The organism is Ensifer adhaerens, assembly GCF_001270265.1.
GTDB lineage: Bacteria > Pseudomonadota > Alphaproteobacteria > Rhizobiales > Rhizobiaceae > Ensifer > Ensifer adhaerens_B.
Map to the genome: position 1 here is coordinate 1 of NZ_LGAP01000037.1, position 54,771 is coordinate 54,771.

Annotated in this window: 58 protein-coding genes (1 of these 58 only partly in view); 30 read left to right on the forward strand and 28 right to left on the reverse strand. The window is 62.5% G+C overall.

Annotated features, from left to right (window positions below; all coding sequences use genetic code 11):
- The first annotated feature begins 158 nt into the window (after positions 1–158).
- Positions 159–1,142 carry a nucleoside recognition domain-containing protein gene (locus AC244_RS30890; RefSeq protein WP_053252656.1) on the forward strand — a complete coding sequence of 328 codons (984 nt, stop codon included), beginning with the start codon at positions 159–161 and terminating at the stop codon, positions 1,140–1,142.
- Positions 1,143–1,263: 121 nt separating this feature from the next.
- Here AC244_RS30890 and AC244_RS30895 read toward each other — a convergent pair whose 3' ends face one another.
- The 3 genes from AC244_RS30895 to ftrA all read right to left on the reverse strand — a co-directional run bounded on the left by AC244_RS30895 (position 1,264) and on the right by ftrA (position 3,023).
- Positions 1,264–1,587 carry a hypothetical protein gene (locus AC244_RS30895; RefSeq protein ID WP_053252657.1) on the reverse strand — a complete coding sequence of 108 codons (324 nt, stop codon included), beginning with the start codon at positions 1,585–1,587 and terminating at the stop codon, positions 1,264–1,266.
- A gap of 10 nt (positions 1,588–1,597) precedes the next feature.
- Positions 1,598–1,858 carry a transposase gene (locus tag AC244_RS35900; protein ID WP_234717076.1) on the reverse strand — a complete coding sequence of 87 codons (261 nt, stop codon included), beginning with the start codon at positions 1,856–1,858 and terminating at the stop codon, positions 1,598–1,600.
- Positions 1,859–1,967: 109 nt separating this feature from the next.
- Positions 1,968–3,023, reverse strand: coding sequence for a transcriptional regulator FtrA (gene ftrA / locus AC244_RS30900; RefSeq protein ID WP_082367282.1), 1,056 nt, complete (start codon positions 3,021–3,023; stop codon positions 1,968–1,970).
- Between the two features lie 73 nt (positions 3,024–3,096).
- Here ftrA and AC244_RS30905 point away from each other — a divergent pair, with 73 nt between their 5' ends.
- The 3 genes from AC244_RS30905 (at position 3,097) to AC244_RS30915 (ending at position 4,998) form a co-directional block, all read left to right on the forward strand.
- Positions 3,097–3,528: a rhodanese-like domain-containing protein gene (locus tag AC244_RS30905; protein WP_053252659.1), complete on the forward strand. Its 432-nt coding sequence runs from the start codon at positions 3,097–3,099 to the stop codon at positions 3,526–3,528.
- Between the two features lie 186 nt (positions 3,529–3,714).
- Positions 3,715–4,185, forward strand: coding sequence for a GNAT family N-acetyltransferase (locus tag AC244_RS30910; RefSeq protein ID WP_053252660.1), 471 nt, complete (start codon positions 3,715–3,717; stop codon positions 4,183–4,185).
- A 390-nt stretch (positions 4,186–4,575) separates the two neighbouring features.
- Positions 4,576–4,998, forward strand: coding sequence for a DUF1801 domain-containing protein (locus AC244_RS30915; protein ID WP_053252661.1), 423 nt, complete (start codon positions 4,576–4,578; stop codon positions 4,996–4,998).
- 209 nt (positions 4,999–5,207) lie between these two features.
- Here AC244_RS30915 and AC244_RS30920 read toward each other — a convergent pair whose 3' ends face one another.
- Both AC244_RS30920 and AC244_RS30925 read right to left on the reverse strand, forming a co-directional pair.
- Positions 5,208–6,440: an HlyD family secretion protein gene (locus AC244_RS30920; protein WP_053252662.1), complete on the reverse strand. Its 1,233-nt coding sequence runs from the start codon at positions 6,438–6,440 to the stop codon at positions 5,208–5,210.
- Positions 6,441–6,443: 3 nt separating this feature from the next.
- The gene (locus AC244_RS30925) at positions 6,444–6,890 is read right to left on the reverse strand and encodes a hypothetical protein (RefSeq protein WP_053252663.1); all 447 of its coding nucleotides are present in this window, start codon (positions 6,888–6,890) and stop codon (positions 6,444–6,446) included.
- 269 nt (positions 6,891–7,159) lie between these two features.
- Here AC244_RS30925 and AC244_RS30930 point away from each other — a divergent pair, with 269 nt between their 5' ends.
- The gene (locus AC244_RS30930; RefSeq protein WP_053252664.1) at positions 7,160–7,888 is read left to right on the forward strand and encodes a class I SAM-dependent methyltransferase; all 729 of its coding nucleotides are present in this window, start codon (positions 7,160–7,162) and stop codon (positions 7,886–7,888) included.
- On the opposite strand, the gene AC244_RS30935 is transcribed toward AC244_RS30930, so the two are convergent.
- A complete protein-coding gene (locus AC244_RS30935; protein WP_053252709.1) occupies positions 7,872–9,167 on the reverse strand; it encodes an NAD(P)/FAD-dependent oxidoreductase in 1,296 nt (431 codons plus the stop codon). The two genes, AC244_RS30930 and AC244_RS30935, sit on opposite strands and share 17 nt — an antisense overlap.
- Positions 9,168–9,724: 557 nt before the next feature.
- Here AC244_RS30935 and AC244_RS38795 point away from each other — a divergent pair.
- The 3 genes from AC244_RS38795 to AC244_RS30950 all read left to right on the forward strand — a co-directional run bounded on the left by AC244_RS38795 (position 9,725) and on the right by AC244_RS30950 (position 11,700).
- Positions 9,725–10,129: a HAMP domain-containing sensor histidine kinase gene (locus AC244_RS38795; RefSeq protein ID WP_321166245.1), complete on the forward strand. Its 405-nt coding sequence runs from the start codon at positions 9,725–9,727 to the stop codon at positions 10,127–10,129.
- Between the two features lie 77 nt (positions 10,130–10,206).
- Entirely contained in the window at positions 10,207–10,602 is a 396-nt protein-coding gene (locus AC244_RS30945) for an Ohr family peroxiredoxin (protein ID WP_053252666.1), read from the forward strand.
- 69 nt (positions 10,603–10,671) lie between these two features.
- Positions 10,672–11,700 carry a DUF3095 family protein gene (locus tag AC244_RS30950; RefSeq protein ID WP_053252667.1) on the forward strand — a complete coding sequence of 343 codons (1,029 nt, stop codon included), beginning with the start codon at positions 10,672–10,674 and terminating at the stop codon, positions 11,698–11,700.
- Positions 11,701–12,073: 373 nt separating this feature from the next.
- Here AC244_RS30950 and AC244_RS30955 read toward each other — a convergent pair whose 3' ends face one another.
- Positions 12,074–12,580, reverse strand: a complete 507-nt coding sequence (locus AC244_RS30955) for a MarR family winged helix-turn-helix transcriptional regulator (RefSeq protein WP_053252668.1) — start codon at positions 12,578–12,580, stop codon at positions 12,074–12,076.
- 154 nt (positions 12,581–12,734) lie between these two features.
- Between AC244_RS30955 and AC244_RS30960 the strand changes: the two genes are divergently transcribed.
- The 3 genes from AC244_RS30960 to AC244_RS30970 all read left to right on the forward strand — a co-directional run bounded on the left by AC244_RS30960 (position 12,735) and on the right by AC244_RS30970 (position 14,280).
- Positions 12,735–13,130: an Ohr family peroxiredoxin gene (locus tag AC244_RS30960; RefSeq protein WP_053252669.1), complete on the forward strand. Its 396-nt coding sequence runs from the start codon at positions 12,735–12,737 to the stop codon at positions 13,128–13,130.
- Between the two features lie 445 nt (positions 13,131–13,575).
- Positions 13,576–13,839, forward strand: coding sequence for a hypothetical protein (locus AC244_RS30965; RefSeq protein ID WP_053252670.1), 264 nt, complete (start codon positions 13,576–13,578; stop codon positions 13,837–13,839).
- 171 nt (positions 13,840–14,010) lie between these two features.
- Positions 14,011–14,280, forward strand: coding sequence for an antibiotic biosynthesis monooxygenase (locus AC244_RS30970; protein WP_053252671.1), 270 nt, complete (start codon positions 14,011–14,013; stop codon positions 14,278–14,280).
- A gap of 286 nt (positions 14,281–14,566) precedes the next feature.
- Here the strand turns inward: AC244_RS30970 and AC244_RS30975 are convergent, their stop codons facing one another.
- Both AC244_RS30975 and AC244_RS30980 read right to left on the reverse strand, forming a co-directional pair.
- Positions 14,567–15,148, reverse strand: a complete 582-nt coding sequence (locus AC244_RS30975; RefSeq protein ID WP_234717077.1) for a cysteine hydrolase family protein — start codon at positions 15,146–15,148, stop codon at positions 14,567–14,569.
- Positions 15,149–15,156: 8 nt separating this feature from the next.
- Entirely contained in the window at positions 15,157–15,621 is a 465-nt protein-coding gene (locus tag AC244_RS30980; RefSeq protein WP_053252711.1) for an Lrp/AsnC family transcriptional regulator, read from the reverse strand.
- A gap of 200 nt (positions 15,622–15,821) precedes the next feature.
- Between AC244_RS30980 and AC244_RS30985 the strand changes: the two genes are divergently transcribed.
- On the forward strand, positions 15,822–16,541 hold the full coding sequence (locus AC244_RS30985; protein WP_082367284.1) for an aspartate/glutamate racemase family protein: 720 nt from the start codon (positions 15,822–15,824) through the stop codon (positions 16,539–16,541).
- Positions 16,542–17,299: 758 nt separating this feature from the next.
- On the opposite strand, the gene AC244_RS30990 is transcribed toward AC244_RS30985, so the two are convergent.
- Positions 17,300–18,571, reverse strand: coding sequence for an FAD-dependent oxidoreductase (locus tag AC244_RS30990; protein ID WP_053252672.1), 1,272 nt, complete (start codon positions 18,569–18,571; stop codon positions 17,300–17,302).
- Between the two features lie 392 nt (positions 18,572–18,963).
- Positions 18,964–19,368 (reverse strand): winged helix-turn-helix transcriptional regulator, encoded by a 405-nt coding sequence (locus AC244_RS30995; protein WP_053252673.1) that lies wholly within the window; start codon positions 19,366–19,368, stop codon positions 18,964–18,966.
- Positions 19,369–19,539: 171 nt separating this feature from the next.
- On the opposite strand from AC244_RS30995, the gene AC244_RS31000 reads away from it, so the two are divergent.
- Positions 19,540–20,427 carry an NmrA family NAD(P)-binding protein gene (locus tag AC244_RS31000; RefSeq protein WP_053252674.1) on the forward strand — a complete coding sequence of 296 codons (888 nt, stop codon included), beginning with the start codon at positions 19,540–19,542 and terminating at the stop codon, positions 20,425–20,427.
- A 216-nt stretch (positions 20,428–20,643) separates the two neighbouring features.
- Positions 20,644–21,027, forward strand: a complete 384-nt coding sequence (locus tag AC244_RS31005; protein ID WP_053252675.1) for a VOC family protein — start codon at positions 20,644–20,646, stop codon at positions 21,025–21,027.
- Between the two features lie 203 nt (positions 21,028–21,230).
- Here the strand turns inward: AC244_RS31005 and AC244_RS31010 are convergent, their stop codons facing one another.
- From AC244_RS31010 to AC244_RS31020, 3 genes are all read right to left on the reverse strand, one after another.
- Positions 21,231–22,646: a multidrug effflux MFS transporter gene (locus AC244_RS31010; protein ID WP_234717078.1), complete on the reverse strand. Its 1,416-nt coding sequence runs from the start codon at positions 22,644–22,646 to the stop codon at positions 21,231–21,233.
- A gap of 78 nt (positions 22,647–22,724) precedes the next feature.
- Positions 22,725–23,348, reverse strand: coding sequence for a histidine phosphatase family protein (locus tag AC244_RS31015; RefSeq protein WP_053252677.1), 624 nt, complete (start codon positions 23,346–23,348; stop codon positions 22,725–22,727).
- A gap of 301 nt (positions 23,349–23,649) precedes the next feature.
- The gene (locus tag AC244_RS31020) at positions 23,650–24,402 is read right to left on the reverse strand and encodes a pyridoxine 5'-phosphate synthase (protein WP_053252678.1); all 753 of its coding nucleotides are present in this window, start codon (positions 24,400–24,402) and stop codon (positions 23,650–23,652) included.
- A gap of 459 nt (positions 24,403–24,861) precedes the next feature.
- On the opposite strand from AC244_RS31020, the gene AC244_RS31025 reads away from it, so the two are divergent.
- The 3 genes from AC244_RS31025 (at position 24,862) to AC244_RS31035 (ending at position 28,077) form a co-directional block, all read left to right on the forward strand.
- On the forward strand, positions 24,862–25,974 hold the full coding sequence (locus AC244_RS31025; protein WP_053252679.1) for a hypothetical protein: 1,113 nt from the start codon (positions 24,862–24,864) through the stop codon (positions 25,972–25,974).
- Positions 25,975–26,391: 417 nt separating this feature from the next.
- Positions 26,392–27,072 carry a MerR family transcriptional regulator gene (locus AC244_RS31030; protein ID WP_053252680.1) on the forward strand — a complete coding sequence of 227 codons (681 nt, stop codon included), beginning with the start codon at positions 26,392–26,394 and terminating at the stop codon, positions 27,070–27,072.
- Between the two features lie 330 nt (positions 27,073–27,402).
- Positions 27,403–28,077: an MnmC family methyltransferase gene (locus tag AC244_RS31035; RefSeq protein WP_053252681.1), complete on the forward strand. Its 675-nt coding sequence runs from the start codon at positions 27,403–27,405 to the stop codon at positions 28,075–28,077.
- A gap of 107 nt (positions 28,078–28,184) precedes the next feature.
- Here the strand turns inward: AC244_RS31035 and AC244_RS38985 are convergent, their stop codons facing one another.
- Entirely contained in the window at positions 28,185–28,568 is a 384-nt protein-coding gene (locus tag AC244_RS38985; protein WP_161807924.1) for a hypothetical protein, read from the reverse strand.
- Positions 28,569–28,574: 6 nt separating this feature from the next.
- Positions 28,575–29,702, reverse strand: coding sequence for an ATP-dependent DNA helicase (locus AC244_RS31045; protein ID WP_053252683.1), 1,128 nt, complete (start codon positions 29,700–29,702; stop codon positions 28,575–28,577).
- A 401-nt stretch (positions 29,703–30,103) separates the two neighbouring features.
- On the opposite strand from AC244_RS31045, the gene AC244_RS31050 reads away from it, so the two are divergent.
- From AC244_RS31050 to AC244_RS31065, 4 genes are all read left to right on the forward strand, one after another.
- Entirely contained in the window at positions 30,104–31,192 is a 1,089-nt protein-coding gene (locus AC244_RS31050; RefSeq protein WP_053252684.1) for an AbrB family transcriptional regulator, read from the forward strand.
- Positions 31,193–31,392: 200 nt separating this feature from the next.
- Entirely contained in the window at positions 31,393–31,764 is a 372-nt protein-coding gene (locus AC244_RS31055; protein WP_053252685.1) for a hypothetical protein, read from the forward strand.
- Entirely contained in the window at positions 31,748–32,302 is a 555-nt protein-coding gene (locus tag AC244_RS31060) for an RNA polymerase sigma factor (RefSeq protein WP_053252686.1), read from the forward strand. The genes AC244_RS31055 and AC244_RS31060 overlap by 17 nt, the downstream gene beginning before the upstream one ends.
- Positions 32,299–33,126, forward strand: coding sequence for an anti-sigma factor family protein (locus AC244_RS31065; protein ID WP_053252687.1), 828 nt, complete (start codon positions 32,299–32,301; stop codon positions 33,124–33,126). Before AC244_RS31060 ends, AC244_RS31065 begins: the two co-directional genes overlap by 4 nt.
- 345 nt (positions 33,127–33,471) lie before the next feature.
- Here AC244_RS31065 and AC244_RS31075 read toward each other — a convergent pair whose 3' ends face one another.
- Genes AC244_RS31075 through nthA form a run of 3 tightly spaced genes read right to left on the reverse strand, consistent with a single transcriptional unit; the run spans position 33,472 to position 35,130 of the window.
- Entirely contained in the window at positions 33,472–33,861 is a 390-nt protein-coding gene (locus tag AC244_RS31075; protein WP_414735973.1) for a nitrile hydratase accessory protein, read from the reverse strand.
- Positions 33,830–34,489 carry a nitrile hydratase subunit beta gene (nthB, locus tag AC244_RS31080; RefSeq protein ID WP_053252690.1) on the reverse strand — a complete coding sequence of 220 codons (660 nt, stop codon included), beginning with the start codon at positions 34,487–34,489 and terminating at the stop codon, positions 33,830–33,832. Before nthB ends, AC244_RS31075 begins: the two co-directional genes overlap by 32 nt.
- Positions 34,486–35,130: a nitrile hydratase subunit alpha gene (nthA, locus tag AC244_RS31085; RefSeq protein WP_053252691.1), complete on the reverse strand. Its 645-nt coding sequence runs from the start codon at positions 35,128–35,130 to the stop codon at positions 34,486–34,488. Before nthA ends, nthB begins: the two co-directional genes overlap by 4 nt.
- 342 nt (positions 35,131–35,472) lie before the next feature.
- On the opposite strand from nthA, the gene AC244_RS31090 reads away from it, so the two are divergent.
- The 3 genes from AC244_RS31090 to AC244_RS31100 all read left to right on the forward strand — a co-directional run bounded on the left by AC244_RS31090 (position 35,473) and on the right by AC244_RS31100 (position 38,445).
- A complete protein-coding gene (locus AC244_RS31090; RefSeq protein WP_053252692.1) occupies positions 35,473–36,498 on the forward strand; it encodes a hypothetical protein in 1,026 nt (341 codons plus the stop codon).
- Between the two features lie 178 nt (positions 36,499–36,676).
- Entirely contained in the window at positions 36,677–37,966 is a 1,290-nt protein-coding gene (locus AC244_RS31095) for an SDR family oxidoreductase (protein ID WP_053252693.1), read from the forward strand.
- Positions 37,966–38,445, forward strand: coding sequence for a DUF2269 family protein (locus tag AC244_RS31100; protein WP_053252694.1), 480 nt, complete (start codon positions 37,966–37,968; stop codon positions 38,443–38,445). The genes AC244_RS31095 and AC244_RS31100 overlap by 1 nt, the downstream gene beginning before the upstream one ends.
- Here the strand turns inward: AC244_RS31100 and AC244_RS31105 are convergent.
- Together AC244_RS31105 and AC244_RS31110 are read right to left on the reverse strand one after the other, a co-directional pair.
- Entirely contained in the window at positions 38,437–39,030 is a 594-nt protein-coding gene (locus AC244_RS31105) for a LysE family translocator (protein ID WP_053252695.1), read from the reverse strand. The genes AC244_RS31100 and AC244_RS31105 overlap by 9 nt on opposite strands.
- Before the next feature lie 312 nt (positions 39,031–39,342).
- Complete coding sequence (locus tag AC244_RS31110) at positions 39,343–40,254, reverse strand: MBL fold metallo-hydrolase (RefSeq protein WP_053252696.1); 912 nt, start codon at positions 40,252–40,254, stop codon at positions 39,343–39,345.
- Between the two features lie 122 nt (positions 40,255–40,376).
- Between AC244_RS31110 and AC244_RS31115 the strand changes: the two genes are divergently transcribed.
- Together AC244_RS31115 and AC244_RS31120 are read left to right on the forward strand one after the other, a co-directional pair.
- Entirely contained in the window at positions 40,377–41,285 is a 909-nt protein-coding gene (locus tag AC244_RS31115; protein WP_053252697.1) for a LysR family transcriptional regulator, read from the forward strand.
- A 115-nt stretch (positions 41,286–41,400) separates the two neighbouring features.
- Positions 41,401–42,246, forward strand: coding sequence for an aldo/keto reductase (locus AC244_RS31120; RefSeq protein WP_053252698.1), 846 nt, complete (start codon positions 41,401–41,403; stop codon positions 42,244–42,246).
- A gap of 212 nt (positions 42,247–42,458) precedes the next feature.
- Here AC244_RS31120 and ilvN read toward each other — a convergent pair whose 3' ends face one another.
- Together ilvN and AC244_RS31130 are read right to left on the reverse strand one after the other, a co-directional pair.
- The gene (ilvN, locus tag AC244_RS31125; protein ID WP_053252699.1) at positions 42,459–43,031 is read right to left on the reverse strand and encodes an acetolactate synthase small subunit; all 573 of its coding nucleotides are present in this window, start codon (positions 43,029–43,031) and stop codon (positions 42,459–42,461) included.
- 22 nt (positions 43,032–43,053) lie between these two features.
- On the reverse strand, positions 43,054–44,832 hold the full coding sequence (locus tag AC244_RS31130) for an acetolactate synthase 3 large subunit (protein ID WP_053252700.1): 1,779 nt from the start codon (positions 44,830–44,832) through the stop codon (positions 43,054–43,056).
- 432 nt (positions 44,833–45,264) lie between these two features.
- Between AC244_RS31130 and AC244_RS31135 the strand changes: the two genes are divergently transcribed.
- The gene (locus AC244_RS31135; RefSeq protein WP_053252701.1) at positions 45,265–46,638 is read left to right on the forward strand and encodes an MATE family efflux transporter; all 1,374 of its coding nucleotides are present in this window, start codon (positions 45,265–45,267) and stop codon (positions 46,636–46,638) included.
- A gap of 45 nt (positions 46,639–46,683) precedes the next feature.
- Here the strand turns inward: AC244_RS31135 and AC244_RS36930 are convergent, their stop codons facing one another.
- Positions 46,684–46,935 carry a hypothetical protein gene (locus AC244_RS36930; protein WP_053252702.1) on the reverse strand — a complete coding sequence of 84 codons (252 nt, stop codon included), beginning with the start codon at positions 46,933–46,935 and terminating at the stop codon, positions 46,684–46,686.
- Between the two features lie 327 nt (positions 46,936–47,262).
- On the opposite strand from AC244_RS36930, the gene AC244_RS31145 reads away from it, so the two are divergent.
- Positions 47,263–48,462, forward strand: a complete 1,200-nt coding sequence (locus AC244_RS31145) for an NAD-dependent formate dehydrogenase (RefSeq protein WP_053252713.1) — start codon at positions 47,263–47,265, stop codon at positions 48,460–48,462.
- A 140-nt stretch (positions 48,463–48,602) separates the two neighbouring features.
- Here the strand turns inward: AC244_RS31145 and AC244_RS31150 are convergent, their stop codons facing one another.
- A complete protein-coding gene (locus AC244_RS31150; RefSeq protein ID WP_053252703.1) occupies positions 48,603–49,136 on the reverse strand; it encodes an SRPBCC family protein in 534 nt (177 codons plus the stop codon).
- Between the two features lie 452 nt (positions 49,137–49,588).
- Between AC244_RS31150 and AC244_RS31155 the strand changes: the two genes are divergently transcribed.
- Together AC244_RS31155 and AC244_RS31160 are read left to right on the forward strand one after the other, a co-directional pair.
- Complete coding sequence (locus AC244_RS31155) at positions 49,589–51,637, forward strand: ATP-binding protein (protein ID WP_053252704.1); 2,049 nt, start codon at positions 49,589–49,591, stop codon at positions 51,635–51,637.
- A gap of 164 nt (positions 51,638–51,801) precedes the next feature.
- Positions 51,802–52,602, forward strand: coding sequence for a hypothetical protein (locus tag AC244_RS31160; protein ID WP_053252705.1), 801 nt, complete (start codon positions 51,802–51,804; stop codon positions 52,600–52,602).
- Positions 52,603–52,741: 139 nt separating this feature from the next.
- On the opposite strand, the gene cax is transcribed toward AC244_RS31160, so the two are convergent.
- The 3 genes from cax to miaA all read right to left on the reverse strand — a co-directional run.
- Positions 52,742–53,842 carry a calcium/proton exchanger gene (gene cax / locus AC244_RS31165; protein ID WP_053252706.1) on the reverse strand — a complete coding sequence of 367 codons (1,101 nt, stop codon included), beginning with the start codon at positions 53,840–53,842 and terminating at the stop codon, positions 52,742–52,744.
- 76 nt (positions 53,843–53,918) lie between these two features.
- Entirely contained in the window at positions 53,919–54,257 is a 339-nt protein-coding gene (locus tag AC244_RS31170) for a potassium channel family protein (RefSeq protein WP_321166246.1), read from the reverse strand.
- A gap of 196 nt (positions 54,258–54,453) precedes the next feature.
- Positions 54,454–54,771, reverse strand: partial view of a tRNA (adenosine(37)-N6)-dimethylallyltransferase MiaA gene (gene miaA / locus AC244_RS31175; protein WP_053252707.1) — the final stretch only. Its footprint extends 594 nt past the window's final position; only the last 318 of its 912 coding nucleotides appear in the window; its start codon lies beyond the right edge, outside the window — the gene reads right to left on this strand; it ends in the stop codon at positions 54,454–54,456.

Below are 54,771 nucleotides of genomic sequence, written 5' to 3' on the forward strand. Positions count from 1 at the left end.
GCGATATCCGCTCCCACTGCTCGTCCCGAAGGATCAGACGATCCAAAACACCCATGACTGCCTCCAAAAGACAGTCTTGAATCTGATTTGCTCACCCTTGGAAATCCCAAGAGTCCACACGACCTAGTCCTTGGACAACAACTCAAGGAGACACCGGCATGGCCGTTCACATCATCCTCTACCGCAAGACGCTCGCGACACTCGAAGTCTATTGGGAGCTGGTGCGCATCATCGTTCCCGTCACCATCGCCACGCATGTCCTGCAGGAACTCGGCGTGATCCGCGCGATCGCGCCCGCCTTCGCGCCGCTGATGACCCTGGTCGGGCTGCCACCCGAGCTCGCCTTCGCCTGGCTCACCGGCCTGCTGGTCGGTATCTGGGGGGCGGTGGTGGTCGTTTTCGCGCTGGTGCCGGTTTCGGAGCTGACGACCGCCGACATGACCGTCTTCTCGGCATTGATGCTGGTGGCGCACGCCATTCCGATCGAACAGCGCATCATCCAGAAGGCGGGCCCGAGCTTCGTGATCACAGGGGCGCTGCGTATCGTTGGCGGCCTCATCTTCGCAGCACTGCTGCACCAGCTGTTTTCAGCGACCGGATGGCTCGCTACGCCTCTGAGCCCGGCATGGATACCGGTCAACGAGGGGTCGGACTGGCTCAGCTTCACCTTCAGCACGCTGAAGACGCTCGCGACCATGCTCGTCGTCCTGCTCGCCCTAAGCTGGATGATCGAGATCCTCAAGATGGTCGGCATCCTCGGCTGGCTGAACCGGGGAATGGCGCCGCTCTTCCGTCTCGCCGGCATCCAGCCGCAAACAGTGCCCTTCGCCGCCGTCGGCGTGCTTCTCGGGATCTCCTATGGTGGCGCGCTTTTGATCCGCGAGGCGCGCACGGCAAGCGTCGAACCGCGCCAGGTCTTCCTCGCCTGCGTCTTCATGGGCTTTGGCCACAGTCTCGTCGAGGACACCCTGGTCGTCGTCGCGCTCGGCGCGGATTTCACCAGCGTATTCTTCGGCCGGCTGATCTTTGCCATTGTCGCGACGGCCTTGATCGCCAGGATCATCGGCTCGGCGCCCGACACCGTGTTCTTCAAGTCCTTCTTCCGCAAGGAAGGCGGCAAGCTGGCACCGTCGGAAGCCTAGCAATTCCAGGAAAAGTGTGAAACGGTTTTCCGTCCGGAATAGCGTTACTTCAACGAGTTAGATCATTTCACTGTTTCGATGAAACAATGAAATGATCTAGGTCGTGTTGACAAAGTCGGCCTCACTCAGCCCCCTCGTCTGACCTTCGCGCCGTGGCTTCGCGCAACTCGCGCCACAGGAGGTAGTAGAAGGGGTTCCCTGTCCTCTGCCAAAAGTCAGGGCTAGCGGCGTTAAAAATGAGCGCGGTTCCGAACGACACAAAGATCGAAAAAATAACGAAGATCAAGGCGAAGAAGTTCGCGACCAGAGCAGTGCCGACCACCGCAGTCAGGCCATCATTTCTAATGGAAAGCCGCTCCTCGAATGCATAACCCGAGAGACATAGCGCTGCAAAGGTCGCGATGAGAATCGGCAATGCCCAAAGCGTCTGCCTTTTCGTAAGCATGAGATGTCCTCTATGGCTGGCTGCAGTCAGACTCCCACACATGCTTACAGATTGTTGGTAGCCAAAGTTTTACTGCCACCAGGGCGAGAAATGCCGCAAACGATGCCTTGGTTTTTTCATAGCATGTAGCGATCCGACGAAACTGCTTCATCCTATTGAACATACGCTCGATGCGGTTCCGATCCTTGTAGGCCGTATAGTCACACGGTGGCGGGTTCTTCCGTGTCGAACGCGGCGTCGTGCGGGCGCTGCCGTGAAGAACACTTCCCATAATGCATCCTCTTCCTGACGACTCAGGATCAATGATGCACCATCACACCCAGGGACTACACACCTAGTTCTGGTTCACAGGCACGGCGGCGAGGTGCACGCGGCCCGCTTCACTCCGCAGCCGCCTCGGCGACCAAGCTCGCAGAGGCCGGCGTCCGCCCGAACGTGGCGCGGTAGGCGGCGGGTGTCGTCGAAAGCTGCTGGCGAAAATGGTGGCGCAGTGTCTGGGTGGAGCCGAAGCCCGCAACTTGCGCCACCTGCTCCATGCCGAGCGTGCTTTCCTCCAGCAGTTGCCGTGCCCGCGCCAGCCGTTCGCCGAGCAGCCAGCGCGCCGGCGTCGTGCCGGTCGCCGCTTCGAAGCGGCGCAGGAAGGTGCGTTCGCTCATGCCCACGGATTTGGCCAGCGCCGCGATCGAAAAATCCTCGCCGAGCTGCGCGCGCATCCGGTCGATCAGCGGCCCGAGGCGCGCGCTTTCATGCACCTCCGGCACCGCCCTTTCGATATATTGCGCCTGCCCGCCATCGCGGTGCGGCGGCACGACGAGGCGGCGCGCCACCCGGTTTGCCGCCTCGCTGCCGAAATCGCGGCGGATGAGGTGCAGGCAAAGGTCGATGCCGGCGGCACTGCCGGCAGACGTCAGCACCGTGCCGCTATCGACATAGAGTACGTCGGGCACCACCTCGATATCCGGGTAGAGCGCCCTCAGCTTGTCTGTGTAGCGCCAATGGGTCGTGGCGCGCAGGCCTGAAAGAAGGCCGGCCGCCGCCAGCACGAAGACGCCCGAGCAGATGGAAAGAACGCGCGCGCCATTGGCGTGCGCGGAGCGCAGCGCCTGGCACAAGGCTTCGGGTACGGGCGTATCGGCACCGCGCCAGCCGGGCACAATAATGGTGCCGGCCTCAGCCAAAAGATCGAGCCCGCCATCGGCCATCAGCCTGATACCGCCGGTCGCCCTCAGTTCCCCCGGCTCAATGGCGGCAACGGCGAAGCGGTACCACCCCTCGCCCATCTCGGGCCGCGGCAGGCCGAACATTTCCACCGCCACGCCGAACTCGAAGGTGCAGAGACCGTCATAGGCGAGAGCGACGACAAGCGGGTTGGCGGGTGATGGCGAGGTGGCAAATGGTTTTGGCATGATCTTGAGCATATATGGCAAACCTGCCATCTGCCAACCCCTGTCCGGCGTTGCTACAACCATCCTCGTCAACCGTTGAAGACCAGAGCGACAGGAGAGAAAAATGAGCTATGTCACCGAAACCCCAGCCGCCGCACCCGAGATCGCCATTGCCCATTTCGCCCAGCGGCTCAGCGTCGAGACCGATTGCGCCGATGTCGCCCATGCCCTGAAGAACGGCGAACAGGATTTCGTGCTGCTGCACGCGGTCGGCACCGAAGCCGCCTATGCCCGTCGCCATGTGCCGGGCGCGATCCACCTGCCCCACCGCCAGATCACCGCAGAACGTTTGGCCGAATGGCCGGCCGACACCCTGTTCGTCGCCTATTGCGCCGGCCCCCATTGCAACGGCGCCGACCAGGCGGCGCTGAAGATCGCAAGGCTCGGACGGCCGGTGAAGATCATGATCGGCGGCATTACCGGCTGGGAAGACGAAGGCCTTGCCTTCGCCTCGGGCAGCGCCCCCGGCGAGCCCCGGCTGCTGCTTGCCGCCTGAACGCAACACCGACAGTGCTGATGGCCCGCGGATCAGGCGATCGCGGGTCATCGCTGGCTCCCCGGGCCGGATTCGATTGCGCGTGAAGCGGAGCCGTCCGCCGAACGGCAGCCTTGGCGGATCCGCGCAAACACGCCAAGGTAGCGGCCACGATCAACAATGCCGGCTGGCCCCGTGAGGAACCTGATGACGAATGCCCTTTCCACCCGCCCGTTCGAGCATCGCGATGTGCCCACGGTGCTGGCACTGATGCGTGGCCTTGCCGTGTTCGAAGGCTATATCGACAAGTTCGCCGTCACCGAAAAGGATCTGATCGACCACGGGCTTTGCGATGCCCCGCGCTTCGGCGTCTTCGTGGCCGAGCTCGACGGTCGTGTCGTCGGCATCGCCGTGCACTATGTCATTCCCTGGACCTACGATCTGAAGCCGACGGTGGTGCTAAAGGAACTGTTCGTCGAGGAAGGTGCGCGCTCCTCGGGCGCCGGCGCTGCCCTCGTCTCCGCCCTGAAGCGCCACGCCGCCGCCATCGGCGCGCCGCGCATCAACTGGACCGTGCTTGCCGGCAACGCGCCGGCCAAACGCTTCTACCGGCGCCAGGGCGGCGGTCCCGACGAAGTCTGGGAACCGTGGACGATGCCGGTCGCATCCGGCGACTAACGGATTTCCAGGCAGTGAGGCTGCTGTTCTCGTCAGGAGATGTGGCGGCGCAGCCGCGGCCGAGCGTTTGCAAAGATCTATCGGCCCAATTCAAAGCTGTCCCTCGACGTTGCGCCTGCCTGCACCATCTTGCCGCGCAAGCCGAAAATGGGCGCTATGCGGCGTTCGCCTGCTACAGGGGCGACGCCGCTGCACGTCTCGGCGCAAGGGCGCCGAAACACATTAAGCCTCTGCATAATACCTTGAATCGATTCCGATTTGAGGCATTGTGCGGTGGCAATTGCGCCACCCTGAGGTTGAAGAACCGAGACCGCGTCTCGTCCACGACCAAGGCAGGCGCTGCCAATGCCGCCGGATGGAACAAAGCCGGAAATCGGAGGATCGAGACCAATGAATGCATCGGAACACATCGACCAGTTGATCGCTGACACCAGCGACTGGCGCGGCAAGACGCTCGCCAACCTGCGCAAGAGCATCCTTGGAGCGGACAAGGAGATAACAGAGGAATGGAAGTGGATGGGAAGCCCGGTGTGGTCTCGCGACGGGATCATTGCGGTCGGCAATGCCCACAAGGATAAGGTGAAGCTTACCTTTTCGCACGGCGCCAGCCTGCCCGACCCCGAAAACCTGTTCAACAACGGCCTGAACGGCAAGGTCTGGCGGGCGATCGATCTCTTCGAAGGTGACGAGATCGACGAGCGCGCATTCCAAAACCTCATCCGCGCCGCCGTTGAGTACAATCAGGCCAAGGCGAAAAAGAGGAAGGCCCCTGCAAGCAGCCGGGCAAAGGCAGCCAAAAGCAAGGACGCATGACGCTTAGAGCAATTCCAGGAAAAGTGTGAAACGGTTTTCCGCCCGGAATTGCGTGGTTTCAAAGAGTTAGATCATTTCACTGTTTCAATGAAACAATGAAATGATCTAGGCGGATGCTGTTGTCCCTTTGACTGCGCCTCGCCGGTCACGAGGCGCCCAGGATCGGTCGAGAAATAGCGTCTCCGCTTCGCCTTCTTGCTAACGCGCCCTCAATGGCCGCCAAGCACCAGCGTCTGCACCGGCAGCATCAGCGCCTGCATGCGCAGAATCATCGCGTGCACGAGGCCGACGGCATCGACCACGTGCAGGTAGAGCCAGCGGCCAGTGCTGATATCGGGCGACGACAGTTCGTCGTGGCTGTTGGTATAGGCGTTGGCGATACAACTGCTGCCTGGTGGTATCCCATCCAGCAGTCCCGGATAGAGCGGTTCCAGGAAGACGGTGAGCGTGCCTGGCTTGGCGAGCTGCGCCACATCGATGAGCTGGTCGCTGGCCCTTAGCTGCCCGCCTGCGATGACGTCCTGCACCTGGGTCACGACCATCGGAATGATCGTGAACGGCTTGCCGATGCAGGTGGCCTCGGCAATCATGCCGACCTTCATCACCTGTGCCTCGATCTGCCCGAAGCCCGCGACAAGCGCGGTGCGGCCCGCCTCCTCGGGAACGAGCACGCCGGCCGGCCTGAGCATCGGGTTGACCACTTCGCCAACCCGGAGCGCGAACTGGCTGAGCGTACCGGACACGCCGGCGCGAACGGTGGTCTTGGCGAGGTTGGCATCGGCCTGCTGCAAGGCCGCCTCGGCGCTTGCCTTCTGCGAAGGCAGAAGCGACGCGATCTTCGTCTCAAGCGTCTGCTTGTTGGAAAGCACGGCGGTAAGCCCGCCCTTGCGCCCTTCGAGCGCGACCTGCCGGCGCTCGATCTCGCGCCGGGCGACGACGTTGGGGTTCAGCCGGTTGAGTTCGACCTGGGTATCGTATTCGTCCTGGGCCTGTTTCACGGCGGCCTCGGCCTGTACGATCGCACCATCGGCAGCGATAAGCTCGGTGCGCGCGACGGTCATCTCGGCATCGACCTCGGCGATCTGGCGGCGCGCGAGCTCGGCCGCGGCCTCTTCTTCGGTATTGTCGAGCCGGAACAGCGGCTGGCCCGCCGCGACCTTGTCATTGAGTTTCACATAGATCTCGGCCACCCGCCCGCCGGTCTCCGGCAGCACGGCGACGGTGCGGAACACCGAGGTGACACTCTTTGTCGACGGATGGAAGTAGAAGATGAGGGTGATCAGCGAGACCGTCAGGATGATGCAGGCGGTGATGCCCCAACGCAGTTCGAACCAGACGGAATAGAGCGTGATCTCCCGCCCGATCCGCTTGCCCTGAACGTAGCGGCGGAAGAGATAGTCCGGGAAGATCGTCAGAAGCGAGCAAAGCAGAAACTCGAACATGGCTTAGACCTTCCCTTCCACCGGTGCCTGATGCACGGACGCGGCGGGCTGGCTCGCCACCGGCTCCGGCTCCGCGACCGGCGGCTCCGCTGCAACGGGTTTGTCCTCCTTGCCGGCAATTCTCTCCAAAGAGCGGGCGATCGCCGCGAGCGGCGACGAAAAATCCGGCAGATCGATCAGCGCCAGGATCAGTGCGGCGATCCAGAAGATGTTGTTGTGGGTGAGCAGCGAGATCAGCCCCAGCACCGCCACCAGCTCGTATTGCACCTTGTGGCTTTTATGCGCCATGGTTTCCGGCAGCGAATGCAGCCGCAGGTAAAAAGTGCCGAGCGCGAAGATCGCCAGGATCATGAAGATGACGACGACGTTGAACAGGACGTCGGTCTCACCGGGCGCGGTGACGAATGCGGGCAGATGGTGAATTGCAGTTGGATGGATGCTGTCGGACATCATGTCTCCCCCGAGAGCAGATGGAGCAGAGAATCGAACATTAGCACACCCCCAAAAAACAAAAACAAAAGCTTGCACATCGGCCGCAACTTAACCTTGCGGCGCCGTGCGCCTTAGCAAATCGGCGCGCCGGCACCTTGAAGTGCCGCTGGTTTCGAGCAGGATCGAAAGGAGCACGCTGTTCCCCCAGTAACAGCAATAGATGCCCGCCCGCCCTATCGCGCGCGGCAGGCATCTGCACTGGCCAACCATTCCCCAGGGCGACCGCCATGGCCCAGAACGTCTACGACAGACAAGAATTCTTCGAAGGCTACAGCCAGCTCGGACGCTCGGTCCACGGCCTTGCCGGTGCGGCAGAATGGCCGGCGATCCGCGCCCTGCTGCCGGATCTCTCCGGCAACCGCGTGGTCGATCTCGGCTGCGGCTTCGGCTGGTTTTCGCGCCATGCCCGCGAGGCCGGTGCCGCCCAGGTACTCGGCCTTGATCTCTCCGAGAAGATGATCGCCCGCGCCAAGGCCGATACGTCGGACCCGGCGATCGACTACCGGATCGCCGACCTCGATCAGCTCCCATTGCCTGAAGAGAGCTTCGACTTTGCCTATAGCTCGCTCGCCTTCCACTATATCGAGGATTTCGGCCGGCTCGTCGCCACCATCCATCGCGCCCTCGTTCCCGGCGCCCACTTCGTCTTCACCGTCGAGCACCCGATCTACATGGCGTCGCTCAATCCCGGCTGGCGGATCGGCGATCACGGCGAGCGAACCTGGGCGGTCGACCACTATTCGGCGGAAGGTCCGCGCAGTACGGACTGGCTCGCCAAGGGCGTCATCAAGCACCACCGCACGATCAGCACGACGCTTAACACGCTGATCGCCACAGGGTTTGCGATCCGACACGTTCAGGAATGGCGACCGACCGAAGAGCAGATCGTCGAGACGCCCGCCCTCGCCGAAGAGGTCGACCGGCCGATGATCCTGATCGTCAAGGTGCAGAAATAGACGCGGGCTGCTCGGCTTTCTCCCTCAGCGTCTCCTTCTGGGTGATCAGCCGGGCGCTGTGCTGGCCGCTGAGATAGGTCCAGAACCAGCTCCAGGCGACGGCAAAGCGGCTGCGCGTGCCGATCAGGAAGTAGATATGGGCAATGCCCCAGATCCACCAAGCAAGCGCGCCCTTGAGCTTGAACCGGCCGAAATCGATGATCGCGGCCCTCCGGCCGATTGTCGCCAGGCTGCCCTGATGACGGTAGAGGAAGTCGCCGGGCGGCTTGCCGCCGGAAAGGCGCGCGCGGATGACCTTGGCGACATAGGCGCCCTGCTGCTTGGCGGCCGGCGCGATGCCTGGCACCGGCTTGCCGCCGTCATAGGTGACGGCGGCGGTATCGCCGATGACGAAGATATCGTCATGACCGGGCGCCTGGAGATCGGCACTGACGATCGCACGGCCGGCCCGGTCCTCGGCAATGCCGAGCCAGCGGGCGGCGGGCGACGCCTGGACGCCGGCGGCCCAGACGAGCGTGCGGCTGGCGACGAAAGTCTCACCAATTGTCACGCCTTCGGCGGTGCAGGCCGTCACCGGCGTCCCGGTTCGAACCTCCACGCCCAGCCTTTCCAGTTCGCGCTTGGCATAGTCGGACAGGTCCTCGCTGAAGGCTGCCAGAATGCGCGGCCCCGCCTCCACCAGGATCACCCGGGCCTGACGCGTATCGATACGGCGAAACTCGCTCGGCAGCGTACGATGGGCCATTTCGGCGATGATGCCGGCAAGCTCGACGCCGGTCGGCCCGGCGCCGATCACGGTGAAGGTTAGAAGCGCCTCGCGGATGGCGGGGTCCTCCTCGAGCTCCGCCTGCTCGAAGGCAAGCAGCACGCGGCGGCGGATCGTGGTGGCATCCTCCAGCGTCTTCAGCCCCGGCGCCACCGGCTCCCATTCGTCGTGGCCGAAATAGGCATGCGTCGCGCCCGTGGCGATCACCAGCGTATCGTAGTCGATCGCCTGTCCACCCCTAAGCGTCACCGCTTTGGCGGCGGCATCGACGCCGGTCACTTCGCCCAGCAGCGTCGTCACCTCCGGCCGGTCGCGATAGAGATGGCGGATCGGCCAGGCGATCTCGGAAGTGGCGATCAGCGTGGTTGCGACCTGGTAGAGCAGCGGCTGGAACAGGTGATGATTTCGCCGGTCGATCAGCGTCACGCGCACCGGCGCGCCCGCAAGCCCGTTGACGAGCTGCAGCCCGCCAAATCCTCCACCGACGACGACGACATGATGCCTGTCCTGCATGGCCATGATCCCGATTTGACTTTTTGCAAATGTGGGGCGCAGGCGCGCCAACGCAACCGCCGGCTCCGTATGTCACCCTTGCAAAATCGGTCATGGCGCTTGTGCGTGCGCGGCAATAGTGTGATCGGCTATCGCGAATAAAGCCTTCCCGTTCCGTCACTCCATCGACACGACGCCGCTGCCACGAAACGCGGGTCAAAAATATCCTTGCAATGTCCGTGCAATGTCGAGTTTGCAAACGTCGCGATGCGGTAGGAGCGGCGTCGGCCGCAAGCGCTCGAACGGGCCTAGGAAAGCTGATGCACCACGGCGGAGTTACCGGCTGACGGAAACCTCCATTCCCAGCGAAGTCCGGCCTCTCGTGCGAGGGATAAACGGTGCGCTCCACCGGCTCGACCAGGCCTATGATCGCCACCAGCGTTTCATCCTCGATGCGGCACATGAACTGCGCACGCCCGTCGCAATCCTGCAAACACGGCTCGACTCGCTTGCGGCGGCGCCCGATCGCGATCGGCTCCATCTCCGACTGCGAAAAAATCTCGGCGCTTGCGGAACAGTTGCTCGATCTGCAGCGGCTTGAGGCCAATGCCAAACCGTTGGTAACGGTCGATCTCGTCGGACTGTACCGTGACGTCGCCGCCGACCTCGCGCCCCTGACGATCGACCAGGGCTATGAGTTTTCGTTCGAGCCCAATGTTGAGCGGGCGCTGACGCAGGGAGATCCTGCTTCCCTTGCGCGCGCCATCACAAATCTGATCCAGAATGCAATCGAGCATGCCGGAAATCAGGGGACGATCGTCGCCCGGGTGGAACGCAAGGGGGTGATCGAGATCTGCGATGACGGGCCCGGCATTCCCGAAGCCGAACGCGAACGCGTTTTCGACCGGACCCCTCTGCCCCTTTGCACCATGCGCAGGTCGGCCACAGACATATCGCATCCGATTAAATCGTATTTCGATTGACACACCAACTTCGTTTCTGTATTTACATCGCATCCGAGTTAATCGGACATGAATAAATCCAGAAACGGGATATAGCTATGACTGAGAAACTTCTTTTTACCGGCAAGACTCACAACACCGGCGGCCGCAATGGCGGGACGCGCAGCAGCGACGGCATGCTTGACCTCAAGCTGGCGCAGCCACACCCGGCCGCCGAAAACCTCTTCGGCGCCGCCTGGTCCGCCTGCTACATCGGCGCGATCGAATTCGCCGCCTCGCAGAGAAAGATCAAGCTTCCCGCAGGTCTCGCGGTCGACACCGAGATCGACCTGAACGTCGATGACGGCTCCTACTTCCTGCGGGCACGGCTCAATGTCAGCCTGCCGGACCTGGATCGCGACATCGCCCACGAACTGATCCACGCCGCCCACGACATCTGCCCCTACTCCAAGGCGACACACGGCAACATCGATGTCGCGACCAATCTGGTCTGAACGTCATCCGGTCAGGTCTGCGGGCTGAGCCTGCGGACCTGACCTCTTCTTGCCGATTTGGAGAACGCAATGCGCAGCGACCAGGCCCAGCCACCGCCAGCCTACAGCGAGTTTTCGGCCGTACTCGACGCCACCAATTACGAGCCGTTGCCCGACGATTGGCTCATCGCCATTACCGATGTCGTCGACTCGACCTCGGCCACGAGGTCCGGTCGCTACGAGGACGTCAATTTCGCAGGCGCCTCCGCAATCGCCGCATTCGGCAATGCCTGGGGGGCGTTCGATTTCCCCTTCGTGTTTCGCGGCGACGGGGCGGCCTTCGCGTTGCCGCCGGAGGCGGCCATGACCGCGACATCGGCATTGCGACAGGTCGCCGCTTTTGCAAAGGGCAGCCTTGGCCTGACCCTTCGAACGGGGCTGCTGCCCGTGCACGAAGTCCGCGCCAACGGACGTGACGTGAGGATCGCCCGCTACGCGGCATCACAAGATGCCACCTATACCATGTTTGCCGGTGGCGGATTGAAGTGGGCGGAGCACGAGATCAAGCGCGGGCGCTACCTGATAAAGCCGAATATGGAGAAGACGAGGCCGAACTTGACCGGTCTCCGGTGCGAGTGGAAACCCTTTCCCAGCCAGCGCGGCGAAATTTTGTCGTTGCTGGTCGAGCCTGCAGAACAGACGGACGCTCAGGACTTTGCCACCTTGGCGAGGCGCGTCCTCACCATCCTTGAGGCGGGGCAGCGCCAGTCTCATCCGGTGCCGGAGGCCGCCGCCGTGCCGAAGGACGACCGGCTGGTTGTCGACCCCAGGCGCTGGTCGGCGGTCGCGGCCAGTTCGGATTTCCGCAAATATGACGACGGCTTGCGCCTTACGCTCGACTGCACCCGCGAACAGATCGACAGCGTCGAAGCCATCCTTACCGCGGCCAGGCAACGCGGCGACGTCAATTTCGGGCTGCATCGCCAGTCTCACGCGCTGATGACCTGCCTCGTCCCCTCCGGCAGGTCGAATTCGCACCTGCATTTTCTTGACGGAATGGACGGCGGCTACTCCAAAGCCGCCGAGATGCTGGCGCCTCACAAGCTTCCTGCAGCGTGATCGCGCCAACTCACCGTTGCGAGACGACGCGCACACAATGGCGGGTGCGGTGGGTCGGAATAGGCCACCCCGGATTGCCGACAAAGTCATCTTCAGGGGGTTGCAGGCCGCTGGGGAAGCCTAGCGACACACACCCTTCCTGTGCCAGTCACAGGAATTCAGTCAGCCCAAATCCCTGGCGCTGAAAGGTCTTTTGACCCGACAGACTTCGGGCCGCCTGGTCCCCGCCATAAGGCACAGGGATGAGCAGCAAGGCGACCGGCCTCTTCAAACAGGCATTTCCTGGATTTGTCAGCGGTCCCGAGCGGCACGGGCCGCCCCCTCGGCGATCTCCAGCGAGCCGGTGGAACTGCCGGCTCGCGACCGCCAATCCTCACACCTTCTCAGAGCCCGCCTGCGTCGCCCGCAAGAGGTTGTCGCGCAACTGCGCCACTGTTTGCTGCACGACTGGAAATTCGTCTCCGAGACCGATTGCATCGGTCAGCGCTGCGCCCGGGTCCATTTCAACAAGCTTGCGCCCGGCGGGCGTCAGTGTCACGCGTACCTGCCGTTCGTCGGCAGGATCGCGCCGGCGTTGCAGATAGCCCTCGGATTCGAGCTTCTTGAGGATCGGCGTCAGCGTGTTCGACTCCAGAAAGAGCTTTTCGCCAAGCGTGCCCACGGTCTGGTCGTCTTCCTCGGAAAGCGCCACCATCGCCACATACTGGGTGTAGGTCAGGCCGAGCTTGTCGAGGATCGGCTTGTACGCGCGACCGAAGGCGAGGTTGGCGGAGTAGATCGCAAAGCACAGAAAATTCGAAAGTTTCCTGCCGCCGTTTTCGGTCTGCGATGACGAAGACTGAGGCGCGTCCAGACCTTTTGCTGTCGGGGATGTGGGCATGGGTATATCCTGTTCCATTGTCCGCGTTGTCCATCTCTATATAAATCGTATCCGATTAAATCGCAATGGTGTTGACATCTGGTTCGAGTTGGCATATTTAACTCTCATCCGATTGAAGCGGATGCGATCAGACTTAACCAGAAAGGGTACCATCATGACCGAGAAGCTTCTTTTCACCGGCAAGACCCACAACACCGGCGGCCGCAACGGCGGCACCCGCAGCAGCGACGGCATGCTTGACCTCAAGCTGACGCAACCACACCCGGCCGCCGAAAACCTCTTCGGCGCTGCCTGGTCCGCCTGCTATATCGGCGCGATCGAGGTCGCCGCCCTGCAGAGAAAGATCAAGCTTCCGGCCGGTCTCGCGGTCGACACCGAGATCGATCTGAACGTCAATGACGGTTCCTACTTCCTGCGGGCACGGCTCAATGTCAGCCTGCCGGACCTCGACCGCGACGTCGCCCACGAACTGATTCATGCCGCCCACGCCATCTGCCCCTATTCCAAGGCGACGCACGGCAACATCGACGTCGAGACCAACCTCGTCTGAAACGGATCGTCTCTCAATTCGGCGAGAACCATCGGCACATGCATGCGAGTGAACCGGAACACTCGAAGGACAATCATGTCTGGCCCATCGCTATCGACAACACGATGGCCTGGTTGCAAGCACAGGGCGGCCCGTACCGGGGCCGCCCAAGCCTCACCTAGCGTCCTTGGAACCAATGGTTCGCGATCCTTTCCCGGAAAGATAACCTCGACACGTGAAACTGGCCGAGGAAATCTTCCCGGAGCTTTTACCAACCTGCGCTGATATTAAACGCGACGGAACCACGAACTGAACCTATCGTTTTCGAATTAATCCGAATTGCTTGCAAATCAATCTTTCGGATAGGTGGATCGAGAACAGATACATTCGTAATATCATTGAAATGAACACAGCAACGCGCAGACGTGTACTTTGATTTTACTTTTGACCCACAAAGGAGGGCATCATGCCTACCGTCATGGTCTATCACGATGTCAAAGACACCGAACACTGGCTCGCTTCACCTCTCCGCAAGCAGCTATTCGAACCCATCGGCGTCACAAACATTCGCACGTTTGTAGACCGTCAGGCGTCCAAGCGCGTCGGCTTGGTCATGGACGTTGCCGACATGGCCAGATTGGACGCCTTCATGCAAACCAAAGCGGCAGCGGACGCGATGGCGCATGACGGCGTGCTGCCCGAAACCCTGGTGTTCCTCGTTCAATCCTAGCAATCGACGCCTCGCTGAGCCGGAGCGGTTTTGCGGCTTCCATGACGAAGCCTCGGCACTGCAAAGCATCCCAAACGTGTTCCGAATTGGCTTTCTCCGCCCTGGATCAGATGCGTCCCGGACAGGACGCATGTCTCAAGCAGCATTGGAAATTCAACGCGGGAGGATGATATGACGACATTATTCGTGAGGCACGAGGTCTCCGACTACGCGGCCTGGCGCCGTGTATACGACGCGTTTTCGCCCATGCAGAAGGCGAACGGGGTTTTGGCGGAGGCGGTTTATCAAGCCACCGACAATCCCAACGATGTTACAGTAACACATGAGTTTGCGACGCTTGAAGCGGCTCAGGCATTCGGCAAGCTGGACGAACTGAAGGCAGCAATGCGCCAAGGCGGCGTACTGGGCACACCAACAGTGTGGTTTACCAATAAGGCATGAAGCAACCGGAAATGACATGCGCATGGTCGACCGGTTTCCGGCGCGGAGCAAACGCTCCTGCGCGTGGTCTCGGTCACGGCAACAGCGCATTCAGTTGTCAATTCTCCGCCACTCGAGCGTTTCCGGTTTAGACGGAGTCGCGGAAACGCTCTATCTCCTTGTTTTTACGCATTCCCTGACGGAAAACCGCTTCGCACTTTTCCTGGAAATGCTTTCGCGCCCGCACGGATCGGCGCTCGCACAGCAGAGATTGTCTGACCTGATCATGCGGCCGGGCAGCCCAGCATTACCGCACCGGCGCAAGCGCCGGCTCGAAGCCGATCTCGTCGACGGTTCCCACCAGTATGATCTCGTCGCCGAGCGACCACTCGGCCGCCCGTGCCGCCATGCGCGCCGGCACCCTTTCCGAGCCGCCCGGCCCCGGCGGTACGTCATAGGTGGCGTGCGCATCATGGGCGAGGATCACACTAAAGCCGATATCCATCGCCTGGCGCGCCGTTGCCGCCAGGCACATTTCGGACAGCATGCCGCAGATCGCGAGGGTTTCGACCCCATGGCTCCTCAGCTGCGCCTCGAGATCGGTGCCGTGAAAGCCATCGTCGAAAGACTTGCGCACGACCGTTTCACCGGGCCTGGCATCGAAGAACAGCTGCCAGCCGTCCGTACCTGGCTCGTCCGGGGTGCCCTTTGGCCCGTCATTCTGCAGGAAGAGGATGGGGGCTCCCTTCTCGCGCGCCCGCTCCAGCAGCCGGCCGACGGCCCGCTGCAGCGACAGGTGATCCGGCACCGCATCCGCACCTGATATGAAGGCGCGCTGCACGTCGACGACCAAAAGCGCCTCCGCCAGCTTGACGTCGTACTCGCTCACGGCTTCAATCACTCCGCATAATCGACGGGCACCGCCGTGCCGCTCTTCAGGATTTCCATCGAAATCGAAGCGGAAACGTCGAAGAGCTCCACCTTGCGCACGATCTGCTTGTAGACCACATCGTAATGCTCGACCCGCGGCAACACGACCTTGACGATATAGTCGTAGTTTCCGGTCAGTCGGTGCGCCTCGACGATCTCGGGAATGTCGCTGATCGCCCGCCGGAAGGTCTCGATCCACTCGTCGGAGTGATGCGCAGTCTTGATCATCGCGAACACGGTGGTCGGCACGCCCATGCGCTCGCGGTTAAGAACGACGATGCGCTTGGCGATATAGCCCGCCTCCTCCAGCCGCTGGATGCGGCGCGAACAGGCGGAAAGCGAAAGGTTCACCCGGTCGGCAAGTTCGCCGACCGCCATGCTCCCATCCTGCTGCAACAGCGCCAAAAGCTTCCTGTCTCTCTCATCCAGCACGCTCACCACTCCCACTTCACCGATATGATACGCTGCATATTTGCACAATATCCATCTCAGGCGCAATTGGATCGCGCCAAAATACCGCTCTCGCGCCATCAAAGCGAACCATTGCCGATGAAGGTCCGGCATAGTGTCCCCATCGAACAACTGCTGGCCGCGCCGCGATGCGGATGGCGACAGGATCAGGGAAAGAGACGATGGAAATGCGCAAGATCGGTCTTATCGGCGGCATGAGCTTCGAAAGCTCGGTGGTCTATTATCGCATGGTCAACGAAGCCATTCGCGAACGGCTGGGCGCGCTGCATTCGGCCGAGGTGCTGCTGCACTCCGTCGACTTCCAGTCGATCGTCGACCTGCAGAAGGCCGGCCGCTGGGACGACGCTGCAAGAAGGCTCGCCGATGTTGCCCGCGGGCTGAAGGCCGCCGGCGCCGACTGCGTGCTGATCTGCACCAACACCATGCACCTGATCGCCGACGCCGTGCAGGCCGCCGTCGACATTCCGCTGATCAACATCATCGACGAGACTGCCGCCCGCCTCAAGGCCGCCGGCATCCGCAAGCCGTTGCTGCTCGCCACCCGCTACACCATGGAGCACGGCTTTTACGCCGAGCGCATGAAGAGCCACGGCATCGAGGTGATGGTGCCCGACGCGGACGGCCGCACGCTGACGCACAACGTCATCTTCGACGAGCTTTGCGCCGGCAAGGTCCTCGGCACCTCCCGCCGGGCGCTGGTCGACCTGATCGACAAGGCCGAGGCCGAAGGAGCCGATGCCGTCATCCTCGGCTGCACCGAGATCTGCCTGATCCTCGATCCGAAGGCGCTGCCGCTGCCGGGCTTCGATTCCACCGCGATCCACGCCGACGCCGCCGTCGAATTCGCCCTCGGCCTGCAGGATTTTCGCCGCGCCGCGTAAGGTTTGCAGTCGCCGTCGCCTACATCCACACGGATCGCAACCGAAAATGGCCTTCAGCCTGCGCTGGGGGCCATTGCCCGTTGGTCCATACGGCACGGCCCTAAGGGGCAATCGCCGCGTCGCGCGCTCGGCGCCGTTCAGGCGCGTCGAAGGCTCACGCGGTTTCCTGCCCTGCGCGTGGCCCGCGAAGGCCGATGCAGTTGCCCCAGGGGTCGCGAACCTGGCACATCCACAAGTCGTCTTCGATCGCCAGCGGGCCGCGATAGAGCGGCGCGCCGAGATCGTTGAAAGGGCAAGCGCCCGGTCGAAATCTTCGGCCTGCCAATAGACGACCGAACCGGCCGCGCCGCTTGCCCCCCTCTCGTCCGCCGGCACGATTTCCAGATGGGTCGAACCGATCTTCAGATATTCGAAATCGAAGGCGTCCAGCCGGCGCCGTTCGGCGCGCGGAAAGGCCCTCTGGTACCAGGAAAGCCCTGCCTCCACGTCGGCGACGTGCACGAGAACAGCAGACACAAAATCAGTCATCGCAACACCTCAACAGCGAATCATCCCGGAATGGCGTCGCCGCCCCTTTACGGCGCCGCGCGTTCATGACGCGCTAAGGACGCCGTAACACTTTAGACTTGCTGCATAATTTTCTCCTTAAATCGAATCCGATTTGAGGAATTGCGCAGTAAGGAGCGGGCCTTATACAGGGTTTCCTCCGGCGTCCAAAAACATGCGATGCGCGCGGGTGCGGCGGTCTCGCGATGCGCTTAGGCCGAGACGGTAAGAACGTTTTCGACGACCGGTCGCGCGCGAACGGCGTGCCAGTCACACTCCTTGAGCCCCGCAGCCGCAAACGGATCGATCAGCGTGCCCGAGACGATCGAGGCGAGCAGCGCCGGCGAAGGCGGGATGCGCGCGATCGTCGCCACCAGCCGGTCGCGCAGCCAGGCAAGGGCTGTCGAATCCGATTGGTAGAAGGGGGTGAAGGCCAGCGACAGCAATTGGAACAGCGCCATATGGTTGCGCCGCGCCCGACCATAGGCGGCAAGTGCCGCGTCGATGTTGTCGGTCACCGACAACGCATGGGCAAGCGTCGCCGCATCGATCAGCGCCATGTTGGCGCCCTGCCCCAGTTGCGGGCTGGTCGAATGGGCGCTGTCGCCGACGAAGGCGATGCGACCCGATGCGGGCGGGCGCATGGTGCGGTGGGCATAGCGCGCCAGCGCCAGCTGGTCCCAATCGCCGATCTGGTCGAGCAAGGGCGCGCAATCCGGCCAGTAGCCGCGAATGCCCGCCTTCCATCTGTCGAGCCCCGCCATCTTCACGGCGTCGGCATCGCCGATCTTGACGCTCCAGAAGAACGCCACGTGGTCACGCGCTGCCGGTCGCGCCCGGCCCGCCGGCAAAATGCCGATCATCACCTTGGCGCGGTCGTAGCGCTGCGTCAGCGCGTTTGGATCATGGGTCAGGCCGTCGCTGTCGAGCGTCGCCCAGAAGGCGCCATAGGCAAGCTCGCGCACGCCGGGCGCCGTCGCTGCCCCCGCCGCAATGGCCGAGCGTGCGCCGGTCGCATCGATGACGAGATCATAGCGCCCGACCTCTTGGCCGGAGGCATCCAGCAGCAGCGCCTTTTCGCCCGCGGTCGTGGCAGCGGCAAGCGTCACCCCGGGGCGGATGGGAATGCCGGCGGCAACGACGGCATCATGCAACACGCCGAACAGCCCAGCCCGCTGCACCGCCAGCCCGAAGCGGCCGCCGGCAAGCGCGTCATAGCGCACGTCCAGCACCGTGCGGCCGGACTTCGCGTCCGCGCCATAAAGCCGGTCGATCCGGCTGCCGAGCGAAAGCATCGGCTGCAACAGGCCCAGCGCATTCAGCACCGTCAGGCCGGTCGGCTGCAGCATCAGGCCGGAGCCGACCGGCGACGCCTCACCGAAACGCTCGAGGATCTCCACCCGATGACCGTGCCGCGACAGCATCAGTGCCGCCGCAAGCCCCGCCGGGCCTGCACCCGCAATGCCGATACTCAGTGTCTTCATGGTCCCTCGGCATGGCGCTTGATCGATGTGCCGGATTCATTTCATCGGCAAACTATACGGAGAATCAAAGCGCTACGGCAAGCTTGCTTCGCCGGGACATGGCGCCGCGCATCCCACGCGGTGGGCCGCAATTGCCCCTCACCCGGCCCGCCGGCCGCCTTCCCCCCGCGCGCGGGGAGAAGGAACACCGCGGCACCCGCTCGCCAACGCCAACTCGATCACTGTTTATCGCTATCTTAAAGCGTGCTGCGGATAGCGACAGGGCAGCGATCCACGTCCCCTCTCCCCGCCTGCGGGGAGAGGGTTAGGGAGGGGCAGACAGCACCCAAAGCTTGGAATGTTGAGACGGCCGGACAGGCGCCCGCCCTCCGTCAATCCAGATCAACGCACCCCTACGGCGCCCCGTCATAGGTGTCGCGCGCGGCGCGGATTGCCGCATGGTTGGCAAGCGACCAATCGACGAAATGCTTCAGCAGTTCCAACAGCGAGCGCCCGAGATCGGTCAGCGCATATTCCACGCTCGGCGGCTGCGTCGGAAAGACCGTACGGCTGATATAGCCATCGCGCTGCAGGTCGCGCAGCGTCTGCGTCAGCATACGCTGGGAAATATCGGGGATCAGCCGCCTGAGTCCGGAAAACCTTAGAGGCCCGTCGGCCAAGGACAGGATCATCAGCGAATTCCACTTGCCGCCGATATTGTCCATGACGTCGCGCACCGGGCAGTTCTCGACATCCATCGGCACGCCGCAGACCATCGCCACGCGCTTGCCCTTCACATCACCGGTCAGCTTGTTCATCTCAGCTTACTCATGGGGGGCGGTACCCTTCTTGTAACCACGGCAGGAAAAACTGCCTCCTTTACAGCTCTTACCAGATTACTAGATTAGAGCAACTCTCAAAAAGAGACCATCAACCGGCGGACGTGCTCCCGAAGCGTCGGCTGGCATCACAGAGAAAAAGGAAAAGACATGTCCGATACATTGCTCGTGACCGGCGCCACCGGCCAGCTCGGCAAGCTTGTGCTCGATGCGCTGCTCGCATCCGGCAAGGTCGAGCCGGCCAACATCATCGCCACCAGCCGCGATACGGCAAAGCTTTCCGACTATGTCGGCAAGGGCGTGCAGGCACGCATCGCCGACTTCGACGATCCGGCCTCGCTCGACGCGGCCTTTGCCGGCGCCGACCGCATCCTGATCATTTCCACCGACGCGCTCGACCAGCCCGGCAAGCGCCTGCGCCAGCATCTGGCTGCCGTCGCGGCCGCTGAGAAGGCCGGCGCCAAGCACATTCTCTACACCTCGATGCCGAACCCGGAGACCTCGGTCATCCCATTTGCCCCCGATCATCTCGGTTCCGAAAACGCCATCAAGGCAACCGGCATCCCCTACACGATCCTGCGCAACGGCTGGTACATGGAAAACCTGTTCATGGCGCTGCCGCATGCGCTGGAAACCGGACAGTGGTACTCGTCCTCCGGCAAGGGCCGCCTCGCCCACCTCGCCCGCGCCGACGCGGCACAGGCCGCCGCCGCCGCGCTGCTTTCGGCCGGCAGCGAAAGCCGCACCTATACGCTGACCGGCCCGGAACTGCGCTCGACCGACGAGATCGCCGCGCTCGTCTCCAAGGCGGCCGGCAAGCCGCTCGACGTCGTGCATATTTCCGACGATGCACTCGCTGGCGGGCTGAAGGGTGCGGGCCTGCCCGACTTCCTCATCCCGATCGTCGTCTCCTTCGACGCCAACACCCGCGAGGGCCATATCGACATGGTGACCAGCGACGTGACGACCTTGACCGGCACCACACCGCTGCCGCTCACCGCCTTCCTCGAAGCCAGCAAGGCAAGACTTGCCGGTTGAACGATTGCAATCGAAACGAAGTGAGCCCGGCCATTTGCGCCGGGCTCCTGGACTGTGACGAAGCCCGAGAACGATTGTTTTACGATCTGCCCGCTTTGCGCATGCTCTGCCCGGATCTTGCGACGGGAATAACGGCTCTGCATTCTTTGTTCTTGTTATGTTCTATTTTGCACGGTATGAATTCCCACGATTCCGCTACCGGAGAAAGGGGAGATTATGACCGTTTATGTGACCGTGGGCGCATTGGATTCCGCCAAATCCAATGCCTTCTATGATGCAACATTGGCGACCATTGGATGGAGCAAGCACACAGATTTTCCGGGCTGGCGCGCTTACTCTGAAGGTGGAGCAGGCACGGGTTTCGTCCTCTGGGTCTGCAAACCCTTCAACGGCGAGCCGGCCAGCGCAGGAAATGGCTCCATGGTCGGCTTTATGGTCAAGTCCCGTGCGGAAGTGGATGCCTTTTACGAAGCTGCCATGGCCAATGGTGGAACGGATGAAGGTGCACCTAGCCCACGTCCCCATTATGGGCCCACTTGGTACGCCGCCTACATGCGCGATCCCTCGGGAAACAAGATTTCCGTCGTCCACAACAGCTAAAGCAATTCCAGGAAAAGTGTGAAACGGTTTTCCGTCCGGAATTGCGTAATTTCAAAGAATTAGATTAGTTCACTGCTTCGGAGAACAGTGAACTGATTTAGTGTTTCACTCAGTTCGCGAAACTTCCGGAACCTGGGACGTAACGACTTTTAGGTGGGCGGTGTGAAAACGGTTTCACACCGCCGCCTGGCTTTCGCCGCCGCCTAGCGTGTGGCCTCCACCGGCGCAACATCTCCCCGCACGGCAATCTCGGCCAGAGCGAGCGCGCTGACACCCGCGATAAAGAACCCGGCCGACAGATTAAGCGTCGAACCATCGTAAAAGGCGCCCATTGCGATCGCGAACAGGGTGGCGATGAGGCTGGATCCGGAGGCGATCAACGACGCGCCCAGCCCCGCAACCTGCCCAAGCGAGCGCATCGCCATGGCGTTCAGGTTGCCGAACAGCACCCCGATCGCAAAGAACGCCGCAAAGCCGAGCACCATCAGCACCGTCAGTGGCGGCCGCCCGCCCCAGAAGACGGATGCCGCCAGCATCACGAGCCCTGCCGCCGCTAGGCCAACAAAGCCAGCGCGCGCCATGGTCTCCGCGCCAAAGCGTTGCACCAGCTTCGCGTTGAGGAACGAGGCCAAACCGATGCCTGTGGCCAGCATCGCGAAATACAACGGGAAAGTTTGTCCGATGCCGTAGACATCAAGGAAAAGATCGGCCGCCGTGCTGAGATAAAGAAGCTGCGCGCCGAAGACGAGCCCAGTCGCCACGATCAGCAGCGTCACGCGCCGGTTCGACAGGATGCGCCGCCCGTTCAACAGAAGAAGCCGCGGGCGAAAGGCGATGCGCTTGGCGGCGGGCAATGTTTCCGGTTGCCGCAGCACCAGCCATAGCCCGAGAAGGCCCGCCACCCCGAGATAGACCGCGAAGACGCTGCGCCAGCCGCCGAGCGCAATGATACCCTGCGCCAGGGTCGGAGCCAGCATCGGCACAAGGATGAAGAGCGTGAACATGAACGACATGACGCGGGCCATCGCATCGCCCTCGAACTGGTCGCGGATCATGGCGCGCGTGGCGATCTTCGGCCCCGAGACGCCGATCCCCTGAAGAAACCGGCCGAGGATCACCATTTCGAGCGAGCCCGCCAGCATGGCGATAACCGTTCCGAGCGCATAGACGCCAAGGCCCAGAACCAGCGCCCGCTTTCGTCCCATCGCGTCGGATAATGGCCCCAGCAGCAACTCTCCAAACGCCATGCCAAGGATGAAAAGGGATATGATGTGCTGGGTGGAAAGTGGCGGCGCAACGCCGACATCAGCCCCAATCTGACGCAATCCCGGCAACAGCGCGTCGATGCTGATGGAGGTTAGCGACGTTAGAAAGGCATAGAGAGCGATGCGCTCGCGGAAACTGATGGGAGATGTCATTGGCCGCATACGAGGGAAAAAGAATAGGGGAAAGGATAGAGTCAACCTATAGCAGTGTTGCCGCGAAATGCTTGCGACTATCGCCAAACACGGCCGCGAAATTTTGGCTCTTTGCCGCTGAGCAATTCCAGGAAAAGTGCGAAGCGGTTTTCCGGCAGGAAATGCATGAAAACAAAGAGCTAGAGCGTTTCTGCACTCCATCTAATCCGCAAACGCTCTGACATCTGCGACGGAAATTCTCCTGAAAATGCAGCACCGCCCGCAGGGTTTCTGCGGCGCCTAGAAATTCAGGTGTGAAACATCCGCCAGGCTGACAACTGCCCGATTTCGGAAGAAGTCGTCCTGGCGCAGATGCGTGATGCTCCCGGATTTTGCCGGGAAGCTGAGGAACCCCGAGGCATCGATCGGTATCTTCATCCAGGCGGCAAGAACCAGAGTGAGCGTGAAGCCATGCGTCACGATGATCTGCATCTCGCAAGGCCGCTCCACGATCGCGTTCACGCAAGGGTAGACGCGGGCTGCAACCTGGCGCCGGGTTTCCGCGCCATCGATCCCGCAGGGATAATCGAGCCGGTTGTCGTCCGGCGCCGGTGTATAGCGTGCGTCGAGCCACGCCTGCGGCTTTCCGCCGGCCACGCCGTAGCTGATTTCCCTGAGGTCAGCAGTCTCCGTCACCGGTCGTTGGAAGCGCTCTGCGATTGCGGCTGCCGTCTGGGATGCGCGACGAAGATCCGAGCTATGGATTTCCACCTCTCGCCGGCCAATCAGGGCCAGCAGACGTTCGGCCGTTGCCTCTGCGTCCTTTTTGCCGCGGGCAGTCAGATCGGTGTCGTACCAGCCTCCCACCCTGTCCTCTTCGTGGTGGATGGATTGGGTATGGGTGACGACAAAAACGTCTTTCATATCGGCAATCTCAAGAATTTCGGGTCGCAAAGGACGCCTCGAGGCGAATGCTTCGCCGGCCGGCTTTCGCGGCGCAGCAACTGCATGGCTCCCTAAATCGCCATCGATCCAAGGAGAAGATTATGCAGCAAATTTAAAATGTTACAGCGCCGGCGCAGCGCTGTGAGAACGGGTGTACCGTCATGACAGCGCGTGAGGTACGTCACGAAACTCGCAACGCCCCACTGCCGTCGTGCTCAATGCCCACCAGCCGCTCGACCCGGTTAGCTGTTGCGTCGGGCGTCGCGGGCAACCTGTCAGGTCAAACCGTCTGGCCGCAGGCGCGGCGGAAGCGGCGCACGGTTTCGGCCATGCCGTATTCCAGCGCATCCGCGGTCAGGCCGTGGCCGATCGACACTTCGGCAAGGTTCGGGATGTGCTTGGCAAGCAACGGCAGGTTGGCAACCGTCAGGTCGTGTCCGGCATTGACGTCGAGCCCGAGGCTGGCGGCGATTTCTGCCGTGCGGCCGAGCTCGGCGGCAATCTTTCCCGCCTTTTCCGGGTCGTCATAGCAGCCGCCATAGGGGCCGGTATAAAGCTCGATGCGGTCGGCGCCGGTTTCCTTGGCGATGCGCAGAGCCTCCGCATCCTCGTCGCCATCGGCAAACAGCGAAACGCGAAAGCCCTTCTTCTTCAACCGGCCGACGACGCTGCCGAGCAGGTTGTGGTTCTTGCGGAAGTCCCAGCCATGGTCCGAGGTCGCCTGTGCCGGATCGTCCGGCACCAACGTCACCTGCTCCGGCTCGTGCGTTTCGACGAGGCGCAGAAACTCCTCGTTCGGGTAGCCTTCCATGTTGAACTCGGTCGAAGCGAATTCGTCGTCGATGAGATCGCGGATCGGCTGCAGATCGGAAAAGCGGACATGGCGCTGGTCGGGGCGCGGATGCACCGTCAGCCCGCTTGCGCCGGCTTCGAGAGCAATGCGGCCGAGCGCGGTGACGGACGGCCAGGGAAGATCGCGCCGGTTGCGCAGCATGGCAACGGCATTCAGATTCACGGACAGTTTTGCGGGCATGTCAGAACTTTCCAGAGGCGGGCAATGTCAATGCAATCTTCTACTGCATAATTGCAAAAACCGAAAACGGTTTGGGCCAAGATTATGCAGCAATTCCAAAGAGTACGTCCGCCAGCGAATGCAGGGTCCCGACATCGCTCGTTTGTCAGCCGTGTCTTGACGAAACCTTGACATTGGTGAGGTCTGACATGCAAGGCGTCCCATCGGGCCTATGAATCAAGGCAGCAACCAGCTGGGAGCCACCCGTTCCGGGCCCAAAAATGTCGCGCCGCTTCATTCTGCCACAGGGGAAGGACGCAATTCCTGCGTTTATTTCAGATAAAACTCAAGTTTAGAGACGGGCACTCCTGACAACAGCTTTTTTTGGGCCTAAATTTCCGAATCATATCGAAGTGCGGCAGTCTGCCCTTCGATCATTTTCATAAAGTTTCGCGGCAAATGAATTTGGAGCAACAACCGATGACGACGGTCGAAAGACCCTGCGACGAGACGATACGGCAAAACCTTCGCCGCATCCTCGAGAGCAAGGCTTTCGCGCGTTCCGAACGGCTGCGCGCTTTTCTCTCCTATGTGGTCGAAAAGGAGATGATCGGCGAAGGCCCCCAGTTGAAGGGCTATTCGATCGCCATCGACGTCTTCGACCGTCCCCAGGCGTTCAATGCCGACAGCGACCCGCTGGTGCGGGTGCATGCGGGCAAGCTGCGCAAATTGCTCAAGGTCTATTACGAGACCGACGGCGCCGAAGACGAATGGCACCTGATCATTCCGAAAGGCACCTATGTACCGGAATACAGCCGTCAGCGGATCGACGCGGCCAGCCCCGCCGAACCGCGGGCCCGTCAGCCGAAGCTGACGAGGAAGCGCCTTCCCGGCCAGAAATCGGCCTGGCCGCCGGCACCGTTGTCCTCCCCGCTGGCCGTTCTATCGGTGCTGCCGCTGCTCCTGTTTGCGCCTCTGCCCTCGCCGGAGATGACGTTGGAGATCGATGCGCAGGCGAAGCTCTTCAACGGCCGCCATTCGATCGAGCGTGTCCTGCCCTCCGTCAACGTCACCATATCCGGCGACCAGAACAGCGATGTCGAAGCTTTCGCCACCGCCCTTCGCACCGCCGCCCAGCGCCACAAGACGCTGGCGCGCGCAACCGACGGCGACACCGGGCGACCGGTATCGCGCAATGCGGCGCTGTCGTTTTCGCTGGATCTGACCTGGTACGATGCGCCCGCAGCCGGTGTGCGCGTGACCCTCAAGCATGACGGCGAAGGCGTGCCGCTGCGGCAGGATTTCATCACCCTCGAACGGCTGAAGAGCGAACCGGACCTGCTGTTTGAAAGCATGTCACTGGCATCCGAACTGTTCTCTCTCGATGGCGAGATCTATACCCATGCGAGCGAGGAACAGATCCAGAGCCCGCTGATGGACTGCATGACAGCGACCGCACAGTACCGGAAGCAGCTGACCCGCGGCAGCTTCGAAAAGGCCTGGTCCTGCCAGCAGAAGCTGGCGCCGTTACGCGGCGATGAGCCTCTCTTCATCCTCAGTGCAAACAGCCCGCTCCGGGTCATCGGCCACTGACGGAAGGCCATGCTGCCTGCGCCCAAAGGGGGCCGCCAGCACCGCTCAAACCAGCAATTCCCCTGCAATATTAAGGACTATTTATATATGCGATTCGCGTATACGGTGTAGTCATGCGTTGGGAATTGGTGCCTGGTTGCTCGTCAGGCAAGCACAATTGTCAGCAGTAACGCGCCCTTCGCGCGGTGTGCCCCAGCCGAGCAGCAGGCGCTATCGTCGACGAACGGCGGTGGCCTCGGAGCGTGGATCGGTTCCGCTCCGGTTGCACCGCACGATCGCGGCGGGTTCCGGATGCCTGCGGCATAATTCCGTAAATCGGCAGCGATATCGGGATCAATTATGCAGCAAATCGAAGCGTGACGGCCGCCTTCCCGCCCTGAACGAGCGCCAAGGCACTGTCAACCGGGGACAATCGATATGCCGCGAGACTACTGGAAATATGAGGGCGCGCTGGCGGCGCCCGAGCGTGTCGGCCACCTGCCCAAACTGCCGCTTCCCCACCACGATCCCTCCGGTCCGCTGGCAATCGCCGATATGGCCGATGCTTTCGGCGTCACCCACCGCACCCTGCATTTCTATGAGGAGAAGGGCCTGCTGATCGCCGCCCGCATGGGGCCGATGCGGGTCTATGGCCCGGACCATATCCGGCGCATGGCCGTCATCAACGCCTGCCGCGAAATCGACATGCCGATCGCGGCCATCCAGGAACTGCTCTCAAGTCTCGCCGGCGCTGAAGACCAGACTGAGGCCGAACGGCTGTTCAAGGAGGCGCTCTTGTCGCGGCGCCGGGAACTGGCCGCCCAGCAATCCAACCTGCGCCGCCAAATGCAACGCATCGCCGAACTACTGGAAGGCGAGGCCGGATATGGCGAGGCCTCGCCCAATGCCGACGAACACGTGCATCTCTCGCCTCTCGAAAGCGAATGCCTCACCTTCATGGCCGAAGGCTATCCCGCCTCACGCATCGCCCGGCTGATGGAGATGGACCTGGCGGCCGCCCTCACGCTCGAGGCCGGCATCATCCGTAAGTTCAACGCCCACAACCGCTTCCAGGCCATCGCCAAGGCCGTGCTATCCGGCATGATCGCCGCGGAGTAACCGGGGCGATCATGCGTCGCGCCGGCGCGCTTTTCTCGCCTTCATCCCCGTGCTTGCCACAGGGATGAAGCAGCGCCGCGTCTGCGGTGCGACCAAAGCCAAAAAATCTCCGGCCAGAGAGCATTTCCAGGAAAAGTGCGAAGCGGTTTTCCGTCAGGAAATGCGTAAAAACAGAGAGATAGAGCGTTTCTGCGAGTCCGTCTAAACCGGAAACGCTCTAGGTGGCGGGGTCAATTCGGCCGCAATTCCCCCTGGTTCATCGATAATGTGATGTTCTCAGCACCACGCTCATGTTACGAGGCGCGCAAACAACGCAAATGAGATACCCCGATGCTTCCCTGGATTCAGCTAGACCGCGCAACCATTCCCGGTGATGGCGACGAGTTGCGCTTGAAGCAGCGCGGCAGCGAATTTTCCATCATGCTGGGTTCGACGGAATTGATGAACAGCCGGCTGAGCGGCTCGGAAGAGGCACTGGCGACACTTAGCTATGAGCGGATCGCAGGCCGGAAAAACGCCAGCATGCTGATCGGCGGCCTCGGCATGGGGTTTACCTTGCGGGCCGCACTCGGCGTGCTGCCGGCCGATGCCCGGGTGGTCGTCGCAGAACTCGTCCCCGCCGTCGTCGAGTGGGCGCGCGGACCTATGGCGGAGCTCCACCAAGGCACGCTCGACGATCCGCGGGTCGATATCCATATCGGTGATGTCGGCGCGCTGATTAGATCGAAGACGGCCGCTTACGATGCCATCCTGCTTGATGTCGACAATGGCCCCGATGGCTTGACGCGCCCCTCCAACGACAGCCTCTATAACCATACCGGTCTTCGTGCCGCCAAAGCTGCGCTGCGCGCCAACGGCGTGCTTGCCGTCTGGTCGTCCGCGCCGGACAGCGCTTTTACCCGCCGATTGCGCGAGGTTGGCTTTGCCACCGACGAGGTGAATGTGCGTGCCAATGGCAAACGCGGTGGCGCCCGCCATGTCTTGTGGATGGCGACCAAACGGTAGCAAACCCGTTCTGGGGGCGGCCCTTCATTTCGCCAAACGGGCATCGGCTTAGGTGACGGTAGTATCTGCATTGCAGCTGCCCGCCGGCGTCTCGCTAGGCCGCCCCATCACGACAACGCCGCGTCTGCGGCACGATAGAAAGCGCTGCTGCCGCGGGCAATCAAGCGTTGCGGAAGGCGCGGTTCAAAACCGAGATTGGGTTCCCGCACGGGTTTTTTGGTGTTGGCGAACACGTAGCCATCGGCCTGGTGGATGGCTCCGAGCGCCAGCCCTTCCGCAACGCAACGGTTGCAGAAGGCTTCGACATCCCTGATGTTTCGCCCGGCCCTCACCCCTGTGCTTGTCACAGGGATCCAGCAGCGCCGCGTCCGCGGCGCGGAAGAACCGAGGAAAACTCCGGCATTGAAAGCTGTCTCTGACGGCGCCGACGCGCCTTGGCTGGATTCCTGTGACAAGCACAGGAATGAGGGAAAGCGGTCGGAGTTTTCCACCCGCCGTCAGCGAACGATCGTCAGGCGTTCGGCAGCACGGGTGATCGCGGTATAGAGCCAGCGCTCGCGGGTATCGCGGAAGGCCCAGCTCTCGTCGAACAGCACGACGTTGTTCCACTGCGAGCCCTGCGCCTTGTGCACCGTCAGCGCATAGCCGAAGTCGAACTCGTCGTAGCGCTTGCGCGTCGACCAGGGGATTTCGCCCTCGACCTCTTCGAAGGCCGCCTTCAACAGCTTGATCTTGGCCGCACCCCGATCCATATCGTCGTCTTCCGGGCGGATCATCAGATTGATCCCGGGCTTCACCGTTTCCTTCGACGAGCTCATGACCTGCCAGAGCGAGCCGTTGAGCAGACCCTTGGCCGGGTCGTTGCGCAGGCAGACCAGCTTGTCGCCGGACTGCGGATATTCGCTGGTAAAGCCCTTGAGCTCACGAAGCCGCTGATTGTAGCGCCGCCGGGTCTTGTTGGTGCCGACCAGCACCTGGTCCGCCTCCAGCACCAGTTCCTGGTTGACCTGCCCGCGGCCGATCACCTGCGTGGTGCCGTAGTCGCCATGCATGATCTCGTTGCCTTCGCGCACCTGCATCGCCAGCCGGATGATCGGGTTGTCGCGCGCCTGGCGGTGGATGTCGGTCAGCAGATAGTCCGGCTCCTGGTTGGTGAAGTAGCCACCGCCCGAAACCGGCGGCAACTGGCCGGGGTCGCCCAGAACCAGGATCGGCGTGCCGAAGCTCATCAGGTCCTTGCCGAGCGCCTCGTCGACCATCGAGCATTCGTCGACGATGATCAGCGCCGCCTTGGCGACCGGGCTTTGCCGGTTGATGGAAAACATCGGCGCGATCGAGGTCTTGCCGGTTTCCTCGTCGGAAACCTCCTCCTCGCCGCGCGGCCGGTAGATCAGAGAATGGATGGTCTTGGCGTTGCTCGCCCCCTTGGAGCGCAGCACCTGGGCGGCCTTGCCGGTAAAGGCGGCAAACAGCACGTCGCCGTCGACATGTTCGGCGAAATGGCGCGCAAGCGTCGTCTTGCCCGTGCCGGCATAACCGAACAGCCGGAAGAGCTGCGAGCGGCCTTCCTTCAGCCATTGCGAAACGGCCTTGAGGGCCTCGTCCTGTTGCGGAGCAAATTGCATGACGCGAAGTGTCAGGATTCGGGGTGCACAAGCAAGCCCGGATTTCCAGCCGGCAGCCTGTCATGGTCGCCAAGTCCCTGCGCTCGCAGCGACATCCATCCTGAAATACACACCAAATCAAAGCGCTATCCCCAATCCGCCGGGCGCAAGCATGCACAGCGCCGCTTCGCAATGGCGCAGGCGACGGCAGATCACCCATTTCAAACGGCCGCTTCGGCCTCCCGCCCTATCCGCTGTGGCACTTTCTGGCCCTCTGGCCCGCCTGCCGCTTGAATGCCCGCGCGCAATGCTGCTAACGAGCGGTTGCGTGGCATACCGATCCAGCGACGGGACAGCCCGCGCCATCCTGATCAGGCCGGCACGAACGCGCCAGCCGACTGAGGCAATGCCGGAGAATGCCCTTGAAGCCCGACCAGCCCGCCACGCCCTCGTCTTCTCAAGCCGTCGGCATCGGCCGCCTTGCGCCGGCGCTGCAATGGCTGCTTCTGACGCTGGTCTCCGTGGTGTTTACGACGGTGCTGGAACTGATCGGCATCCCCGCCGGCTTGCTGATGGGGCCGATGCTGGCGGCCGTGCTCTTCGGCATGAACGGCTGCACCATTCGCCTGCCCAAGCAATTGTTCTTCTGCGTGCAGTTCATTCTGGCGATGATGATCGCCGGCGCGATGACGCCGGGCATGCTCGGCACCTTTTCCGGCAACTGGCCGCTGTTCCTCGGCGTCATTCTCTCCGTCATCGCCGTCAGCACGCTCTGCGGCTGGGTGATCACCCGCATGCGCATCCTGCCGGGCACGACGGCGATCTGGGGCTCGTCGGCAGGTGCCGCCTCCACCATGCTTTTGATGGCGGATGCCTATGGCGCCGATGCGCGCCTCGTCGCCTTCATGCAGTATCTGCGCGTCATCTTCGTTGCCAGCACTGCGACGATGGTCGCCCATCTCTGGGTGACCGGCGCTGAGGCGGAAACCGCGATCGTCTGGTTCGAGCCGGTCTCCGCACTGCCGTTCCTGGCAACGCTTGCCGTCGGGCTCGGTGCGGCCCTTGCCGGCCGGATGCTGCGCGTGCCGGCCGGCGCCTTCCTGCTGCCGTTCCTCGTCGGCGCCGCCCTCAATGTCAGCGGCGTCATGACCACCGAACTGCCGCAATGGCTGCTGGCGCTCTGCTACGCCCTGCTCGGCTGGAACATCGGCCTCGGGTTCACCCGCTCCATCCTTGCCCATGCGCGCCGCGCGCTGGTGCCGACGGTGGTCTCGATCGTCGTGCTGATCTCGTTTTCCGGCCTGCTCGCCCTGCTTCTGATCAAGGTCGCCGACATCGACCCGCTGACGGCCTATCTCGCCACCAGCCCGGGTGGGCTCGATTCGATCGCGGTGATCGCCGCCTCCAGCAATGTCGACCTCTCCTTCGTCATGGCGCTGCAGAGCGCCCGCCTGATGATCATCACCATGATCGGCCCGGCACTTGCCCGCTTCGTCGCCGACCGCGCCTGAACGCGGCACAGCTCGTTTGCGTCGGCGCTTGAGAAATTTGTGACGATGCAACACATCCGGGAATAATCCCCGCCCCCTCCGTGTCTCATGTCAGGATCCGCGCGCCTGCGCGCTCCGCTACAGCGCCGCGCGTCAAGGATGACGCGCAAAGGACGCTGAGGAATTAGGCAGTAGAAACAACTTGAGGAAGGAAAGCTCCCATGAGAACGTTACCCCTAGCGATTGCCATTTCCCTTGTCGCCGGCGCTGCCTTTGCGGCACCTCCGGTCAAGACGGTCGAAACGGCAAAGGGCAATGTGCTGGCCGCAGCAAACGGCATGACGCTTTACACCTACAAGGACGACAAGGGCGGCGTTTCCAGTTGCTATGACGAATGCGCGAAGAACTGGCCGCCGTTCATGGTCGAAGGCGATGCGACGGCCGAAGGCGCCTTTACGATCGTCGAGCGCAAGGATGGAGCCAAGCAGTGGGCAAAGGACGGCATGCCGCTCTACTTCTTTATCAAGGACGCGAAGATGGGTGACATTACCGGAGACGGCTTGAAGGGCGAATGGGATGTCGTCAAGCCGTGACGGCGCAAATGCGGATGCGGGGGCAGACGGCCCCGCATCCGACCGGTTCGAGGAGGACGTGCTGGCGCTGATGCCGGCGCTCCGGCGCTATTCGCGCAGCCTCGTGCGCTCGGATCCGGACGGCGAAGACCTGCTGCAGGATTGTGTCGAGAAGGTTTTGGCGCGCCGCGCCCAGTGGCGTGGCGTCAACCTGCGCGCCTGGGCCTTCACCATCATGACCAATCTCAGCCGCAACCGGCACCGGCACACGGCATTGCACCCGCAGGTCGAGCTCGACGACGACCTCGGCCTGCAGGTGGAAACCCGTGAGAGCGACCCGCTCGAACGCTCGCGGCTCGAACGTGCGCTGAACGGCCTTTCGGCGGAAAACCGCTCGGTGCTGATGCTCGTGGTGATCGAGGGATACCGATACCAGGATGTGGCCGACATGCTGGCCATTCCGATCGGCACGGTGATGTCGCGCCTGTCGCGGGCGCGCCACCAGCTTGCCGAAGCGATGAAGGACGACAACGTGATTAGCATGCGGAGACCGAAATGACGGACGAATTGAACACCGTCTCCGACGATGACCTGCACGCCTATGTCGATGGCTTCCTGAGCGAGGCGGACCGAGCGCGGGTCGAGCAATGGCTTGAGCGCAACCCGGCGCGCACCGAGGAGGTCCGCCAATGGCAGGGCCAGGCGACCGAGCTTCGCGCCATGTTTTCGACCTATGCCCGCAGCGACGAGCGCGACCGGGCGCTGCTTTCAGCCGCGAGCGGCAGGCAGGCTGCGCCTCCTTCGGGCAATCGATGGAATGCGGGCCTTGGCGGCCGTATTGCCGCCGGCCTGCTGCTCTTTGCCGCCGGCGCCTTCACCGGGCTTTATGCCCCTGATATCCTCGCCCCCGGACGCCCCGAACAGCTTGCCCAGGTGGGTGAAAGCCTGCCGCGGCAGGCGCAATCGGCCTTCCTGATTTATGCAAGCGAAGTGCGCCACGCCGTCGAGGTCGGGCCGGACCAGCAGACCCACCTTGCCACTTGGCTCGGCAAGCGGCTCGATCATCCGCTCAACATCCCCGACCTGTCGAAGCTCGGTTTTTCGCTCGTCGGCGGCAGGCTGCTGCCGGTCAACGGCAAGGCGGGCGCGCTGTTCATGTACGAGGATGCAAGCGGCCAGCGGCTGACGGTGCTTCTCGGGCGCAACCCCGACAATCGCGAAACGAGCTTCCGCATCGACAACAGCGGCGGCGTCGAGACCTTCTACTGGATCGACGGACCGATCGGCTACGCCGTCACCGGCGAAGTGCCGCGCGCGCTTTTGCAGAAGGTCGCCGACGAATGCTACCGCCAGTTCGAGAGCGCCAGGGAGACGAAGAGCTGAGGGCGTCTTGGCCCCGACAATCCCGGGCCGGAAAGCGAACTGGCGGTCGATACGCGCCGGATATCAAGGCTCTATGACCACCAGTTGCACAGGCGGCTCACGCTACGTGATGGCGTCCCGCAGCTGCCCCTCATCCGGCCTGCCGGCCACCTTCTCCCCGCAGGCGGGGAGAAGGAAACATGCGGCATCCGCCGTGCAACGACAACCATCCTTAGCGGACGCGTTCGCTGACAACAGATGACATGTGGCAACGAAGCCGTTGTCCACGTCCCCTCGCCCCGCCTGCGGGGAGAGGGTTAGGGTGAGGGGCAAACCCGTTCGCTTTTCATGAGATTTGGCAGGCGCCTATCGCAGCGGATCGTTCTCGATCACGATCGGCTGCCCGTGCGGCGTGGCCTCGGCCGCCCGTTGCCAGCTCTGCGTCAAGGTCTCCAGCTGACCGCTGGAGGTGATCGAAAGCTCGGCGACGAGCCGCGACAACGCCGCCACCCAGCAGTCGAAATAATCGCTGGCATCGGCCTTGCGGCCGGGTTTATAGAGTTCGGCCGAAAGCGCCTCGGCCCATTCGTTCCAGGAAAAGACGCCCTTTTCGTGCAGCCGCACGGTCATGGCGAAGGCGGACGCCTGCCACGGCTCGGCAAAGACCGGATCGCCCTCGGGCGATTTCGGCAACTCGGCGGAAGCGGCGAGCGGCGATGTCGTCTTACAGGTGCTCAAGATAGCTCTCCCAGGCATCGATCGAGACCGTCAGCGTCGGATCGGCGCCCTTGCCCCAGATCTCACCGCCGTCGAACACCACCGTATAGAGCCACTGCGCACTCTCGCCGCGGCCATGGGCGTTATCGTCAGGAAAGACGAACGAGCCCTGCACCGCCTCGATCGTGCCGACCTTGGCGCGCGCATAGCGCGGCAGCCGCGTATGGGTCGTCGGATTGAAATTCTTCGTCCGCACCTGCTCGCCGACGACGAAGCGCGGGCGGGCATCGACCGGCCGATCGCAAGGGCCGCCCTTGGCAAGCACCGCCGGAACCATATCGGCCTTCAGCACGCGCTTGGGCTCAGTGCCTTTTTCCAGCATATGGCCACCGTCGAGCTCGGCCTGGGTCACGAAGCCGTGGCGCTTCAACAGCGTTTCCAGCGCCCGCGTCCAGATCTCGTAGTAGCTCGCCGAGAGGTAGGTGGCCGGCGGCAGGCATTCGCGCGCATGTCGGCTCTCGTCGATCGTCCAGGCGCCGAAAGCGCCGCAGGAGAGCGTCACGCCGAGCGCCCGCTTTTCCCATTCGGCGTGAAAATAGGGCTCGTTCGTCTCGGGCGCGACCGGACCCAGCCCGTGGCTCCCGCCGAGATCGTGCGGGCCGTTCATCGCGATGCCTCCGGGGAAAGGGCAAGCCCGGTGCCGATCATCGAGTCGCGGGTCACAAGGTCGGCAAGCTCTTCCTCATCGAGATCGTCGGTCCCCGCCGGCCGCTCCGGCACCACGAGATAGCGCAACTCCGCCGTCGAATCCCAGACGCGGATGCGGGTTTCCGCGGCAAGCCTCAGCCCGAATTCCGCAAGCACCCCGCGCGGGTCGATGACCGCGCGCGAGCGATAGGGCGGCGCCTTGTACCAGACCGGCGGCAGGCCGAGCACCGACCAGGGATAACAGGAGCAGAGGGTGCAGACGACGAGGTTATGGGTATCTGCCGTATTGAACACGGCGCACATGTGCTCACCCTGCCGGCCGGTATAGCCGAGGCTGGCGATCGCCGCCGTCGCGTCGCGCTTCAACCAGTCGGCAAATTCGGCATCGGTCCAGGCCTTGGCGACGACGCGGGCGCCGTTGCGCGGGCCGATCTTCGTCTCGTAGGTCTCGACGATGGCATCGATCGCCGCCGGATCGATCAACCCCTTTTCCGTCAACACGGTCTCCAGCGCCTTCACCCGCGCTTCCATGTCGGTAAAATGGTTGTCGTGATGATGGTCGTGATCATGGTGATCGTGGCCATGATGGTGTTCGGACATTGCCTGGCTCCTCGCAGCACGACGCCCCATGGGCGCGCAGATGGCGCCGCCTCGTCACTGAGGCAATAGTCGTAGCGAATAAACTCCGGATTCGAAATCGTTTTCACCAGCAGCCAGGGGCCAGAATTGTCACCGTAACAAGTCCGGCTCGATGCGGTTTGGCGACCGCTGTCAACCAGGCCGGCTTCGGCTGCCAGCAACCATCCGGCAAGCGACGAAGGCATGATTGCATGCCGCCTCTATCGCACGTCATAGGTTGAGCTAAGGTCTTCTCAAGCGGGGTGATTCGGCGCCGTAGAGGCGGAAGGCGGCGGGCGGGGCATTGGGGGTGGCTGGCAACGCATGACGACACCAATCGAAAGCGCTTTCCCGTCCCGTGCGATCCGCATCGTCGCGCCCGCCTTTTCCCTCGGTTTCCTCTTTCTCTTCTTGGCGCTTTTGCCATTGCCGTTGACGGTCGGTCTGCTGCGGCTGCCGATCGATGAGATCAGGCGCGACTATTTCATCAGCCAGAACCCCGTTCTCATCAGCGGTGCAGAGATTTGCTCGGTCGACTGCGCCCCGCAGGGCAACGGCCCGCAAGCCCCCCAGCGCTGCAGCACACGCGTTCGCTTTCAGCACGATGGCCGGCCTCATGACCATATCTTGAACACGCGTTCGGTCGGCGAACCCGGCCTTTGCCGGCAGGGCAACATCACCATTGCAGGTGACAGGCCCGAGCATATCAGCCTCACTCATGACCATCGCAGCGTCATTCGCACAACGGCGCAGCGCCTTATCCTCGGCGCCGGCCTTGCGCTGTTCAGTCTCGTCATGCTGTTCAAGGCTGTACCCATTCTCCTTGCCCGCCGCGCCGCCGGACGGCGGTATCTGCTGAAACCCGTCATCGTCGATCCCAGCGGCAAGCACCTCCTGCGCTACGCCCCGAGCGTGCCATTTGCGCGCGGTACGATCAAAACAGCCTATACCCGGATGAAGCCGGGCCAGCGACCGCGCTACCTCAGGCCATCGAGCGACAGCAGCGCACTGTCGACAACCGCTTTTGCCGGGCATGCCTACCCTGCCCTTGCCGTCATCGCCGAAGGCGTCTCGTTGCCGATCCTGCTTGATGAAAAACTCACTCGGCTGGAACTGAGCGAGCCGGAACGCAATCGCATTCGAACGGCCATCGACGAAACCATCGGGGAGTCTTCGGGCGAAATCGCAACCCCTGCTTCGGTGAGGGAGAAACTCATCCGGCCATTGTTGAGACGCAAGCCCCTCGATGGACCGCGATTGTCGCCGAAATGGGCATACCGGCTTGCAATTAGCGCGACCGCTGCGCTCGTGTTTCTTGCCATAATCATCATGCGCTTGTTCCGCGTCTGAAGAACTCGCCACGTCCGCATTGGCTATGGAATGGCGCCAGCCTGTCGCGGCAAACGCCGTTCCTTGCGTCATTCTGCAAGACGGAACCCATTCAACGCATGAAACTATGCTGCACAATTCGAATGTTCCGGCTACCTTTGATTGTCAATTGTGGCCCATGGCCCTGTAATCTGACGTCATGAACGTTCTGATTCTCGGCGCCACCGGCTTCGTCGGCTCGGCCATCCTCCAGCGGTTGCTTGCCGATGGGCACATCGTCACCGGCCTTGGCCGCGCTGTCGCCCGCGCGCAGCTCAGGATGCCCGATGCGCAATGGCTTTCGGCCGATCTTGCCACCATGCCAGGGCCGCAGGATTGGATCACCCTCGTCGAAAACCACGACGTGGTGGTCAATTGCGCCGGCGCGCTGCAGGACGGGCTTTCAGACGATGTGGCCGTAACCCAGGAAGCGGCCATGCTGGCGCTCTATGCCGCCGCCAAAAGCAAGCCATCGATGCGCATCGTGCAGATTTCCGCCCCGCGCGGCGGTGCCGGCACTGACCGCGCCTTCCTCGCCACCAAGTTTCGCGCCGATGACGCACTGGCCGCAAGCAGCATATCGCATGTGATCCTGCGCCCGACGCTCGTGCTTGGCCGCAACGCCCATGGCGGCTCGGCCCTGCTCAGGGCGCTTGCGGCCCTTCCCCTGGCGATCCCGCTCATCCATGCGCAAAGCCGCGTCGAGACCGTTGCCTTGAGCGATGTCACGGAAGCCGTCAGCGCCGCCGTCGCCGATCTCGTGCCCGATCGAAGCGACCTCGTTCTCGGCCACACCGACCGCCCGACCCTTGCCGAACTCGTCGCACTCCATCGCCGCTGGCTCGGCCTGCCCGCCGCCCGCATCGTCGCGCTGTCGCCTGCCTTGGCTGCGCCGGTGGGCCTCGTTGCCGATATCGCCGGGCGCCTCGGCTGGCGTTCGCCGCTGCGCTCGACGGCGCTTGCCGTCATGGCCGGCGGCGTTGGCGCAGCGCCGGATCAAGGCAACCGTGCCGCGATCCCGCTGCTTTCGGCCGGGCAGACGCTTTCGGCCAACCCGGCAGGCGTGCAGGATCTCTGGTTTGCCCGGCTTTATCTCCTGAAGCCGCTGATGATCGTCGGGCTTTCGGCTTTCTGGCTGCTGTCGGGCTTGATTCCGCTCCTCGACCTTGAGGCTGCCCGACAACACTTCCTGCGTTTTCTCCCGGATGCACCGGCAACGGCGCTGACGCTTTTCACCTGCCTTGCCGATGTCGTGCTCGGCGTGGCCGTGTTGGTCCGCCCTCACGCGAAACGGGCGCTCTTAGGCATGCTGGCGCTGACCGCCGCCTATCTCGTCTCCGCCACCCTTGTCGAGCCTGAGCTCTGGGGCGATCCGCTCGGACCGCTCGTCAAGGTTCTGCCGTCGATCCTGCTGACGCTGGCCACCTTTGCCATCCTGGATGAACGCTGATGCTCGCCGACGATCTCCTGCGCCTCGCCCATATTATCGGCGCCACCGTGCTCTTCGGCACCGGCGCGGGCATCGCCTTCTTCATGGTGATGGCACGGCGCACGCGCGATGCGCGGCTGATCGCCCATGTTGCCGGTACGGTCGTGGTCGCCGATACGGTCTTCACCGCCACCGCCGTGATATTCCAGCCGATCACCGGATACCTGCTGGCGACAAGCATCGGCTGGTCGCTGAGCGAAGGCTGGATCGCCCTGTCGCTGATCCTCTATGTCGTCACCGGCCTGTTCTGGCTTCCCGTGGTCTGGATCCAGATCCAGCTACGCAATCTGGCGCGGTTCGCCGCGGCAGAGAACACACCGCTGCCGCCCGCCTTCGATCGGCTTTATGCCATCTGGTTTGCCTGCGGCTTCCCGGCCTTCTTTGCCGTGATCGGCATTTTCTGGCTGATGCTGGCCAAGCCGCAGTTTTCGCTATTTTAGCATCGGCCAGAGGCTGACGACGAGCAGCACCGCCATGGTGATGTTGAACCATTTGAGCCGCGCCGGCTCCGACAGCCATTGGCGCAGGACCGAGCCGAAGCCGGCCCAGGTCGAAACGCTCGGAAAGTTGACGAGCGCGAAGACGAGTCCGACGACGAGAACGCTGAAGAGATAGCTTTCGCTATCGGTATAGGTCGCCATCGCCGAGACGGCCATGACCCAGGCCTTCGGGTTGACCCATTGGAAGGCGGCCGCCTGCAGGAAGGTCATCGGGCTCGCACCGGCCATGCCTTCGCCAAGAGAGCGCGACGTGCCGATCTTCCAGGCGATCCAGACGAGATAGGCGCCGCCGGCAAATTTCAGCGCGGTGTAGAGAAGCGGAACGGAATGCAGGAGCGCCCCGAGGCCGAAGCCGACGGCGATCAGCAGCACGAAGAAGCCGGCACCGATGCCGAGCATATGCGGGATGGTCCGCGTAAAGCCGAAATTCACGCCCGAGGCAAAGAGCATCATGTTGTTCGGGCCCGGCGTGATCGACGTGGTGAATGCGAATAGAAACAGCGCCAGGAGTGTGTCGGCTTGCATGGTCATCCTCCGATTGAATTAGGTCATAGCTGACCTAATTCCCGCAACCAGCCCGGAATTGTCATGGTGACAACATCAGGCGACCACGGGCTGATCGGGCGGAACGCGCGCAGAGTGGGGATCAGCACGTGAGGGACAGGATTGTCCACCTGCCCCGCCACAAATCGTATCAACGCGCTTGGAGCATTTTCAGGGAAAGTGCGACGCGGTTTTCCGTCAGGAAAATGCGGAGAAACGAACGATAGAGCGTTTTCGCGACGCCATCTAAACCGGAAACGCTCTGGCATTTGGAGAAAGCGTCGAGCCGCCCGATCAACCCCATTTCATCTCGCCCTTGACCACCTTGGCGCCAAGTTCAAGCGAGGAAACGTCGGCAAAATCCGGATAGAGCTTGGTCATGGCAGCGATCAGCTCGGCGCTGTCCTTTGCCTTGGCTTCCGCCTCGTTGAAGGCAATGAGATATTCGCGGGTAAACAGGATCGCCTCGACGCCTTCCGGCCCGCCCTCGCCCTTGTGCGCCGGCACGACGATGGCTGGCTTGCGGGCCGCCATGGCGTCGAGCGCTTCGATCCACGTCCGCCGGCCTTCCGCCGTCGGCTCGTCGGCGACCCAGACATGCGTGCCGGAATAGACGAGCACACCGCCGAAGATGGCGTTGAGATCGGGCACATGCAGGTAGCGGCGATCCTTCAGGCCTTCGATCGTCACGATGTCGATCCTGTTTCCTTCCAGCGTCAGCGATGAAAGCTCGGTGACTTCGGGGATGACGTCATCGGCAAGCACCTTCGGGCCGTTGTCGCCGAGCTGCGGGCTCCAGGTGTCGAGCTTGGTCTGGACATTGGCGTTGATCGCCGCAACGGTCGCCGCCGCCGCCAGCACCTTGGCATCCGGGAACGCCTCGACGATCGGCCGGAGGCTGAAATAGAAGTCCGGGTCGCTGCAGCTGACATAGATCGTCGTCAGTGCCTTGCCCGTCGCCTTGATCGCCTCTGCAACCGCCTTGCCATCCGAAAGCGTAAAGCCGCCATCGAGCAGGATTGCCTCCTTCTCGCCGGTCAAAAGCACCGGCGTGCGGCGGAAGCCGGCCTCGTCCGCCTGGAAATATCTCCATTCGAGCGTCGATGCGGCTTTTGCAACGAGGCCGGACGCCGGCTGGAACAGGGCGACGGCGCCCGCCGCCATCGCCGTTTTCATCGCCGTGCGTCGCGTCATAAGGAACTGCATGGGATCTCCTTCACCAAAGCCGATTGTCGATGACGCGACAATGCCGACTGACACCCGCTTGAAAAAGCCCGGCACTTTGAACAGATTGTCTGATAATTTCAGACAATCATTGGAAAAACCGTATGACCGTCAATCTGAACCGGCTTTCCCATTTCGTCGCTGTCGTCGAGGCGGGGTCGTTCACCGCGGCGGCTGAAAAGCTCGGCCTCGCCAAGGCCGCCGTCAGCCATCAGGTGGCGCAGCTCGAAAAGGAGCTGGGCACCACGCTTCTGATCCGCACCACCCGCCGGCTGCGGCCGACCGACACCGGCCAGCGGTTCTATGAGCGCTGCGTGCTGATCCTGCGCGACGCCGCGGAAGCAGTCGGCGCGGTGTCGGAGGAAGCCGAGATCCCGAGCGGCACGCTGACGCTGACCGCCCCTCTCGACTACGGCATGCGTGTCGTCGTCGACGCGGTGGCCGCCTATGTCGCGCAATATCCCGCCATTGAGGTCAACCTCTCCTTCAACGACATCGTCTTCGACATGATCGAAAAGCGGCTCGATATCGCCATCCGCGCCGGCTGGCTGGTCGATTCCAGCGAGCGGGCGCGCCGCATCGGCACGTTCGAACAATATCTCGTCTGCTCGCCCGCTTACGCCGCAAAGCTCGGCGCGGCCGAACATCCGCGCGTTCTGGAGGGGGCGAGCTGGATCGCCAATGGCGCGCTCAAGGCGCCGCTGCAATGGTCGTTCACGAACGCAGCGGGCGAACAGGCAAGCGTGGTCGGCAAAGGGCCGGTGGCGGTCGACAGCACGGATGCCGCCTATTGCTGTGCGCTCGCCGGCATCGGGCTTGCCGTCCTGCCGGATTATCAGGTGCGCACCGAGCTTGCCGACGGCCGGCTCGTTCGTATCCTTGCCGATTGGACGCTGCCCTCAGGCGGCATTCACGTGGTCTACCCGCCATCGCATTTTCGCCCGGCGCGGGTGCGCGCCTTCGTCGAGATCCTGCAAAAGCTGGAAAAGGCGCGGGGCCGGTCGGCCGCATGAGCCAGCATTGTTCGTACCTTCGAATGACATCTCGAAAGACCAGCCGATTGCACTAGATTGCGACATGCGAAACGCCACGTGTCCGTCCACCGCCTTCGATAAAAGGGAAAACTGAATGCACGATCCGATCCCGACCACCACTCTCATCGATGGGCGTACCGTTCCGGTTCTCGGCCAGGGCACCTGGCGCATGGGCGACGAGCGCTCACGCGCCGCCGATGAAATGAAGAGCCTGCAGGCCGGCCTCGACCTCGGCATGACGCTGATCGACACCGCCGAAATGTACGGCAACGGCGCCTCGGAGCGCATCGTCGGCCAAGCGGTGCGCGGCCGGCGCGACGAGGTTTTCGTCGTCAGCAAGGTGCTGCCGTCCAACGCCAGCCGGATCGGCACCGAGGCCGCCTGCGAGCGCAGCCTGAAACATCTCGGCATCGACCATATCGATCTCTATCTGCTGCACTGGCGCGGCGGCTATCCGCTCGCCGAAACCGTGGCTGCCTTCGAAGCCCTCGAGAAGGCCGGCAAGATCGGCGCCTGGGGCGTTTCCAACTTCGATGTCGACGACATGGAGGAGTTGCTGGCGGTTCCCGGCGGAAAGAACGTCGCCGCCAACCAGGTGCTCTACAACCTCTCCCGCCGCGGCATCGAATACGACCTCCTGCCCTGGTGCCAAAAGCGCGGCGTCGCGATCATGGCCTACTCACCGCTCGACGAGGGTCGATTGCTGCGCAATCCGGACCTGGTCCACATCGCAAAAGCGCATCAGGCCACCCCGGCACAGATCGCGCTGGCTTTCCTCAAAACCCGCCCCGGCGTGATCTCGATCCCCAAGACCGGATCGGCGACACGCGCCCGCGAAAACCGCGACGCGATGGACATCCACCTGACCCCGGAAAACCTCACCGCCCTCGACAACGCCTTCCCGCCGCCGAAGCGCAAGCGGTCGCTGGAGATGATTTGAGGAAAAAAGTAGGAAAAAGCGGCTTCCACCAGGGCTCTGCCCGCCCCTCATCCGGCCTGCCGGCCACCTTCTCCCCGCTTGCGGGGAGAAGGAAACATGCGGCAAACTCCAGATCAAATCCCCCTCTCCCCGCCTGCGGGGGGAGGGCTGGGGGGAGGGGCAACCCTACCCGCATAGTTCACGGGAGGAGAACCCCTACCCCGCAGGCTTTGTTACATGCCCTGTGGCCCGCGGTTCATCGCAGCGATGCCGGTGCGGCAGACTTCGATGAGGCCGAGTGGCTTCATGATGGCGATGAACTGTTCGATCTTCGACGGCTTGCCGGTGATCTCGAACACGAAGTGATCGATGTTGGCGTCGATGACCGAGGCGCGGAAGGCGTCCGCCAGCCGCAGGGCCTCGACGCGATGGTCGCCCGAGCCATGCACCTTGACGAGCGCCAGTTCGCGCTCGACCGGGCGGTCGTGGCCAAGCGTGCCGGCACGCACGGTCAGATCGACGACGCGGTGCACCGGAACCAGCCGCTCGAGCTGGTTCTTGATCTGGTCGAGCACATGCGGCGTGCCGCGCGTGACGATGGTGATGCGCGACAGATGCGCTTGATGTTCCGTTTCCGAAACGGTCAGGCTCTCGATGTTGTAGCCGCGGCCGGAGAACAGGCCGATGACCCGGGCGAGAACGCCCGGCTCATTGTCGACGAGAACCGATAGCGTGTGCGTTTCGGCGACTTCGGTTTCCTTGGCGATGAAATAGGCGGAACCGGTCGGTTGAAGGTGTGCGCTCATTGTCTTGTTTCCTGTCCCTATCTCAAACCAGCTGGCGGCCCTTGGCGTCGATCGCGTTGGCGACCGCTTCATCAGTGGCTTCGTCCGGCAACAGCATCTCGTTGTGCGCCTTGCCCGATGGGATCATCGGGAAGCAGTTGGCGAGGTTGGCAACGCGGCAATCGAAGATGACGGGCGCCGGCGTGTCGATCATGCGGCGGATCGCATCGTCGAGTTCGCCCGGCTTGTCGCAGCGGATGCCGACGCCGCCATAGGCTTCCGCCAGCTTGACGAAGTCAGGCATCGCCTCGGTGTAGGAGTGCGACAGGCGGTTCCCGTGCAAGAGCTGCTGCCACTGGCGCACCATGCCCATGTACTGGTTGTTGAGGATGAAGATCTTGACCGGCAGGCCGTATTGGACCGCGCAGGACATTTCCTGGATGCACATCTGGATCGAGGCGTCGCCGGCGATATCGACGACGAGGCTGTTGGGATGGGCGACCTGGACGCCGATGGCGGCCGGAAAACCATAACCCATCGTGCCGAGACCGCCCGAGGTCATCCAGCGGTTCGGCTGTTCGAAGCCGAAGAACTGGGCGGCCCACATCTGGTGCTGGCCGACCTCGGTGGTGATGTAGGTGTCGCGGCCCTTGCTCAGCTCATAGAGCCTCTGGATCGCATATTGCGGCATGATGACGTCGTCGTTGGCGGCATAGGCCAGCGAGTTGCGCGCCCGCCACTTGACGATGCCTTCCCACCAGTCGGCCAGCCGCGTCTTGTCGTCGGCCTTCTTGGCGGCACGCCAAAGACGAACCATGTCCTCCAGAACCGAGCCGACATCGCCGAGGATCGGCACGTCGACGCGAACGTTCTTGTTGATCGACGACGGATCGATATCGATGTGGATCTTCTTGGAGTTGGGCGAAAACGCGTTGAGGCGGCCGGTGATGCGGTCGTCGAAGCGCGCACCGATGCAGACCATGACGTCGCAGTCATGCATCGCCATGTTGGCTTCGTAGGTGCCGTGCATGCCCAGCATGCCGAGCCAGTTCTTGCCGGAGGCCGGATAGGCGCCCAGCCCCATCAGCGTCGAGGTGATCGGGAAGTCGGTGAGCTCGACCAATTCGCGCAGCAGGTGCGAGGCCTGCGGGCCGGAATTGACGACGCCGCCGCCGGAATAGATGATCGGACGGCGGGCCGTCTTCATCAGCTCGACCGCTTCCTCGATCTTCTTCAGGTCGCCCTGCGTCTTCGGCTGATAGCTCGTCTGGGCCGGAACGGCAGACGGCGGTGTGTAGGTGCCGGTCGCAAACTGCACGTCCTTCGGAATGTCGACAACGACCGGGCCCGGGCGGCCGGATTGCGCGATGCGGAAGGCCTCATGGATGACGCGGGCGAGATCGTTGACGTCCCGAACCAGCCAGTTGTGCTTGGTGCACGGCCGGGTGATGCCGATCGTATCGCATTCCTGGAAGGCGTCCGAGCCGATCAGCGAGGTCGGAACCTGACCGGAGATGCAGACGAGCGGGATGGAATCCATCAGCGCGTCCTGCAGCGGCGTGACCGCATTGGTCGCACCGGGACCGGAGGTAACCAGCATGACGCCGACCTTGCCGGTGGAGCGGGCATAGCCTTCGGCCATGTGGCCGGCGCCCTGCTCGTGGCGAACGAGGATGTGCTGGATATCGTCCTGCTGGTGGATTTCGTCGTAGATCGGAAGCACGGCGCCACCGGGATAGCCGAAGATATGCTCGACGCCATTGTCCTTCAGTGCCTGGAGAACGATCTCCGCGCCTGTCATCTGGTTCTCTGTACCGCTCATTGACTTGCTTCCGTCCCTTTTCCCAGTTGGGTGCTTAGCTTGTTTGAAGGCATAAAAAAAGGCCCCGTCAGGAGCCTCGTCTAGCGCATGGGTGGCTACCGCCGGATGGTTACACCATCCTGCCCATGCGCCGTCCCACCACAAGAATAACCGCAAAATTTATCATGGGACGATTTGTTAAACACAAAAGCCCCAGGCGTCAACGGCTTTTAGAGAAAGCTTTTCAAGGGCCAAGCCAAAGCCCTGGCCTTGACGGAAACGCGGTTTGCCGCTACTTGCCCATCTAGGGTTTCAGATCCCTGCCGCTCGCAGACATCCAGTCCCGGTGAAATCTGACTTCTGACGACACCCTTTCGCCCCGATCGCATTTCGTGTGGCAGGCAATGCGAGCCCCTCCTCTTCTTTCGAAATGCGAAGACCAAGGAGCGCGGGATGTCTGACGACACCTCCAAGCAGAATGCCTTTTTGACCGCGCCACTCGGCGCGATTTTCGTAAAGACCGCACTGCCGATCATCTTCGTGACGAGCATGAACGGGCTTTTGGTCGTCGTCGATGCGATCATGCTCGGTCTCTATGTAGGCGCCAACGCCGTCGGCGCCGTGACCACGGTTTTCCCGATGTTCATCCTGATCGTGGCGCTAGCGACCCTTGTCGTCAGCGGCATGGCGAGTTTGCTCGCCCGCCATCTTGGCGCGCGCCGTTTTACCGAGGCCCGCGGCGTCTTTGCCGGCGCCCATATGCTGGCGCTTGCGATTGCGGCTGCGCTGATCCTGCTGTTCGCCGTCTTCGGCGAGCAACTGGTTCTGACGCTCGCCAACGGCCCGGGCCCCCTCGCCCGCATGGCCCATGGCTATATCGCGATCATCATCTTTTGTTCGCCCGTCCAAGTCCTGCTGGCGGTCCATTCGGACGCCCTGCGATGCGAGGGTCGTGCCGGATTGATGGCGGGCCTCAGCCTTTTGGTTTCACTCGCAAACCTGGCGCTCAACTATGTGCTGATCGCGGTCCTGGGGCTGGGCGTCACAGGCTCCGCCACGGGCACGGTGCTGGCGCAGGCGCTGGCGCTCGGCCTGATCGTCCTCTTCCGCCTATTCGGCCGCACCGAGCTCCGCCTTTCGGCGCTCTTCCGGCACAATCCGCTAACCGGATGGGGACGCATGGTCGCGCTTGGCGCCCCGCAAAGCCTCGGCTTCATCGGCATGGCGCTCGTCTCGGTAACGGTCATGGCGGCGCTGCAGAAAACGGCATCCGGGAGCTACGACGCCACAGTCGCGGCCTATGGCATCATCACACGGCTGATGACCTTCGCGCTGCTGCCGCTTCTCGGGTTGAGCCAGGCGATGCAGGCGATCGTCGGCAACAATATCGGTGCCGGCCTGGCTTCCCGCGCGAACAAGGCTTTGCGTCTGGGCGTGATCCTTGCGCTTATCTATTGCCTCGCCATCGAAGCACTGTTCGCCGGGCTCGCTCGTCCAGTCGGCTCGTTCTTCGTCGACAGCGAGGAGGTGGTCGCAGACGTCGCGCGGATCCTGCCCGTCATGGTCTCGATGTACGTCTTCTCCGGCCCGCTGATCATGCTCGGCAGCTATTTCCAGGCAATCGGCGATGCCGGCCGGGCCGCGATCCTGGGATTGTCGAAGCCCTATCTCTTCACCATGCCACTCGTCACCCTCTATGCGTCCCGTTTCGGTGAACAGGGCATCTGGCTCGCCACTCCCAGTGCCGAAGCGTTGCTGCTCGTCGTTGCGATGCTCGTTCTTTGGCAGGCCTCACGGCAACGGGCCCCGGCGGGTCCGTCAGGCTGATCTACCAGCGACGCGCCGGTTTCCCGGCGCGTCTCTACCGTTTGCCTAGAACCGCGAGAACCCGGTCAGCGGCGGCATGATGAAGCCGCGGCCGTCCCTGAGAAAGGGTGCAAGGCCCGCAGCAACCGCCGCGCTCGGGCTGCCGTAGACCTCGAGCCGCTCCACCGTGCAATGGGCGGAAACGTTGTTGATGTGGGCATCCGACATCTGCCAGTGGCTGAGCACGTCTTCTGAATGTCGGTAAAGCTGGATGCTCACCGCCTGCATCGCCTTCTCATCGATGAAGGCATGCACCATCAGCTGCGGTGCGTGTTTTGACTTGGTGCCGGCGCCCCCTCTCCACCTGCGTACAAATGCGCGAAACCACTTGAAACCTTGCCCGGCTCCTCCACTTTCCTTACTGCATGTTTCCTTAAATCGTACCGGATTTAAGGACAAAAACATGCAGCACTTCAAAGTGCTACAGCGACCTTTACGCGCCTGATAAGACGCGCGGCGCTGTAGAGCGGGATGAGGAAAAGTGTATGCGGTTTTCCGCCCGCATCCCGCTCGAACTGATGAGAATCGATCACGTTTATGATTTTGGGTCGAACCGACCCAAAATCATCGTGAAGGGAGATGGAAATGGCAAAGGTCGTTTGCGTCCTCTACGACGATCCGGTTGACGGATATCCCACAAGCTACGCGCGGGACGGGCTGCCGAAACTCGAGCACTACCCCGGCGGCCAGACGCTTCCCACGCCCAAGGCCATCGATTTTCAGCCGGGAATGCTGCTGGGCAGTGTCTCGGGTGAACTGGGCCTGAGGCCGTTTCTCGAAAGCCTGGGACACAGCCTGGTCGTCACCTCCGACAAGGACGGTCCCGACAGCGTCTTCGAACGCGAGCTTGTCGACGCCGAAATCGTGATCTCGCAACCCTTCTGGCCGGCCTATCTGACCGCCGAAAGGATCGCCAAGGCGAGCAAGCTGAAACTCGCAATCACCGCCGGCATCGGCTCGGATCACGTCGATCTCCAGGCCGCGATCGACCGCGGCATCACCGTCGCCGAAGTGACCTATTGCAACTCGATCAGCGTGTCCGAGCACGTGGTCATGATGATCCTCAGCCTTGCCCGCAACTACATCCCCTCCTACCAATGGGTCGTGAAGGGCGGCTGGAATATCGCCGACTGCGTCGCACGTTCCTACGACATCGAGGGCATGGAGATCGGCACGGTCGGCGCCGGGCGGATCGGCAGCGCCGTGCTTCGCCGGCTGAAGCCGTTCGACGTCAAGCTGCACTATACCGACCGCCACCGGCTGCCCGACGCGGTCGAGAAGGAACTCGGCGTGACGTTCCACACGACGGCGGCAGACATGGTGCCCGTCTGCGATGTCGTCACCATCAACGCGCCGCTCCACCCGGAGACGGAAGACCTCTTCGATGAAGCGATGATCGCCGGGATGAAGCGCGGCGCCTATCTGGTGAACACGGCTCGCGGCAAGATCTGCAACCGCGACGCCGTCGCGCGGGCACTCGAGACCGGCCAACTTGCCGGCTATGCCGGTGACGTGTGGTTCCCGCAGCCACCGCCGAAGGATCATCCCTGGCGGTCGATGCCGCACCACGGCATGACGCCCCATATTTCGGGATCGTCGCTGTCCGCCCAGGCGCGTTACGCCGCCGGCACGCGGGAGATCCTGGAATGCTGGTTCGAAGGCAGGCCGATCCGCGAGGACTATCTGATCGTCGCCGGCGGCAAGCTCGCCGGCACCGGCGCGCACTCCTATAGCGCGGGCGATGCGACGCGCGGGTCTGAAGAGGCGGCGCGCTTCAAGGGCTGAGAGCGCCGGTGTCTTGGGCGCTCCCAGCCGGTCCGACCGACTGCCCCAGGCGATGCTTGCCACCGCCATGGAAACAAAGCCGATGGTCATGGCGCCGGAGACGCCGGTGCCACACACCTGTTGTGACCGGGCGCCCCTCCTCAGGCGGGGAGGCGCTCATCGTAGTCCTTCATCAGACGGCTCCAGCCGTCCCAGAAGGGCATCGGTTCCGTGCCTGTCGCGCGGGCGGCCAATATGTCGAGATGCATGTGCCAGCCGGCGCCGAACATCAGCATGGTGGCACGATCGGCAATGCTGCGATGGGTCACTGTCAAGAGCACCCTGTTGCCAACCGGCTCCAGCTCGAAGGAAACGTCGCCGCTGCCGGCCCAGCTTATGGAGAGTTTTCGCGGCGGGTCGAGTTCGGTGATCTGGCTTGCCATCCGGTGCTCTTCGGGAAAGCCGGCCGGGCGCTCGCCGGGCGGGTTGCTGAGCTCGTCGTTCCGCCACACGAGCTCCACCGGCGCGCCAACCTTCATCTCCATCTGTCCGGACGCCAGCCACTGCTTGCGCAGGTCGCTTTCAGCCAGATAGGCCCAGACCCGCTCGATCGGGCCAGGCAAGAGCCTCGTCATCTTCAACGTGTCAGGTTCGCTCAGCACGCCATAGGCGTCGAGGCTCGCGAGATCGTTCATCGGTCGTCTCCTTTTTGGGTTTGTCGGGCTTGGGTTCATCGGGCCGGGATCAGCCGGGTGAGCTTCGATTGGACGTGAGCTGGTCTGTCCACGGCCGATGGGGCCATGGCTTTCTGCGGATGGATGCACATGCTGGCACAACACCCTTTCGAGCCGATCGAGACGGCTGGTCCAGAAGCGTTCGTGGGCATTCGGCAGATGGTCGGGGTGAAAGACGAACATTGTTTGAGCGCCTATAATTCAACCATTTGGTTGAATGTACGCTCGCGAGGCGAGATAGTCAACCGATTGGTTGAATGATTTACCGGATCCGAGAATACGGCCAGTTGCACTCTCTACCGGCAACCGCCTGAACGCTGTCGCCGCGCCCTCCCCAATGCGGGACAAATACGCGAAACCACTTGTTAAATCCCCGGCGCTAACATGAAGGACCGTTGTGCCGGGGTTTTGCGTTGCTGAACAATGATCTTCATTCCTCGATCCGTGCCGGAGAGCAGGATCGCCGCGACGACTTGAAGCGAGGCAACCGCTTTCTCGGGCGCGTCGTCGCCTGCAGCGGTTCGCGCGCAACCATCGCTGCGATCGCCGAAAACGGTGAGACCTCGCTGACGGAACTCTGGTCGGTCGGCCGGCTGATTTCGATCACGGTCGGGAAAAACCGCGTCGTCGCGCTCGTCTATTCCATGCAGACGGCCAGCAGCGAATGGGGCGAAGAGACCAACAACACCTTCCGCATCGAGGTCGAACTGATGGGCGAAGTCCATGTCGGCCCTGATGGACGCGAGACGTTTTCCGCCGGTATCAGCGTTTATCCCTATCTCGGTGCCGTCGCCCACCGCATTCGTGCCGCCGATCTCGCCCGCATCTACGATTCCGGCCAGGATGATTGCTGCATCATCGGCAAGCTGACCCAGGACGAGAGCCTCGATGCGACGATCCACGTGCCGTCGATGCTGGCCAAGCATTTTGCCATCGTCGGCACGACAGGCGTCGGCAAGTCGACCGCCGTGACGCTGCTCCTCAACAAGGCGATTGCCGCCGACCCGAAGCTGCGCGTGCTGATCCTCGATCCGCACAACGAATTCGCCGCCGCCTTCCCGGAACTTTCAGTCGTCATCGACCCCGATACGCTCGACCTGCCCTTCTGGTTCTTCCGCCTGGAAGAGTTCGCCGAGGTGATCTTCCGCGGCCGGCCCGCGATCCCCGAAGAGCTCGATATCCTGCGCGACGTCATTCCGGACGCGAAGAAGGCGTTCAAGGGCAGCGCCGAATCCGGCCTCGTGCGGCGCCAGACGGAAAAAAGCTCGATTACCGCCGACACGCCCGTGCCCTATCGCATCGCCGACCTGCTGGCGCTGATCGACGAGCGCATCGGCCGGCTCGAAGGGCGAAACGACAAGCCGCACCTGCGCTCGCTCAAGGTCAGGATCGTCTCGGCGATCAACGATCCGCGCTACCATTTCATGTTCTCGTCGAACACGATCTCCGACACGATCCAGGACACGATCGCCAAGGTCTTCCGCATTCCCGGCGAAGGCAAACCGATCGCCACCTTCCAGCTTGCCGGCATCCCGTCGGAAGTCGTCAACTCCGTCGCCTCGGTTCTCTGCCGCATGGCATTCGAAATCGGCCTTTGGAGCAATGGCGGCATCCATATGCGGGTCGTGGGCGAAGAGGCCCACCGCTATGTGCCCGCCGATCCCTCGCTCGGCTTCCTGCCGACGCGCCAGGCGATTGCCCGCATTGCCAAGGAAGGCCGCAAATACGGGGTCTCGCTCGGCATCATCACCCAGCGGCCGGGCGAACTCGACCCGACGATCCTGTCGCAGTGCTCGACGGTCTTTGCCATGCGGCTGGCCAATGACCGCGACCAGGACATCATCCGCTCGGCCATCCCCAATTCGTCGATCTCGACCACCAGCTTCATCTCGTCCATCGGCAACGGCGAAGCCATTGCCTTCGGCGAGGCGGTCGCGGTGCCGATGCGCATGCGCTTTACCCGCGTCAACGAGGAGCGGCTGCCCCGCGCCCACGGCATCACCGATCGGATCGACGAGGACGCGCCGCCGACCGTCGACATCCGCTCGATCGTCAATCGCATGCGGGCGATCACCGGTCCGAACATCTCGAATTTTCAGCAGAGCTATCTGGCTGCCACGACGACCGGTGAGCAGGAAGAACGGCTCTGGGCCACTGAACTCGGTCCCGAGGCACGCGACGAGCCCGAGGGTGCCGGCCTCGACGAAGCCACGGCCGAGATCGAGCCCTACAGCCCCGACATGCTGCCGCGCGCACCCGAGCCCAGCAATCCGCAGCTCGAGCGTTTCAACCAGATCCGCCAGCAGCTTCTGACCGAAACACCGGAGCCGGCGGCCGGCCATCGCCCGTCGCCACCGGCCGCCCCCTATCCTGCCCGCCCCGCCACCGAACCGCGACGCGAAGGCTCCCTGCGCGACAGCCTGCTCAAGCGGCCGCTCGGCAGCATCATTCGCAAGCCCTGAGGCGCGCGTGCGCCCTGGCAGCGGCGCGCCGTCACTCTACCTCTGATTTACTCGGTGTTTTCTTGGCGTTGCCAAAATGCCGCCGCGCGACCACACTGAAGGCATGCTGGAATCACTCCGGATGCACGGGGTTGATGCATGAAGGCCGATTGAGGGGATCGATCATGCGACATGCCGGATTGAAATACGCTGCAGCCTTGTCCGCAATCTTCGCGACGACAGCGCAGGCACAGGACTCGAACCAGGAACTGGCCAAGAAGCTGGCGAACCCGATCGCCTCGATGATCAGCGTTCCCTTCCAGTTCAACTATGACCGCGGCTACGGACCGAACGACGGCAACAAGTCCACGCTCAACATCCAGCCGGTCATTCCCTTCTCGCTGAACGCGGACTGGAATATCATTTCGCGAACCATCGTGCCGGTGACCTCGCAGAACGACATTGCCGGCCCGAGCGGCTCGCAATTCGGCCTCGGCGACACGCTGCAGAGCTTCTTCTTCTCGCCGGCCAAGCCGACGGAAAGCGGCATCATCTGGGGTGTCGGCCCGGCCTTCCTGATCCCGACCGCGACCGACGATCTGCTCGGCGGTGAAAAATGGGGCATCGGCCCGACCGTCGTCGTGCTCAAACAGGAGGGCGAATGGACCTATGGTGCGCTCGCCAACCATATCTGGTCGTTTGCCGGCAGCGACGAGCGCAACGACATCAGCTCCACCTTCCTGCAGCCGTTCCTGTCCTACACCACCAAGGATGCCTGGACCTTCACGCTCAACACCGAATCCACCTATGACTGGGAGGCCGACGAGTGGAGCGTCCCGATCAACTTCAACATCTCCAAGCTGTTCACCATCGACAAACAGCCGATCAGCTTTGGCGCCGGCCTGCGCTATTGGGCGGCAGCGCCCGACAACGGCCCCGAAGGCCTGGGCTTCCGGATGACCCTCACCTTCCTGTTTCCGCAATGACAGCCGTCTACAACGCCGCGCGTCTTATCAGACGTGCAAAGGTCGCTGTAGCACTTTGAAGTGCTGCATGTTTTTGTCCTTAAATCGCATACGATTTAAGGAAACATGCAGTCGTGTCGGCATGCGTGCCTGCGCGAACTCACAGAAGTTTGGGTGGCAGCAGATAGAGTGTCATGGCGAAGATCAGATAAACCATCAGCATCAGCACGCCCACAAACCACGCGGAGCGACCGCTGTTCGTGACGATGATCGCCGTCATTGTGGCGACGAGCACCATGACGACCGCACCCGGCCAAAACTGCAGGTCCATCGGCGCGGGACCGACAACGTAACTCAAAAGCACGAGAACCGGGGCGACGAAAAGGGCTATCTGGGCCGCACTACCCAGCGCAATGCCGACGCTCAAGTCCAATCGATTTTTGCGCGCACCGGAAAACGCCGAAGTCATTTCTGCGGCTGCCCCTACCAGCGCGACAACGATGAAACCCACAAATGCGGGCGTCATTCCGAATGTGACGGCGGCCTGCTGCACCGATTCGACGAACACTTCGCTGACCAACGCGACCATGACCGTCACGGCAGCCAGCGTTGCAAGGGCAACACTCAACGGCCAAGGAGCCTCGTCCGATGTGGCAGCGTGCTCTACACTGCCGAAGAATTCGCGATGGCTCTTCAGAGAGAAGAAAAGCCCCAACCCGTAGGCGATGATCAGAAGGATCGCCAGACCGAGACTAAGCTCCTGCATGAAATCCGGTGCCGCCGCGAGACTATCAGCCTCGGCCATCGCCGAGGGTACGATCAGTGCGATCGTTGCCAGGAACAGCATGCTCGTTTGTAGGCGAGCGCTGACGCGGTTGTAGTCCTGAACATGGTATTTCAGGCCACCGAGCAGGAATGAAGCACCCAACATGAAAAGCGTGTTGCAAACGATAGCGCCGGCCAATGAGGCCTTCACCAGCGTGTATTGACCAAGTCGCAAGGCGGCCAGCGCAATGATGAGTTCGGTCAGATTGCCGAGCGTCGCGTTGAGAAGGCTGCCAACCGTATCGCCCGTCCTGGCAGCGACGGCTTCGGTGGCATGGCTCAACAAGGTTGCCAATGGAACGATCGCCAAGACCGAAAGCAGGAAAAGCAGCGTGTGCGCATCGGGTGCGGCGCTATGCGCCACAAGCACCAATGGCGCCAGGACCAAGAGCCATAGGAGCGGAGTGTGCCGAATTTCTTTCCAAAGCTGGCTCATGATACCCCCAAACTCATCGAGGCTTCTTGACCGGACTGCGGACGGCGACAGTGAACAAGGCTCCGTCTAGCGGCTCTCACTCTGTACGATCATCGGCTGTAGCATCGGCCGTGGCCCTCAGCGCCTGGACACTGACGGCTGCAACGAGACCAGTGAGCACAATCCCGGTAAGACCGATCATGATGGCCAACACGCGCGAAGTAGCATGGCTCGGCACCAGATCGCCGTAGCCAATCGTGAGGCCGGTAACGAAGGTGAAATACAGGGTGTCGATCATCCGCCATCCCTCTATCCGCCCAATCAAGAGGCCGCCCCCAACCATGATGCAAAGAATGCCGGACAGGATTGGCCAGACAACGCCAAGCTGTCGATAGAACTCGATAAAGAAGATCCGCCTTATGTGCTTAGACCCCATCGGACCCTGCCCGAGAAACGAAAGCCGGCTATCCCTACGATGACCGTCTGAAAGACATTTCCAACGATGCCGACGACCGGATTGCCGCTGTAGTCCAAATTGCAATTTAGGGTGATCTAATGTGGATAAATGTCAACTCGGTAACGGTAACGACCTATGGGTTCTGTCATCGAGATACGATCCCATCCGGCAGAGCTCACATTGCCTCGGTAGCACTCTCGATGCGCTGCCAGCCGTCATCGAGCTGGTTGCGAAACCAGGTCATCTGCCGCTTGGCATATTGGCGGGTTGCGGCAGAACCGGCCTCGATCACCTCGGCCTCGTCGATCTCACCGCGCAGGAGCGCCACAATCTGGCTGACGCCGATCGCCTTCATGACAGGCATGTCCTGATTGAGATTCAGCGCCAAGAGCGCGCGCACCTCGTCGATCGCCCCGCCTGACAGCATCAAGCCGAAGCGGCGGTTGATGCGGTCGTGCAGCACCTTGCGATCCGGCAGCACCACCAGCTTTCG

Excerpts from the sequence above, each read along its gene's own strand:
- AC244_RS30890 (WP_053252656.1), top strand. The coding sequence starts at position 159 with ATGGCCGTTCACATCATCCTCTACCGCAAGACGCTCGCGACACTCGAA.
- AC244_RS30895 (WP_053252657.1), bottom strand. The coding sequence starts at position 1,587 with ATGCTTACGAAAAGGCAGACGCTTTGGGCATTGCCGATTCTCATCGCG.
- AC244_RS35900 (WP_234717076.1), bottom strand. The coding sequence starts at position 1,858 with ATGGGAAGTGTTCTTCACGGCAGCGCCCGCACGACGCCGCGTTCGACA.
- ftrA (WP_082367282.1), bottom strand. The coding sequence starts at position 3,023 with ATGGCAGGTTTGCCATATATGCTCAAGATCATGCCAAAACCATTTGCC.
- AC244_RS30905 (WP_053252659.1), top strand. The coding sequence starts at position 3,097 with ATGAGCTATGTCACCGAAACCCCAGCCGCCGCACCCGAGATCGCCATT.
- AC244_RS30910 (WP_053252660.1), top strand. The coding sequence starts at position 3,715 with ATGACGAATGCCCTTTCCACCCGCCCGTTCGAGCATCGCGATGTGCCC.
- AC244_RS30915 (WP_053252661.1), top strand. The coding sequence starts at position 4,576 with ATGAATGCATCGGAACACATCGACCAGTTGATCGCTGACACCAGCGAC.
- AC244_RS30920 (WP_053252662.1), bottom strand. The coding sequence starts at position 6,440 with ATGTTCGAGTTTCTGCTTTGCTCGCTTCTGACGATCTTCCCGGACTAT.
- AC244_RS30925 (WP_053252663.1), bottom strand. The coding sequence starts at position 6,890 with ATGTCCGACAGCATCCATCCAACTGCAATTCACCATCTGCCCGCATTC.
- AC244_RS30930 (WP_053252664.1), top strand. The coding sequence starts at position 7,160 with ATGGCCCAGAACGTCTACGACAGACAAGAATTCTTCGAAGGCTACAGC.
- AC244_RS30935 (WP_053252709.1), bottom strand. The coding sequence starts at position 9,167 with ATGCAGGACAGGCATCATGTCGTCGTCGTCGGTGGAGGATTTGGCGGG.
- AC244_RS30945 (WP_053252666.1), top strand. The coding sequence starts at position 10,207 with ATGACTGAGAAACTTCTTTTTACCGGCAAGACTCACAACACCGGCGGC.
- AC244_RS30950 (WP_053252667.1), top strand. The coding sequence starts at position 10,672 with ATGCGCAGCGACCAGGCCCAGCCACCGCCAGCCTACAGCGAGTTTTCG.
- AC244_RS30955 (WP_053252668.1), bottom strand. The coding sequence starts at position 12,580 with ATGCCCACATCCCCGACAGCAAAAGGTCTGGACGCGCCTCAGTCTTCG.
- AC244_RS30960 (WP_053252669.1), top strand. The coding sequence starts at position 12,735 with ATGACCGAGAAGCTTCTTTTCACCGGCAAGACCCACAACACCGGCGGC.
- AC244_RS30965 (WP_053252670.1), top strand. The coding sequence starts at position 13,576 with ATGCCTACCGTCATGGTCTATCACGATGTCAAAGACACCGAACACTGG.
- AC244_RS30970 (WP_053252671.1), top strand. The coding sequence starts at position 14,011 with ATGACGACATTATTCGTGAGGCACGAGGTCTCCGACTACGCGGCCTGG.
- AC244_RS30985 (WP_082367284.1), top strand. The coding sequence starts at position 15,822 with ATGGAAATGCGCAAGATCGGTCTTATCGGCGGCATGAGCTTCGAAAGC.
- AC244_RS30990 (WP_053252672.1), bottom strand. The coding sequence starts at position 18,571 with ATGAAGACACTGAGTATCGGCATTGCGGGTGCAGGCCCGGCGGGGCTT.
- AC244_RS30995 (WP_053252673.1), bottom strand. The coding sequence starts at position 19,368 with ATGAACAAGCTGACCGGTGATGTGAAGGGCAAGCGCGTGGCGATGGTC.
- AC244_RS31000 (WP_053252674.1), top strand. The coding sequence starts at position 19,540 with ATGTCCGATACATTGCTCGTGACCGGCGCCACCGGCCAGCTCGGCAAG.
- AC244_RS31005 (WP_053252675.1), top strand. The coding sequence starts at position 20,644 with ATGACCGTTTATGTGACCGTGGGCGCATTGGATTCCGCCAAATCCAAT.
- AC244_RS31010 (WP_234717078.1), bottom strand. The coding sequence starts at position 22,646 with ATGGAGTGCAGAAACGCTCTAGCTCTTTGTTTTCATGCATTTCCTGCC.
- AC244_RS31015 (WP_053252677.1), bottom strand. The coding sequence starts at position 23,348 with ATGAAAGACGTTTTTGTCGTCACCCATACCCAATCCATCCACCACGAA.
- AC244_RS31020 (WP_053252678.1), bottom strand. The coding sequence starts at position 24,402 with ATGCCCGCAAAACTGTCCGTGAATCTGAATGCCGTTGCCATGCTGCGC.
- AC244_RS31025 (WP_053252679.1), top strand. The coding sequence starts at position 24,862 with ATGACGACGGTCGAAAGACCCTGCGACGAGACGATACGGCAAAACCTT.
- AC244_RS31030 (WP_053252680.1), top strand. The coding sequence starts at position 26,392 with ATGCCGCGAGACTACTGGAAATATGAGGGCGCGCTGGCGGCGCCCGAG.
- AC244_RS31035 (WP_053252681.1), top strand. The coding sequence starts at position 27,403 with ATGCTTCCCTGGATTCAGCTAGACCGCGCAACCATTCCCGGTGATGGC.
- AC244_RS31045 (WP_053252683.1), bottom strand. The coding sequence starts at position 29,702 with ATGCAATTTGCTCCGCAACAGGACGAGGCCCTCAAGGCCGTTTCGCAA.
- AC244_RS31055 (WP_053252685.1), top strand. The coding sequence starts at position 31,393 with ATGAGAACGTTACCCCTAGCGATTGCCATTTCCCTTGTCGCCGGCGCT.
- AC244_RS31060 (WP_053252686.1), top strand. The coding sequence starts at position 31,748 with ATGTCGTCAAGCCGTGACGGCGCAAATGCGGATGCGGGGGCAGACGGC.
- AC244_RS31065 (WP_053252687.1), top strand. The coding sequence starts at position 32,299 with ATGACGGACGAATTGAACACCGTCTCCGACGATGACCTGCACGCCTAT.
- AC244_RS31075 (WP_414735973.1), bottom strand. The coding sequence starts at position 33,861 with ATGCCTGGGAGAGCTATCTTGAGCACCTGTAAGACGACATCGCCGCTC.
- nthB (WP_053252690.1), bottom strand. The coding sequence starts at position 34,489 with ATGAACGGCCCGCACGATCTCGGCGGGAGCCACGGGCTGGGTCCGGTC.
- nthA (WP_053252691.1), bottom strand. The coding sequence starts at position 35,130 with ATGTCCGAACACCATCATGGCCACGATCACCATGATCACGACCATCAT.
- AC244_RS31090 (WP_053252692.1), top strand. The coding sequence starts at position 35,473 with ATGACGACACCAATCGAAAGCGCTTTCCCGTCCCGTGCGATCCGCATC.
- AC244_RS31095 (WP_053252693.1), top strand. The coding sequence starts at position 36,677 with ATGAACGTTCTGATTCTCGGCGCCACCGGCTTCGTCGGCTCGGCCATC.
- AC244_RS31100 (WP_053252694.1), top strand. The coding sequence starts at position 37,966 with ATGCTCGCCGACGATCTCCTGCGCCTCGCCCATATTATCGGCGCCACC.
- AC244_RS31105 (WP_053252695.1), bottom strand. The coding sequence starts at position 39,030 with ATGCAAGCCGACACACTCCTGGCGCTGTTTCTATTCGCATTCACCACG.
- AC244_RS31110 (WP_053252696.1), bottom strand. The coding sequence starts at position 40,254 with ATGCAGTTCCTTATGACGCGACGCACGGCGATGAAAACGGCGATGGCG.
- AC244_RS31115 (WP_053252697.1), top strand. The coding sequence starts at position 40,377 with ATGACCGTCAATCTGAACCGGCTTTCCCATTTCGTCGCTGTCGTCGAG.
- AC244_RS31120 (WP_053252698.1), top strand. The coding sequence starts at position 41,401 with ATGCACGATCCGATCCCGACCACCACTCTCATCGATGGGCGTACCGTT.
- ilvN (WP_053252699.1), bottom strand. The coding sequence starts at position 43,031 with ATGAGCGCACACCTTCAACCGACCGGTTCCGCCTATTTCATCGCCAAG.
- AC244_RS31130 (WP_053252700.1), bottom strand. The coding sequence starts at position 44,832 with ATGAGCGGTACAGAGAACCAGATGACAGGCGCGGAGATCGTTCTCCAG.
- AC244_RS31135 (WP_053252701.1), top strand. The coding sequence starts at position 45,265 with ATGTCTGACGACACCTCCAAGCAGAATGCCTTTTTGACCGCGCCACTC.
- AC244_RS36930 (WP_053252702.1), bottom strand. The coding sequence starts at position 46,935 with ATGGTGCATGCCTTCATCGATGAGAAGGCGATGCAGGCGGTGAGCATC.
- AC244_RS31145 (WP_053252713.1), top strand. The coding sequence starts at position 47,263 with ATGGCAAAGGTCGTTTGCGTCCTCTACGACGATCCGGTTGACGGATAT.
- AC244_RS31150 (WP_053252703.1), bottom strand. The coding sequence starts at position 49,136 with ATGAACGATCTCGCGAGCCTCGACGCCTATGGCGTGCTGAGCGAACCT.
- AC244_RS31160 (WP_053252705.1), top strand. The coding sequence starts at position 51,802 with ATGCGACATGCCGGATTGAAATACGCTGCAGCCTTGTCCGCAATCTTC.
- cax (WP_053252706.1), bottom strand. The coding sequence starts at position 53,842 with ATGAGCCAGCTTTGGAAAGAAATTCGGCACACTCCGCTCCTATGGCTC.
- AC244_RS31170 (WP_321166246.1), bottom strand. The coding sequence starts at position 54,257 with ATGGGGTCTAAGCACATAAGGCGGATCTTCTTTATCGAGTTCTATCGA.